Raw genomic sequence first — 55904 nt, 5'->3', positions numbered from 1 at the left:
ATAGTTGGCATAAAGGGGAAATTTAACGCTAAATTGGATGCTTTTTCCCGGTCGAATTAATTTGGGCGAAGAGCAGAGTACCAACCACCAAAATATAGAACGTCATGCTGAGCGCAGCCGAAGCATCTCTATCGCAGCAGTAACCTGATTACTTACACGGTAGAGATGCTTCGGCTGCGCTCAGCATGACATTTTGAATCCGAATTTTACCGCGCTCAACCCCCTCCGCCCCCGCCAGTCATTTCTATGATTCAATACGTTACCCTGCTTTCCCTGCTACTGGCGTTTCTGCTGCTGCTGGGTGTCATTTTTGCGTTGCAGCGTGTGGGCCGAACCCGGCCCGATGGCGGCGTGGTGGGCACCAGCGGCTTCACGCTGGCGGGGTATTCCTATGCCCTCATTTTGCTGGCGGTGGTGGCGGGCGTGGGCATTTGCTACGTGCTGGTGCGCGACTCGCTCTGGGCCGGCCACCTCATGGAGTGGCTCAACATTGTGGTGCGCCTCATGCACATCACCTTCGGCATTGCCTGGATTGGGGCCTCCTTCTACTTCGTATTTCTGGAAAACGCCCTGAACCGCACCGACAACGTGCGCGACGAGCTGGCCGGCAACCTGTGGGCCGTGCACGGCGGCGGTTTTTATTACCTGGAGAAGTATAAATCGGCCCCGCCCCAAATACCCAAAAGCCTGCACTGGTTTAAGTACGAGGCCTACTTCACCTGGCTTTCGGGTTTCAGCCTGCTGTTTGTGGTGTATTATTTCAACGCCAGCTCCATGCTGATTGACCCGCGCGTGCTGGACATTTCGCCGCTGGCGGGCGTGGGCATCGGGGTGGTGTCGTTTGTGGTGGGCTGGCTGGTGTACGACGGGCTGAGCCGCACGGCGCTGGTGCGCAGCAAGTGGTTTATGGTCGTTGGCTTTGCCATTGCCGCGGCGTTTGCTTACTTCTATGCCGAGGTATTCAGCGCCCGGGCGGCCTACATCCACTTCGGCGCCATGCTGGGCACACTCATGGTGGGCAATGTTTTCTTCACCATCATCCCGGCGCAAAAAGCCATGGTACGGGCCGCCACCGAAGGCACGCCGCTCGACCCGCAGCTGGGCAAAAACGCCCTGGCCCGCTCGCTGCACAACAATTACTTCACGCTGCCCGTGCTCTTTGTGATGGTGAGCAACCACTTCCCCAGCACCTTCGGGCACGCTTATCCGTGGGCCATTCTGGCCGCAATCACCCTGGGCACCGCCGGCGTGAAGCACTGGCTGAACCTGCGCGAAAAGCACCAGTCCAACGCCTGGGTGCTGCCGGCCTCCGTGATTCTGCTGCTTGGTGTGGTGTTCGTCACGGCCCCCAAAAGCCAGCCCGGCAGCGCCGCCACAGCCGCCTGCACCGAGGTAGTACCCATGAGCCGGGTGAACCAGATTGTGCAGACCCGCTGCGTGCAGTGCCACTCCTCCCAGCCCACCGACGACGTATTCAAGTCGCCGCCCAATGGCGTGGTGTACGACACACCTGAGGACATCATTCGCCTGAAAGACAAAATCATGCAGCGCGTGGTGGTCACCAAAACGATGCCTCAAAACAATAAAACCCACATGACGGATGAAGAGCGGGACATTCTCAGATGCTGGATTGAGCAAGGGGCATTGAACAATTAATAAATCCTGTCATGCTGAGCGCAGCCGAAGCATCTTGCTCGGGGAAGTAACTCATTCAATCGTCAACCAAAAGGATTAGTGGTGGCACGCGAGATGCTTCGGCTGCGCTCAGCATGACGACCTTTTCCCTCCTTTATCAAGCAAAGCGTACATGCCTGCCTCTCCCCGCGATTTACCGGTTTGGGCCCTGGCGGTGGCCAGCCTGCGGGCGGGTACGCCCGTGGCGCTGCTGTGCGTGGTGCACAGCAGCGGCAGCAGCCCCGGTCGGCAGGGGTTCAAAATGGCCGTGACGGCCACGGCGCTGGCGGGCTCCATTGGCGGGGGCATCATGGAGCACAAGTTTGTGGAGCTGGCCCGGCAGCGCCTGCTGGCCGGCAACTTCCAGCCCGTGCTGCGCCCGCAGATTCATCGGCGCGACGCCCCGGCCGACCGCTCCGGCATGATGTGCTCGGGTGAGCAGGAAGTGCTGCTGTGGCCCCTGACCGCCGCTGATTTGCCCGTAGCGGAAGGCATTGTGGCAGCGCTGGCGCTGGGAAATAACACCCAGCTCCAACTCAGCGCCGACGGCGGCCTGCAGCTGCAGCACTCCCCAGACCCCGCCGCTGCTTTCTACGATTACCAACCGGGTGCGGCGTGGTGCTACCGCGAGCAGCTGGGCTTTCGCGACCACGTTATCATCGTAGGCGCCGGGCACGTGAGCCTGGCGTTGTCCAACACCCTGGCGCTGCTCGATTTTGAGCTCACCGTGCTCGACGACCGCCCCGGCCTGCCCACGCTGGAAGCCAACCAGGCCGCCCACCACCGGCGCGTGATTAGCTACGAGCAAGCGGCGCAGGAAATCCTGCCCGGCCCGCACCAGTACGTGGTGGTGATGACCGTGGGCTACCGCACCGATGCCGAAGTACTGCGCCACCTGCTGGGCCACCCCTACCGCTACCTCGGCGTGATGGGCAGCGCCGCCAAAGTGGCCGAGCTGCGCCGCGGGCTGCTGGCGCAGGGCTTTTCGGCCGCTGCCGTGGCGCGGCTGCGCGGTCCCATTGGCCTGCCCATCCGTAGCCAGACCCCCGAGGAAATTGCCATCAGCATCGCCGCTGAGTTGATTCAGGCCCGGCACAGCGGGTAGCGTGGGCTTGTTTGGTTGTTGCTAGCGCTCCGATTCGCTGGCCATGCGGGGCAGGGTGCCGTTGACAAACTCTTCGGTGAAAACCCGGTAGCGGTCCAGAATGGAGCGCACGGAGCGGCGCAGCACCACCTCGCCCATGGGGCCGGCGGGCACGCTCACGCCCGAGGCGTAGCCGTTCCAGACGGCCCGGTTGGTTTTCACGTCGATGAGGGTGAGCAGCAGCGTGCCTTCGGCCAGGAGCAGGCGCACGGGCTGGTAGCCCTGCAGGTTTTCGCGGGGGGTATCGTCGTTTTCCTCAATGTTGCGCTTTATCCACTGGCTGAGGTCTTCCTGCACGAAGCCGTGGAAATTCATGTCGCCCTCGTACACCCGGAAATTCACCAGCATGTCGGGCCGGCGCTTGGCTTGGCGGTAGCCCTGCACCTGCAGGCGCTGCTGTATGGCTTCGCGCACGGACTGGCCCAGGCGGCTGGTGTCGGAGGTGAGGCCGGCACCGGTCACGAAGTCGTAGGTGCGGTAGTGCCGGAAGTTGCCGCGGTAGCTGTAGTCCGACTCTACCCGGGTTTCGCGGGTAGTCATGCAGGCCGAAAAAGTTGCCGCGAGGCAAATCAGGCTCAGGAGAGTAACAATGGAACGCATAAGGCAGGGAACTGACGGATGAACAAGGGGTTACAACTACGAAAGTCTACATATTAAGGACTGCGGCTCAGCGAAAAAATTCAGGTATTACGCCCGTCGGTGGCCACTGCTTTCTCATGCCGGGCCATCCACCGGGCCACTTCTTGTTGGTTGTGGCCCAGCGGGCTCACGGCGCCTGCACACGCCCGGTAGCTTCGCCGGCAAGCCGGGGCGCATGGCGGCGGGCTGATAGCCCTGCGGCCGCAGTCGGGCATGGCTGGTGGTGCGCAGTACCCCGTGGACGCGCATGAAATTATAGGCGCGGCAGCAGCTAAAATTGCCGCTGTTGCGGTAGTCGGATACGGTGCGGTCTTCTTGCGTGGTCACGCAGTTGCACGGTCTTGTACCCTCGGCGGGGGCCACCAGCATGCGTAACGGTATGGTCATAGCCATTAGGAGGAAGTATAGCCAACCAAGTTACGCAAACCCTCCTGATATTCAAGCTCTACCGGTAGCCGGCGGCCTGCAGCGCAAACAGCTCGGCGTAGCGCCCGCCCTTGGCCAGCAGGTCTTCGTGGGACCCGATTTCCACGAATTGCCCGTTCTCAATCACCAGAATGCGGTCGGCCATGCGCACGGTGCTGAAACGGTGGCTGATGAGCACGGCCGTTTTGCCCTTGGTCAGCTCCGCAAATCGCTGAAAAACTTCGTGTTCGGCACGGGCATCAAGCGCGGCAGTGGGCTCGTCGAGGATGAGCAGCTGCGCATCGCGCATGTAGGCCCGGCCCAGGGCAATTTTCTTCCCCCTGCCGCTGCTATATTTGACTTATATGGGACACCCTGAGTCACAGTTGCGCCGCCATACGGCCGAGGAGTATTTTATTTTGGAAGCTGAAAGTGAGTTGCGGCACGAGTTTTTTGAGGGGGAGGTGTTCGCCATGGCAGGCGAGAGTATCGCGCACAATACCATTGCCCAGAACTTTGTGCTAACGCTACGTCCGGCCTTACGCGGCAAAAATTGCCAGGTGATAATGGAAACGGTTCAGTTGGCCGTTGAAGATAACCGGCACTATACTTACCCCGACATTGTGGTAAGCTGCGACCCGCAGGACCAGCAGGAAAGCCGGCGGCTGCACCACCCGGTGCTCATCGTGGAAGTGCTTTCGCCTTCCACCGAAGCATACGACCGGGGCTTGAAATTCAATCAGTATAAAAAGCTACCCTCTTTGCGGCACTACTTACTGGTATCGCAAAAAACCTGGTTGGTAGAGTGGTACCAGCTGAGCCAGCACGGCGTATGGGGGCACACGGCCCTGGCCGAGGCCAAAGACGCCGTCGTTATCCCCGAATTAAACCTAACGATGACGTTGGAGCAGATATACGAAGAAGCAGGCGTAGCTCCAATGAAAGCCGGTTTCGCGGTGGGGGAGGAATAGGATAGTTGTTGTGATACAGTGGAGGTATGGCGACGATGCCTTTCGCCACGTATTCTACAAATTCTATCCGTTCTGTATATGCCTGAAAACGCCAGACAATTGCCTCATCAAGAGTTCCTGCTTCACTTTAAGAACCTATTCGAATAGGGCGTCATGCTGAGCGCAGTCGAGGCATGACGGCTTTTTTGCTGCGGCCACATGTGCGCGAGTGCTTATTCTTATCGATACCCCGCCGCTTGCAGCGCAAACAGCTCGGCGTAGCGCCCGCCCTTGGCCAGCAGGTCTTTGTGGGACCCGATTTCCACAAATTGCCCGTTCTCAATCACCAGGATGCGGTCGGCCATGCGCACGGTGCTGAAACGGTGGCTGATGAGCACCGCGGTTTTGCCCTTGGTGAGTTCCGCAAATCGCTGGAATACCTCGTGCTCGGCGCGGGCGTCGAGGGCGGCGGTGGGCTCGTCGAGGATGAGCAGCTGCGCGTCGCGCATGTAGGCCCGGCCCAGGGCAATTTTCTGCCACTCGCCGCCGCTCAGGTCCACGCCCCCGTTGAAGCGTCGGCCTATCATCTGGTCGTAGCCGCCGGGCAGCTTGGCAATCACCGTATCGGCCAGGCTTTGCTGGGCGGCGGTTTCGATGCGGGGCTGGTTGGTGCGCTCCTCGATGCGGCCCACGGCCAGGTTCTGGCCGGCCGGCAGCTGGAAGCGCACGAAGTCCTGGAAGATGACGCCGATTTCCTGGCGCAGCTCGGCGGGGTCGTACTCGCGCAGGTCGTGGCCATCGAGCAGGATGCGGCCCTCGTTGGGGTCGTAGAGGCGGGACAAGAGCTTGACCAGCGTGGTTTTGCCCGCGCCGTTTTCGCCCACCAGCGCCAGCTTTTCACCCGCCTTCAGCTCAAATGACAGGTTGCGAATGGCCCATTTTGTACCATTCTTGTACTGAAACCCGACGTTCTCAAACTCGAAGCCCTGCTGAATGGGCCGGGGGAATGGCCGGGCCGTTTCGCCCGTAACCTGCTGCCGCACAATGCGCGGCCGCAGGGCAAAGAAGTCGAAAAAGTCCTGCAAATACAAGGCCCCGTCGGCTACGGAGCTAAACCGGCTGAGAATGCCCTCGAGCAAGCCGCGCAGCCGCGCAAACGAACCCGCCAGAAACGTGAGCTGGCCCAACGAAATCTGCCCGCCCACGGCTCGGGAAATAATGTAGACATAAGCGCCGTAGTACCCCGCCGCGCCCACGCCCGCAAACAGCGCACCCCAGCCGGCGCGGCGCAGCACCAAGCTTTTGTTCTGGGCATAGAAGTCGTCGGACAGCTCCCGAAAGCGGTTGATGAGGAAGTCGGAAAGCCCGAAAATCTTTACCTCCTTAGCCGTCTCGTCGGAGGCGCCGGTCTGGCGCAGGTAGTCCAGCTCGCGGCGCTCGGGCGTCCAGGAGTGGCTCAGGGAGTAGCTGCGCTCGTTGAAATGGCTTTCGCCCAGAAACGCTGGCACCACGGCCAGCAGCAGCAGCCCCAGCAGCCACGGCTGGAAAGCCACCAGCCCGCCGGCCAGCAGCACCAGCGTCACGAAGTCCTGCCCCTGGCTCAGCACCTGGCTCATGAGCACGGTGCGCGAGAGGGTTTGGCGGCGGGCCCGCTCCAGCTTGTCGTAAAAGGTGCTGTCCTCGAACTGGTCCAGGTCCAGCTCGGCGGCGTGGGCCATGATGCGGATGGACGACTGGTTGGCAAACAGGTCGCCGAGCAGCGAATCGAGCAGGGCCACGCCGCGGCCCAGGGCATCGGTGAGCAGCACGAGGCCAAATTCCAGCGCCACCAGCGTGAGCACGGGCGCAAGCACCCGCTCCGATGCAGGCAGCCGGGTGAGGCCCACCACGGCGTCAATAATAAGCTGACCCACATACAGCATGGCCAGCGGCAAAACGGACCGAACAATGCGTAGGGCAATATTGGCCAGCGCCAGCCGGGGACTGGTGTGCCAGATTAGCTTCAGAAACGCGGGCAGGTTGCGCAGGGCCGACACCCGCTCGCGCACGCTCACGGCGGGCTTCTCCGGGCCGCGGGTGGCGTTGGGGTTTTTGGCGGAGATGGTTTTCAGGAAATCAAACATTGCACAGGCCGGGGCAAGGTTGGGGCCGGAAGCGCGGGGCAGCCGTTTTGGCAGAGGCAGCGCCATGGCAAGCCGCTGACCCGCAACCAAGCCACGTCGCTTCACTATCTTCGGTACCACGGGTAGCCGGCGGCCGTGCCGCTACGGCCCGCCCCACTTTCTCACTCCTCCTTTTTCTTCTGCATGAAAGACCGCATCACCGCCATGTTCATTGCCTTCTTCCTCGGAAGTTTCGGCGGCCAGTATTTCTACCTGGGCAAAACCGGCCGGGGCATTGCCTGCCTGCTGCTGTTCTGGACGTTTATCCCGTCGCTCATTGGCCTCTACCACACCATTATCTGGCTCATGATGTCAGACGAGGATTTCAACAACGAATACAACCAGGGCCGGTCGCCCCGCATGGGCTATGCCTACGCACCCGGCGCCAGCGTGAGCGACGAACTGGCCAAGCTGTTCGTACTAAAGGAAAAAGGTGCCCTTACCGAGCAGGAATACAACACCCGCAAAGCGCAATTGCTGAGGTAATTCTGGCTTAACGCCTTCCTAAGCAGGGCCTGTCATGCTTAACTGGCATCCTGAAAGAAGCATGTTATCCGGGGAGAACCAGTCGTACAGCGGCAATAGCATGCTCCGCTCAGCATGACCGGCCCTATTCCGGTTGGTTATAAGGTTTAAAAAGTCCGCTATGCCTCATCGGGCGTTAGCAGCGCGATTTGCTCCATGAGCACATCAATGACCCGGGTGATTTCGTCGTGGGTGGAGTCGCGGTACGAATTAGCGGCTTCGCTGTGGTCCTGCTCTTCCCAGCTGGCGAGGCTGGCCAGGGTTTCCAGGCGCTGCACCGACGCTTCGATGCGCTCGTACACGCTGGCCCACAGCTGCTGGTTCCAGGTGGGCTGCTCCAGCAGGTGCAGGCGCAGGTCCAGCAGGCGCATGACCACGGCGCCCAGCTGCTCCAGCAGGTCGCCTTCCCGCTTGGTGAACAGGCGCGCCCGGTGGTCTATTACGCAAAGCACGCCCAGCGCAAAGCCGTCTGGCGCGCGCAGGGTGGTGCCGGCGTAGAAGCCCAGCTTCATGTCGTGCACCAGGCCGGGATTAATCAGGTCGCAGGGGTCGTTGTGCAGGTCGGGGTACACGCTGACGCCTTCCTCCAGCAGCGCCACCGAGCACAGGGTTTCCCAGCGGTTGACGCGGTCCAGGGCGGGGTCGAGGCCGTGGTTGAGCCCGAACCGCACCGTTTCGTCTTCCACAAACGCAATGATGCTGATGGGCACGTTGAAGAGCTTGGCGGTCAGGCGCACGAGTTCCGTGAAGGTTTCGTCCTTCATGGTGTTCAGGAGCTGATACGGGCGCAGGGCTTGCAGCCGCAGGCTTTCGTTGACCGGCAGCATGGTGAGTTGGCTTGACATGTGGCAGGGGAAGGGGTACACTCTAAGATACCGCCGACCGCAACACACCTGTGGGCCAGTTCCAGCGAATGAAGCTTTATGGCGGCTTAACAGCAGCTATACCCAGATGAACGAATAGGACAGTACCGGGCTTTTCTTAGCCGGAATCGGTAATAAGCAACCCGGCCGCCCGCGAGCAACCGCCACGGCGGCAGCCACCTTGCGCAGGTTAGTCCAGCACCAGCTTTACCAGGAAGGGGAAATGGTCGCTGCCAAAATCATCCAGTCGCTCCACTTCCGTCACTTTCCATTGGCGGGAGACGTACACGTAGTCGAGCGGCCACCGGAAGACCCACCAGTTGGCATTGTAGGTGTTGTACAGCCCCCGGCCTCTCCTGGTGTCCTTCATCTGGCTCCGTTTCTCAAACTCCGTTAGGTTGTGGCTCCAGCCCACGTCGTTGAAATCGCCCGCCAGCACGGTGGGCAAGCTGTCGTTGGCCAGCATGTTCCCCGCTAGTTTCAGGGACTTTTCATCCACGCTCCCAACGTTGGTGGGATGGCCGCTGGGCACGGGGGCCACGGGGTGCAGCGCCATTAGCCTGAAGGGGCGGCCGTCCTGCAGCCGCACGGTGGCCACTATGCACGGCACGCTGTCGTGGTTGAGAAAGTAGATTTTATGCTGGAGCAACGGCAGCTTGGAGTACAGCCCCATCCCGTAGGTGTTGGAAGCGGGGTAAGCCACGCGGTACGGGTACTCGCCATGGAGCACGGACAAGGCCTCCATCCACCAGCTGTCGGGCTCTAGCACCACGAGGATATCAGGGGACGTTTCTTTCGTTATCTCTAAAATTTCTTTTGTCTTCCGATTGGTCATCAACACGTTTGCAACCATAATGCTCACATCCGCCGGCTGGTCCCGATACGAGTTGTCTGCTTCCGGTACAGCTCTAGGTGCAAAAAACGCGTAGGGAAACAGAATGTAAGCCTGTACAGCAGCTGCCACCAGAACCGTGGCAATAAAGAGCTTATTCCCTACGGAATCCCATTTTTTCAGCGCCAGAACAAAGGCGAGGCAAACAGCCAGGGCAATGAGAATTTCCAGTCGCGGAAAATTCAGCACCTGCAAAAACCACAGGCCGGAATCGTAAAACAGGCTCGCCGCGGTCAGCAGGCTTAGCAGTACCCCTGCTACCAACACGGTTTTGTAAGCTATATTTTTAAATTCCACCATCTTCTTTCGGGTTATTCAACAAGGAAAATCAGGGGGGCTGAAAGCGTAATTAAATGCGGGTTTCACGGAGTTAGCAGCAGTGTTTGCCGGCTTGCACCACCTCTGTTAACGCGAATGGACAACTGCGGTTTACAACCCATCCATTTACGATTACCCATTATCAATAGTGAAAGCCAGCGTAGCACAACTCTGCCTGCCCAAACTGGCGTAAGCCGAGCGCAATGCACCGCGTGCCAGAACGGGCAGAAACGCCCTAACCACCCGCCCCAATTCCTGCCGACCTTTACGGTTCCCATGGCTGCTCCCGCTTCCCGCCCCTACTCCACCGGCTTCTGGCTGATGTGCCTGTCGTCGTTTCTGTTTTTCCTCAGCTTCAACCTGCTGCTGCCCGAACTGCCCGACCACCTCGCGCGGATGGGCGGGGACGAGTACAAGGGCTACATCATTGCCTTGTTTACACTCACGGCGGCCATTTCCCGCCCCTATTCAGGCAAGCTGGCCGATACCGTGGGGCGCATTCCGGTGATGGTGCTCGGCTCGCTGGTGTGCTTTGTGTGCGGGTTTTTCTATCCGTGGGCCATCACGGTCACGGGGTTTCTCACGCTGCGGCTGGTGCACGGGTTCAGCACGGGTTTCAAGCCCACCAGCAGGTCGCCTTCCCGCTTGGTGAACAGGCGCGCCCGGTGGTCTATTACGCAAAGCACGCCCAGCGCAAAGCCGTCTGGCGCGCGCAGGGTGGTGCCGGCGTAGAAGCCCAGCTTCATGTCGTGCACCAGGCCGGGATTAATCAGGTCGCAGGGGTCGTTGTGCAGGTCGGGGTACACGCTGACGCCTTCCTCCAGCAGCGCCACCGAGCACAGGGTTTCCCAGCGGTTGACGCGGTGGGACCCAGCCTGGAGTAGCTGCTGCTCTGTGACCAGTCCGTCCTGGATTTTGCCCAAGCCCTGGTCTGCGTCCAGCAGTCGCTGGCTTATCGAGGTAGGAGTAACTATGACCGCGCAGCTCCCTGACGAATGACGCCAAAGAAAGCGCCGACCTACCGGCCGGCGCTTTCTGATTTTTGAGTGAGGACAAGGCGACCTAATTTGCTGGGGCTTTTTGCGTCGCTAAGCAAACTTACATTTTGTCTTTACCCTTGCCGCGGCCATTTCCATTGCCAGTGGAATTGCCATCAGCGTCCTTCTTGTCCGTCAGGGTCAGCTTGATGGAGCCGTCGGAACTTGTGACGGCCACAGTGGTGTAGCTGTGGAACACCCCGCGCTGGTCGGTTTCATTCCAGGTCGAGTTGTAGACGCGGCGCTTGCTAGGGCGCGCCGTGGCGGCCACCGTGCCTTGCCACACCGACATGGCGTTGCCAGAAGGAGTCAGCACGTATTTCTCTTGCGACATCGTGAGGCAAGGGCTGCCACCGGGGATACCCAGCAAAGAGTTCGTAATACATTCCGTGTAATCTACCTTCCGAACTAAAGCGCCCTTACCTTTAGAGCCACCTTCTTGGTTACCGGTTTGGGCCTGCACGGCGGTGCTGCCCAGGGTGAGGCCGGTGAAAAGAAGGGCCACGGATATTTTTTGGAGGATGATGTTCATAAAAATCAATTTAAGAATGAAAGTAAAATCAGAGGTTGACAAATGAGTCCAAATAGAGTGCCACGATTGAGCGTCCATCGGAATTTCAACTGAAACGGCTAACTGCGGGTTTAAGATACGTTAGCCACCCAAAAACAACCCTGGCCGCTGATTCCCCGAATACCGCTTGTGCGTTGCGTGCCGAATGGACAGAGAGTGCCCGGCCGGCGAAATAACCCTTGCCCGCCGCTGTGCCAGCCGGCCGCGCGGACCGGCCCTTGGTAACCGTACGCAGCCCAGTGCCGACCTTTACGGTTCCCATGGCTGCTCCCGCTTCCCGCCCCTACTCCACCGGCTTCTGGCTGATGTGCCTGTCGTCGTTTCTGTTTTTCCTCAGCTTCAACCTGCTGCTGCCCGAACTGCCCGACCACCTCGCGCGGATGGGCGGGGACGAGTACAAGGGCTACATCATTGCCTTGTTTACACTCACGGCGGCCATTTCCCGCCCCTATTCAGGCAAGCTGGCCGATACCGTGGGGCGCATTCCGGTGATGGTGCTCGGCTCGCTGGTGTGCTTTGTGTGCGGGTTTTTCTATCCGTGGGCCATCACGGTCACGGGGTTTCTCACGCTGCGGCTGGTGCACGGGTTCAGCACGGGTTTCAAGCCCACTGGCACGGCCGCCTTCATCGCCGACATTGTGCCCGTGGAGCGGCGCGGCGAGGCCATGGGCCTGCTGGGCGTGACGGGTGCGTTGGGCATGGCCTTTGGCCCAGCCATGGGCTCGTGGCTGGCCGAGACGTTCAGCCTGAACACCATGTTTTACTTCTCCAGTGGCGTGGCGCTGGTGTCGGTGCTGGTGCAGGGCACCCTCACCGAAACGCTGCCCCTGGCCCAGCGAAAGCGGTTTAGCCCAGGGCTGCTGCGCTTGAAGTGGAGCGAGGTGCTCGAGCCCTTGGTGCTGGCGCCGGCGGTGGTCACGCTGCTGTGCCTAGTGCCCTACGGCGCCGTGCTCACCGTGGTGCCCGACCAGAGCCGGCTGCTGGGCCTGGAAGGCCCCACCAAGGGCCTGTTTTACGTTTTTTTCACGGGCGCTTCCCTCGCCGTGCGGCTGGTGGCGGGCAAGGCCTCCGACACCCACGGGCGGGTGCCGGTGCTGCGGGTGTCGGCGGGCATTCTGGCCCTGGGGCTGGCCCTGCTGGTGTACGCGCCCTCGGTAGTGTGGTTTTTGCTGGCAGCCGTGGTCATGGGCCTCGGCACGGGCCTCAACTCCCCCACCCTCTACGCCTGGACCATCGACCTGAGCCACCCCGAGCGGCGCGGCCGGGCCGTGGCCACCATGTACATCGCCCTCGAAATCGGCATTGGAGTGGGGGCGCTGCTGGCTGGCTGGATATTCTCCAACCAGGCCAGCCGCCTGCCCTACGTGCACGGCCTAAGCCTGGGCTGCGTGCTGCTGGCCGTGGCGTACCTGTACAGCATCAAGTCGGCGGGCCCCATGGCCCGGGTTACCGGCAAGGAGCGCACGGTGATGCCCGCGGCCGAGGAAGTGGTATAAGTTCTCAGAGCACTGAAAACCCCAACGTCATGCTGAGCGCAGCCGAAGCATCTCTACCGCGCCTCTTGTCATCCTGAGCACAGCGAAGGACCTTATCACCGAGAAGCGATTTGTTCTTGGGTGAAAGGATGCTTCCTTCGGTACGCCAGATTAGGCATGACAGGAGACGCGGTAGAGATGCTTCGGCTGCGCTCAGCACGACGTTCCGGGTTTTGACGTTCCGGTTTCACTACTGCCCCCCCCGACGCCACCTTAAAACTTCACCCGCAGCTGGGCTTTCACGTCGCCGCGCACCGACCCGACAATTTCCTCCAGGCCGCTGCCCACGGTGTTCTGGTTGCGGTAGCGGGTTTCGGCGTAGCGCAACCAGAGGGTAATGGCGCGGTTGATGCGGAGTTCGGCGATGCCGTATACGCGGGTGCCCTGGCCGTAGAGGGCTGGAATAGATACGGCTAGCAGCACATCCTGCTCGTACACGTACTGCCGGGTGTCGTAGTCGTCGGCGTCGAAGAGGGCGTAGCGGCCGGTGAGCTTCAGTACCCGGTTTACCCGGTAACTCAGGTCCTGAGCCAACACGTAGCCGCGCCGCCAGGCCAGGCCCTCGTCGTCGCGCAGGCGCGAAGCCTGCACGCGGGTGCGCATCTCCAGCGCCGGGCTGATGGTCGAATTGTAGTAGAGCAACACGCTTTGGCGCAGCTGCTCGCCGGGCAAGGGAACGGGGCGAATAACCCCATCGGAAGGCAGGTCGCGGGGTTTGAGGCGCTGGCGCAGCTGGGCGTAGAGCAGGCTGGTTTTGGTGGGCGAATAGGCGAGGCGCACCAAGGCGTCGTGGCCGGTGGTGGGGGCGCTGGCCCGGTAGCGCAGCCATGGAAAGCTGAACTGGTCATAGTAAGCCGATACCTCCCACCGGGCCACGGGCCGCACCTTCAGGCCGATGTAAACGCCGGTTTCGTTGATGTTGCGGGTGCTTTCGCTGAACGCGTTGCCGTAGAGGGTGTGGAAGTTCTTGTCGTAGTGGCGCACCAGCATGGCCGCGTCCACGGTGGGGCCCAGGCTGGCCAGCAGGCCGTTTACGGTGCCCAGGCCGCCGCTGCTGCTGCGGGCCGTTTCGCCAAAGAGCAGCAGGTTGCGCCACACGTAGGTGTAGTACAGCGACAGGGCCAGGTTGTCGGTGCCGCTGAACTCGTACCGGTTGTAGGGCTCGGCGCGCTTGAGCAGCGGCGTGCCGTAGTGCGTGTACACGCCGGTGGCGCCCATGGAGAGGTTGCTGTTGCGGCTGGTGTAGCCCACGTTGCCACCCCCAATGGTTTCGCTCAGCTGGTGGCGGTTGGCCAGCTCAGAAGCCGTGCGATGGAAGCCCGTGTAAAGCAGGCCCGACGTAAACTCATCGAACCGCGCCAGCGAGTCCTGCGCCTGCTGCAGGTTGGCGTCCACGTTTTTGTGCGAAACAAAGGCCGTGGCCTGCACCGTAGGCACCACCTGCACCGTGGCCGCCCCGCCCCGAAAGAAGCTGTTTTCGAGCAGCGAAGAGTAGGCCCGCACGCCCACCGACGAGCGCCGCAAGGTGGTAATGGTCTCGGCCCCTTTGCCCACGCCCAGGCCCGACGACAGCAGCAGGCCCTGCCCAAACTGCAGCTGGTAGTCGCCCAGGGCCAGCGTTTTCAGCCGGCCCCGCTCCTGCAGCAGAAAATGGGCCGACACATAGTCGGCCCCGAACTGGCCATTCTTGGGGTTCCAGGTTAGTTGTTCGCCGGCATCTTTCTCCATCGCGAAGCCCAGACTAAAGTCCTTGGTGTGGCTCACGCGGTAGCGTATCAGCATCTTATCGGCCGAGCCGAGGTAGCGCGTGGTGGGCCGGCCTTGGTAGAGCGTGGGCGGGGTGTAGCCCTTGCGCTCCTGCAGCACCCGCTCGTAGCGCAGGTACAGGGCGTTGTTTTCTTCGCGGGCAATGCGCTGCCACAGCGACCCACGCCCCGCGTTCACGTTGCTGCTGAGCACGCTCACGAAGGGCAGAATGCGGTTGATGGTCCGCAGGTCATAGCCCTCAATGCTTTGCAGTTCATACACGCTTAGCAGGTCACCGTTCACTTCGCGGTGGCGCAGCAGGGTGCTTATCTGGTTTTCGTTTAGCAGCAGCAGCGACCGGAATTCCTCCCGCGTGGCGGTGTTCACGTTGATGGGCGTGGTGTAGTACTGCAGCAACGTTTCGTACAAGTCCTCAAACGGCACCTGGTCCGACTGAATTTCGGCAAACAGCTCCTGGGTCAGCCGGTCCAGGTCGGGCGGGCGGCGCACAAAGTCCTGGCCGGAGGCGGAATTAGTAATTAGTAATTGAGAATTAATAATTACCAAGAGAATGGCGGCTAATTTATAATCAACAGCCCATGTATCAACCACCTTATTAAATAAGGCATTAACGAATCGTAAGTAGCAAAGCAAAAGAAGCGTAGCGCGTGTTTTCATCCTCAATTTTTAATTATTAATTCCTGATTATTAATTAAAAATCACTTCCCCCACGACTTGCTCACGCTAACATGCTGGCTGAATCCCAGCGACTGCTGAAACGCGGCCGCGTAATCAATCTGAAAAGCCCCGGCCACCAGGCCCAGGCCGGCGCTGGCCTGCTCGGTGAGGGAAGCCAGCCCCAGCCGCGCGGACAGGATGGGCACCGGCCGGTACTCCAGGCCCACTTTCACGTCGGCGTTGCGCTCCACGTCTTTCTCAGTTTCTACCAGCAGCAGCACCTGGGTGCTGGGGCGGTAGGCCAGGCCGGCCTTGAGCACGGTGGGGATTCGCTCGTTCTGGTAGCTGGCCAGCTTGCTTTGGCTCAGGTTGTAGAGCGAGGCGCCGAAGCTGAGTTTCTCGGGCACAATCTCAATCTGGCCACCCAGCGTACCCAGCAGCACGCGCCGGCTGCCCAGGCCCTCAATGCTCACCTGCAACACATCGACGCGCCCGCCCAGGCTGATTTGCCCCAAGCGGTAGCCGTAGCCGGCGCCCACGCGGGTCTCGTTGTAGAGCTGCGCGCCAAAGCGCTGCACCTCCACCGCTACCACCCCGTGCCGGGCCCAGCTGCGCGCCGCCGCCGTTTGCACGGGCGCAGCGCCATCGGCCACGGCCGCTCCCACCGACTGGCCCAGGGGCAGGGCCACAGTGAGCGCCCCCACGTTCAGCGCCGAGCTGAAGTAGCGGTTTTCGGCGTAAAACCCCACTGTGGGTTGCTGTATCTCGCTGAGGCCCGCTACGTTGTTGCCCATGCTCCATACCTCACCGGCAAGGGCCACCGAGGCGTTGCTTAACCCTGCGGCCCGCGCGCCCCGCACGCCGGGGCCATTGCCCTGAGCTGCCGCCGTAGCCACCGGCAACACGACCGAGCAGACCAACAAAAGCTTAAGAATTGAAAGATATCCAGGTAAACAATGGTGCATGACGGGAAGGTAATATCATGTGGGCAAATGGTTGAGGTTTGGGCTGAAATTATTTTGCGGGGCTTCGCGGTTATGGGTTCCGGCCCTACTGCCGAACTTGCCTCTTTATGCCCCACTCCTTCTCTGCTGCGCCCCGGCGCGAAACCCTGCTCTACCAGAACCGCCCCCTGCACTACACGCTGGTTTTCCGGTCGCGTCGCACCATCGGCTTCGCCGTGAAGCCCGATGGCAGCGTGCACGTGAGCGCCCCCGCCGGCATTCCGGCCGAGTGGGTAGCCCAGCAGGTGCTTAAGCGAGCCGACTGGATTTTGAAGCATCAGGAGACCTTTGCAGCCCGGCCCCTGCCCGCGCCATCGTGCCGCTTTGAGGCGGGCAGCACCCACTTCTACCTTGGCCAGCCCCACCGGCTGCACTTTGCCGAAGCCCGTCGGCTCGCCGTTAGCGCATTGGAGGGCGAGCTGGTGCTAAGCTCTCCCACCCCACTCACTGCCGCCCAAGCCGAAGCCCTGCTGCACTCCTGGCACGTTCGCCAGGCTGGGCCCGCCTTTGCCGCGTCGCTGGAGCGTGTGTGGCCCCGCTTTGCCGAGTTCAACCTCGTCCGCCCCACCTTGGCCGTGCGCAGCATGCGCACCCGCTGGGGCAGCTGCACGCCCAGCACGGCCCGCATCCGCCTCAGCCCCGAGCTCCTGCGCGCCCGCCCCGAGTGCCTAGACTATGTGGTGCTGCACGAGTGCTGCCACTTGCTGGTGGGCGACCATTCCAAGGCGTTTTACGACCTGCAAACGCGGCTCATGCCCGACTGGGAACGGTGGAAAGACGAGTTGAACGCCCTGCCGAAGTAGTCGGCGGTCGAACCGCTTAATTCACGTAATCAGCCAGTGGCTTGCCTGACAAGTCCCGCCACGCTTGCTTGCCGTTTACCGAGTACCCGCAGATTACCTGAGCGGCCTGTATAATTGTATCGAATAAGTATTCTTGTTGAAATTCCAAGCAGCCGTTCTGCCTCACTAGAATGTTTTGCTGCAATAGTTTATTCCGAAGGGCAGCAATAGATGGTGGCAGACTGTCTCGGTTTTCAAGCATCGCCGTCGAGCCGGTGCGAACCTGTAGCTGTTGAGTGACTGGACTCCAGTCGGCAGTGGCTTTGATGCCTGCTCGGTTGAGAACCAGGAAAAATTCAGTAGGCGATGCGACTACTTTCGGCATACGCTTCGCCTCCGCTTGGGGTACTGCCACTGATTTTTCAAGGGCCAACTTTTTGGGGATAACAGGCGCAACTTTATTGGTGTAAGCCGCTGTTTTTGATACCTTAACTGGCTTTTCATCAACATGATGCAGCGATTTTGGGCTAAGCCCTGCTACTAATGTAACCGGAGCGCCCGTCAGGAAGGCCTGGGCCTCGGCTGGAGTAATGGTGAGGATTTTAGCGGCCAGCAACTGTACCATCGCCTCTGGCAAAGAAGGGAAAGGCGGCATCGATACCAGTTTCTGCGCATCCGGCAGCACGTCCTGCATGGCTCGCTCTTTCTTACCCAGCATTAGGTACGCCTCGGCTTTTTGTCGGGCTGAACGGTTCAAAATGTTTTCACGATGCAGAAACGTTTCTAGATACCCCGCCACTTCTTCCAACCCGTCTTGCTGCAAATCAAACTTGCAAAACAGCTTATCCTTAAACTCGCCGCTGGTGAAGGAGAAATAAAACCGCCAGTGTCGGCCGTCAGTAATAATGGTAAATAGGGCGGTATGGTCGCGATTATAGTCACGTAACTGCCGCTCTACCGCGGTCAAATCAGTTGCAAAAGCCCCTACTCCTTTGCACTCGATAAAAATGGCCGTCGCCTCAAAATCAGGCGTAAACAAAGCCATGTCCACACGAGTATTATCCTCTTTCTTCGTGGCTTTGAACTCCGTGAATACTTCGGTCGGATTCCAGATGTCCCAGCCAAGCGCTTGCACAACGCGCGCTACGAGCGAAAGCCGCACGTGCTCTTCGTTTTTGTATTCCTTGCCCAGAAGGCGCTGGCGAATGTCTAGTAGAACCTCGTGCATAAATTGATTTCAGGAGCGTAATCGAGTCGTAAAGAAAAGGCAATATCCAGCGTTTGCCTGCAGCCCCGCGGTTTCTGGTTGAAAGCGGGTACCCCCGAGCCGGTTGCCTTTCCTACCTTCACCTCATGTCCCGGCTGTTTCGCGCCCTTTTTCTAGGCTTGGTGTGGTTTTACCGCCACTTCATCTCGCCACTCAAGCCGGCCAGCTGCCGCTATACGCCCACCTGCTCGGCGTATGCGGCCCAGGCCATCACCAAGTACGGGCCGTGGCGCGGGGGGCGCCTGGCCCTGCGGCGCATTGGCAGTTGCCATCCCTGGGGCGGCCACGGCTACGACCCCGTACCCTAGCGGGCGGCTTTCGTATAGGGGAAGTCACCTCCCCTTCCTTTTCGTTCGATGCGCGTATTTTCCTTACTGCCGGCTGCGTTTGCCGCATTACTCACCGTTTCCTCCGGGTGCTCCGAGGCCAAAATCGACGACTCTGCCGCCCTTGCCAAGGCCTACGAAGGCAAGCCCGGGAAAAAGCAGAATAAAGAGTCGCTCGAAAATCGCATGATTGACGCGTCTGTGCCCGGCTTGCGCCGCGTGGGCAGCCTCGATGGCGTGTCGGAAAGCTCCGGCTTGGCCGCTGGCCCCCAGCCGAGCACCTACTACAGCTTCGGCGACAACGGCAACGCCGCTGTCATCTACCAGCTGGACGGCACGGGCCGCGTGACCAACGAATTAAATATTGGCGCCAAAAATAAGGACTGGGAAAGCCTCACGCGCGACCGGCAGGGCAACTACTTTATTGGCGATTGCGGCAACAACGACTCCGACCGCCGCGACCTGCGCCTGTTGCGCTTCAACCCCGCCACGCCCCAGCAAGTCGACAAAATTGAGTTTACCTACGCCGACCAGACCGAATTCCCACCCAAGAAGAAGCAGCGCAATTTCGATTGCGAAGCCACCCTCTGGCATGAAGGCAAAGTATGGCTTTTCACCAAAGACCAGCAGCAAAAATCCAGCAACGTGTACACCGTATCCGACCAACCCGGCCAGCACACCGCCCAGCGCGTGACCAGCCTCGCCATTCCGGGCCAGGTGACTGATGCAGCCCTGAGCCCCAGCGGCCGCCGCCTAGTATTGCTGGCCCGCGGCGAGCTGTTCATCCTCGACGGCAACTCCTGGGCCGACATTCTAAAGGCCACGCCCCGCCAGGTAGACCTCAGCGGCGCCGGCCAAACGGAAGGCGCCGAGTTTAAGGACGAAGAAACGCTGGTCATTAGCACCGAGGAAGGCAGCCTATACGAGTTTACGCTGCCCTAAATCTGGTCCATGCAGGGCCGTTCAGGCTCTACTCAAAACGAACGCCCCCTGGCACAACCTCCATTAAAGAGTTTGGCAGGGGGCGTTCGTTTTGTGATGGTCGCGCAGGCCAGCGGCAACCGTTGCCAGCCTGCGGCAGCGGCCCCGCGCCGCTTATTTTTTGGGGCTGCGGGGCTGGGTATAGCTTGGTACCGGCCCGGCCGGCGGCGGCGTAGATGCCGGCACTGCGGCCGAAGCGCCTTCTTCCCGGCCCAGGTCGCGCGGGGCGTAGCCGTAGGGATTTTTGGGGTCTTTGCCCGCGCGCCACAGCACCCAGATGCCAATAAAAATCATTGGTATGCTCAGCAGCTGGCCCTGGTTGAACAGGTTGCCATCTTCAAAAGCCACCTGGTTTTCCTTCAGGTATTCGCCCAAAAAGCGCTGGGTAAACAGCAGCACCACAAACAGCCCAAATAGCTGCCCGCGCGGCGTGCGCTCCCGGGTGCGGTTCCACATGAGGTAGAGCAAAATGAGCAGGAACACGCAAAACAGGGCCTCGTAGAGCTGCGTGGGGTGGCGCGGCACGGCCACGCCCTGAATCAGATGCTCAGTATCGCGGGGGAAAATGAAGGCCCACGGCACGTCGGTGGGCTTGCCCACAATCTCGGAGTTCATCAGGTTGCCGGTACGAATGCAGGCGCCGCCCAGGGCCACCACAATCACAATGCGGTCGAGCACCCACAGGTAATCGAACTTGTTGTTGCGGGCAAACAGCCAGCAGGCCAGCAAGATGCCAATGGTAGCGCCGTGGCTGGCCAGGCCGCCCTGCCAGATGCGAAACACCACCATGGGGTCGGCCACCAGCGCCTCAAAATCATAGAACAGCATGTGCCCCAGCCGCGCGCCCACAATGGTGCCGATGAGCATGTAGATGGTAATCACATCAACCCATTGCGGCGAGGTGCGCTCCGAGCGGTAGATGTGGTTGAGCACAAACGTGCCCACCACAAACGGCAGCATGAAAAACAGCCCGTACCAGCGCAGCGTAATGGGCCCCAGCTGCGTGCCAAACACCGTCCACGGACCAAAAGCGTGAATGATGGGGTCAACGTCCCAATAAATAGAAGCGAGAAGTGGCAACATGCGGCGAAGGAATTAAATAAGGTCCAAAGGTACTGCTACCAGTGAACTTGGTGGTTTTTGATAGTAGCAGCGACGCCAGGGAGCGCGCAAGTTGGCAGCGTAGCTACTGCGGATGCGCACGCAGCGGTTGCTCTGAGTCCGGGGCGGTACCTGTACTGGCGGCCGGTACTGGGCGCAATGCACCAGCATCGCCGCTGAGGGCCAGCATTATCACGCCGAGCAGCGCCGCGTAGGCCGGGCGAAGCATCCAAACGGGCACGGTTCGGCCCGGAGCCATGGGACGACTGATGAGCCGGGCACTTACCCGATTGTAGAAGAATGGACGGGGCTGCCCTTGCGCCTGCTCTTGCAGCTGGTGCATCAGGTCTTCCCATACCTTCTCGTCGGGAAGCGGGCGAAATGCTGAATCAGACATAGCGAAGGTGGGGTTGAATATGTTTGCGCAGCGTTTGCCGGGCCCGGAACAGCAGAGACTCTACGGCAGGCACAGTGGTATCCAGCACCGCCGCTATTTTGTCGTAGCGCAGCCCTTGCTCGTGGCGCAGGGTGAAGGCTACCTGTTGCTGGTCGGGCAGCCGGGCAATGTGGTCGAGCAAAAGCTGGAGCTGCTGCTGGCCTTCGAGCAGCGCCTGCGGGTGGGCGTGGTCGGGCGGTTCGTGCAACACGTTGTTGTCGAAACCCAACAAGTTGGTGAAATAGGCAAAGCGCTTTTTCGTCTGGGCCTTACGGCGGGTTTTAAGGGCCCGCGAAGTGGCCAGCCGGTAGAGCCAAGTCGTTAGCGAAGCGTCGCCCCGAAACCGGGCAATGGTTTGGTATACTTCGACAAAAACCTCCTGGGCCACGTCCTCCGCTTCTTCGGGAGTGCGCAGCAGGGAAAAGGCCGTGCGGTAAACCCGGTCCTGGTAGCGCGCTACCAAAGTGCGGAATGCCGCTTCGCTGCCCGTCTGCAACTGCGCCACCAGGTCTGCCTCGGCATCTACCATTCCCACATCAGGCAAACAGATGTCGGCCGGCGAGTCGGGCACCAAAAGCAGCGGAAGAGAGTAAGCCACGAAAAAACGAGCAGCGGGATGGGTGAAGGTCGGCACCGGCGCGGTTTCGACCGGGGCTTCAAAGCATCAGGCCCCAACTGCCGGGGAAACTTGCGCGGACTTTTGCTTTTATTTTTATCCTCACTGCCCACGCGCCGCACAAGCTGAAGCGGGCGCTATAACGCCGCCAGCTCCGCCGCGAAACCGCCGCTGAGGATGGGAAAGCGCAGCCAGGAGCGCGGGTCCACGTTGTAATCGTCGAGGTGGAAGCTGGGGGCGTACCGCTCGCGCTTCCACTGGTTGCGGCTCCAGAGGTTGTAGAATCGGCGCACGTATGTTTTCAGCTGCTCTTGGTCGAAGTCCGTGCCCTCTCCTTCCAGCGTAGTCAGCACCTGCCTCGGACTGAGGCGGTCGTAGAACGCCAGCCGTTCGATGCGGTTGAGCAGCGCGTAGGGCATGAGGTCGCGCTCGTCGGTTTGCTTGTCTTCCAGGGGGCGCAGCTCGGCGGTGGGCTGCAGGGCATTCACGTGGCGCAGGGCGGCGTAGCCCAGCTCTGTTTCGGCCCAGCGCAGCCATTTCTTCACAAAGTCTTTGTCTACGCCCGCAATGGGTGAGATGCTGCCGGCCGTGTCGCCGTCCATGGTGCAGTAGCCCACGCTGGCCTCCGAGCGGTTGGAGGTGGTGATGAGCAGGCAGTTGAGCACATTGGCCAGCAGCCAGATGCCCGGAGCACGCACCCGCGCCTGAATATTTTGCAGGGCCAAATCGTCGATTTTCCAGGTCAATTCCCGGCCCAAAGCGCCCTGGATTGTGCCCACGTAGCCGGCCACCTCGTCGTCAATATCCCAGTTGTGAAAGCGCGCGCCAATGCTCTCAGCCAGCTCCTTGGCCGAGTTGAACGTGTCATCCGAAGAGTTGACGGTGCCCTGATAGGCGCAGGTGAGCAGCTGCCGCACCAGTTGCTGGTTGGCGGTTGCTGGCTGCTGGCTCCCCACGGAAGCGTCCTGCACTACCTGCTCAGCGGTGCCACCCGCGCCCGCTTGCGTCACTACTTTTTCACCTTCGGGGAAGCAGCCGCTGCGGCGCTTAAACTCCTCCACGCCCAGCTCCAGCACGCCCAGCCGCACCATTTCGGCCACGGCCACGGCGCAAAAGCTGGAATCGGCCCCACCGCTCAAACTCAGCACAAAGCCGCGGGTGCGGGACTTGCGCAGGTAGTCGAACAGCCCCAGGCTCATGGCTTGGTTTAGCTCCTTGTATTCGTCGGGCGCGGGCAGCGGCACAATTTCGGTTGGCGCCAACTCGGCACCAAAATCCACGTCTATCCACTCCAGGTCTACTTCCTTGAAACTCAATAATTGATTGCGCAGCAACAGGTGACCGTTGCGCGCCACCAGAATTTCGCCGTCGAAAATGATGCGCCCCGATTCGTTGCCCAGCAAATTGGCGTAGAGATACGTGCAGTTGAACGTGCGCGAGGCCTTCATCACCAGCTGGTAGCGCACATCGGTTTTGCTCATGGCAAAGTGGCTGGCTGAGGGGTTCACAATCAAATCCACCCGGCCCACGAGGCGGCACGCGGGCCGCACGTCATCGGGACGCCACGCGTCCTCGCATATCTCAAAGCCGAAGCGTACGCCTTTGTGCTCAAAAACCAGGTCGCCCAGCGGCCACTCCTGCCCTTCCCACTGCGCCGTGGTGGTTTCGCCCGCCACCCAGGGCGCAAAAAACCGCGTTTCGTAATGCACCCCGTCGTTGGCCAAAAACTGCTTGGCCGCAAAGCCCAGAATTTCACCGTCGCGCAGCACCGCCGCCGTGTTGTAAGTGCGGGTGTGAAGGCGCACCGGCAGGCCCACCACCACGCAAATGCCGTGGGTCCAGGCGCGCACTGTTTGCAGGTGCGCCAGCGCGGCTTCGGGCATCCAATCGCTCAGAAAGAGGTCCTCGCAGCCGTAGCCGGTCAGGCACAGCTCGGGCAGGCACAGCAGCTCCACGCCCGCCGCTTTGGCCTGGGCTATGGCCGCCTCAATGTTGCGAAGGTTATTGGCCCAGTCAATGGGAGTCTGGTTGAGGGCGGCGCCGGCGATACGCATCAGCTTGAATTAAAAATTATGAATTAAAAATCAGAAATCAGGGAATTTGTTGCCAAGCAGGACTACCGGCAACTCTCCGCTCTGAGTTATACAGCCCTCATCCCATAATTTTTAATTCATAATTCAAGAAATCCCCAGGGCAGTCAGCGCCCTTTCCGCAGCCAGCTGCTCTGCCTGCTTCTTGCTCAGGCCCATGCCGTTGGCCACCACTTCCTCGTCCAGTAGCACGGTGGCTGTGAACTCCATCATGCCGCCTGGCCGGGCCTCGCCGCTCATGTCATAGCGCAGGGTTTTGCCCTGGCGCTGGGCCCACTCCACCAGCTTGCTCTTGAAGTTGGCCGTGGTGGTGGTGAGCGTATGCACGTCCACAAACCCCTTTACCAGGCGGGTGAGCACAAATCTGCGGGCAGATTTATACCCCAAATCCAGGTACACCGCGCCCACCAGCGCCTCCAGGGCGTTGCCGTTCACGGAGCGCGAGCGGGCGGCGCGGCCCTGCGCCACGTCCAGCTGCACCAGCTTGTCCAGGCCCAGCTTGAGGGCGATGCCGTTCAGGCTTTCGCGGTTTACAATGCGCGAGCGTACCTCCGTCAGGAATCCTTCCTGCTCGTAGGGATACTTTCTGAATAAGTACTCGGCCACCACCGTGCCCAGCACGGCATCGCCGAGGAACTCCAGCCGCTCGTTGGTGTGGTGGCGCCCCAGAGCCGGCTGTTGCCGCACCGCCGACGAATGCGTAAACGCCAGTCGGTAAAGCTTCACATTCGTTGGCGTGAGGCCCGTAACCGTGCTAATTGCCTGGCGGAACGCCTTATCTGTACCAAAAAAACGGGAAACGAAACCGAGCAAAATGGAGGGTGCTGACGCGTGAGAAAGGGACTGGCCCTGATTTAGAAATGTGCAGGTACAAAGAACGTCATGCTGAGCGAAGTCGAAGCATCTCTACCGCAGTACTAATTCAATTTAGTTGTGCAGTAGAGATGCTCGACTTCGCTCAGCATGACGTTTCCTGTAGCAAGCTGGCAACCTACAGCTTCCGGAATATTACAGAGGTGTTGTGGCCGCCAAAGCCGAAGGTGTTGCTCATCGCAATCCGCACGTCGCGCGCCTGGGCCACGTTCGGCGTAAAGTTCAGCGCCTGGTTAATCTCCGGGTCGGGCGTATGCAGGTTGATGGTGGGAGGCACCAGGCTGTGGTGCATGGCCATGAGGCAGGCCACGGCTTCTACGCCGCCGGCACCGCCCAGCAGGTGGCCGGTCATGCTTTTGGTGGAGGAGATATTAAGCGTTTCGGCAAATTCGCCGAACACCTTCTCAATGGCTTTGATTTCGGCCCCGTCGCCCAACGGGGTGCTGGTGCCGTGGGTGTTGATGTAGTCCACTTCGCCGGCCGTAATCTGGGCATCGCGCAGGGCGTTCTGCATCACCAGCACCACGCCGCTGCCGCTGGGGTCGGGCGCGGTGATATGGTAGGCGTCCGACGACATGCCGCCGCCAATGAGCTCGGCGTACATTTTGGCGCCGCGGGCCTTGGCGTGCTCGTACTCTTCGAGCACCAGCGCACCGGCGCCTTCGCCCAGCACAAAACCGTCGCGGTCCTTGTCGTAGGGCCGCGAGGCGGAGGCCGGGTCGTCGTTGCGCTCGCTCATGGCCTTGAGGGCATTGAAGCCGCCCACCCCCGACTCGGTGATGGCCGCTTCGGAGCCGCCCGTTATCATCACATCGGCCAGGCCGAGGCGAATGTTGTTGAAGGCCGCAATGATGGCGTCGTTCGACGAGGCACAGGCCGACGTGGTCACGTAGTTGGGACCGCGAAAACCGTTTTTAATGGAAATATTACCCGACGAGGAGTCGGCAATCATGCGCGGGATGAAGAAAGGCGAGTAGCGCGGCGTACCGTCGCCGCGGCCAAAGGAGATGCATTCTTCTTGCAGCGATTTCAGGCCGCCGATGCCGGAGCCCCAAATCACGCCCACCCGGTCCTTGTCCACGCCGCTTTCCAGCAGGGCGGAGTCGGCAATGGCTTCGTCGGCCGCTACCACCCCAAACTGGGTGAAGAGGTCCATTTTGCGGTGCTCCTTGCGGTCGAAGAAATTATCGGGCTCGTAGCCTTTCACTTCGCAGGCGAAGCGGGTTTTAAACTTGGCCGGGTCGAAGCGGGTGATAACGGCGGCGCCGCTTTTGCCCGCGCGCAGGCCTTCCCAATAAGCTGGGGCAGTATTGCCCAGCGGTGTGATGGCCCCAAGGCCGGTAACAACAACCCGTCGGATGGACGACATAAGCAGACGCCACTGGCGCGAAAGATGAAACGGGATAAAACAGCAAAACCGGCCGGCGGCGGGCCGGCCGGTATGCGCAGAACTACCTGTTCATGCCCAGCAAAACGCAGAAGTCTTTTAACGTGGTCCGTTTGAATTCTCCGTTTCGCTGGGCGATGACAAAAACTATTTAGCGTGCTCTTCGAGGTAGCTGATGGCCTGGCCCACGGTACCGATGTTCTCGGCCTGGTCGTCGGGGATGCTTACGTTGAACTCCTTTTCGAACTCCATAATCAGCTCGACGGTGTCCAGCGAGTCAGCACCCAGGTCGTTGGTGAAGCTGGCTTCGGTGGTTACTTCCGAAGCTTCAACGCCCAGTTTATCAATAATAATGGCCTTTACTTTTTCTGCGATTTCAGACATTTCCGTGGGGTTTAGGGAAAACTACGGCGCAAAGTAACGAGAGATTTCCCAACTAACCCACGCTCGCACCCCTCAATTGCGGGTATAAGATTATGGCGACGGCCCTGGCAGGGCTCCTCCGCAAGCCGTAGATTTGCCTTTGCCCGCCCAGTGGGTGCCTCCTTTGCGGCCGCTATGAAGACCTTTACCCTCGACGTTGAATACGAGTGCGACTTTGCCCTGTTTGGGCTGGTGAGCAGCACCCGCGACTATACCCTGGCCTGGGCCCTGAACCGGGCGTTGCGCCTGCGCCTCATCCGGCAGCCCGAATTACTGCTGAACTTACTCAGCCAGGGCCGGCTGGTGTTCACGCACTACCTGCACGCCACCGAAACGCTTACGTTTCGGCTGTTGCGCAACCGCTCCATTGCGCCCTCCAACTTAAAAAAGCCTTTCTTAGCTCCCGATATCAAAGAGTACGATTACCTGCTGGCCGTGAGCAACGGCTGTGGCGCCCTCGCCGACGAAGAATTGCTCCAGCAGCTTGCGGCGCTGGACATGGTACAATACGTGTGTCAGTTTGACCCCAACACGTTGAAGTACAAGGAAAATTTAATCCTTTAATGGGTTATTGAGTTCCCCTCCTTTTTTAAGGAGGGGACGCTGGCGCGAAGCGCCAGCTGGGGTGGTAAAGCCGTTGAACGTGCGAACGACCCGTCGCAGCATCGTGTCAGCCCGTCGTTCGGGCACCGTTCAACGGCTTTACCGCCCCTGTTTCAGTCGTTAGCTGAAACATCCCCTCCTTCATAGGGAGGGGAGTTTTTTTGTTATTAATCTCCAAATCATGGAAAATCGTTCTGCATTCAACAAAACCAAAATCGTGGCCACCGTTGGCCCGGCTTCCAATACCTACGAGCGGCTCGGCACGCTCATTCGCGAGGGCGTGGATGTGTTTCGGCTCAACTTCTCGCACGGGTCCTACGAAGACCACCTGGCAGTCATCAACACGGTGCGGCGGCTCAACAAGGACATGCGTACTTCGGTGGGCCTGCTCCAGGATTTGCAGGGGCCTAAAATTCGCTTGGGCGAAGTAGAGGGCGGCGGTGTTGAAATCAAAGCCGGCGACCTGATTAAGCTGGTGTGCGGCGAAAAGGAAATCAGCACGGCCACGCGCCTGAGCACCATTTACCTGGGCCTGGCCCGCGACGTGAAAGCCGGCGACATGATTCTGATTGACGACGGCAAGATTGAGCTCAAGGTGCTGGCCACCGACCGCGATAAAGAAGTGGACGTGGAAGTAATCTACGGTGGCCTCGTGAAGCCCCGCAAGGGCATCAACCTCCCCGACTCCGAAGTCTCGGCCCCGAGCATGACGGAGAAGGACATCGAAGACCTGCAGTTTGGCCTGGCCAACGACGTGGACTGGGTAGCCCTGAGCTTTGCCCGCAAAGCAGAGGACATTCTGTTCATCAAAAAACTGATTACCGAAGCCGGGAAGAAAACCCGCGTCATCGCCAAGATTGAAACGCCCGATGGCCTGCGCAACATCGACGAAATCATCGCCATCACCGACGCCGTGATGGTGGCCCGCGGCGACCTCGGCGTGGAAGTGAAGATGGAAGAGGTGCCCATGGCCCAGAAAATGATTATTGCCAAGTGCAACGCCGCCGGCAAGCCCGTCATCGTAGCCACCCAGATGATGGAGAGCATGATTACGGCCCCCCGCCCCACCCGCGCCGAAACCAGCGACGTGGCCAACGCCGTACTCGACGGGGCCGACGCCGTGATGCTCTCCGCCGAGACTGCTGTGGGCGCCTACCCCGCCGAGGTAATCCGTTCCATGGTGGGCACCATTCTGAGCGTGGAAAACAACAGCCCGCAGCTCTTCCACAAGTGGTGGCCCGTGGACCCCGCCGGCCCCAACTTCATGGCCGACAGCGTGCTCTCCGCCGCCTGCCACCTGGCCAAAAACACGGGCTCCAAGGCCATTACCGGCATGACGCACCACGGCTACACGGCCTTCCAGCTGGCCAAACACCGCCCCCAGGCCAACATCTTCGTGTTTACCGACAACCGGCCCCTACTCACGGCTCTGAGCCTGGTGTGGGGCGTGCGCAGCTTCTACTACGACCGCCTCATCAGCACCGACAGCACCATTACCGACATCCGCTACGTCCTAACCACCACCGGCCACCTCGTAACGGGTGATGTGTTCATCAACACCGGTTCCATGCCCATTCAGGACAAGGGCAAAGCCAACATGGTGAAAGTGAGCGTCGCCTGACCACGGATGGGCACGGATTTTAGCGGATTTCACGGATTTTGTGGACGATTACCGCTGGCCGTTACGCAAAAGAGGCTTGCCAATTGGCAAGCCTCTTTTGCGTAACGGCAGGATTTATACAGCCGCTCAGCAACATTGGCCACAGCTGAGGGATGCTCCGGTTGGCAAAAAGGCAAAGCCGGGCCTATCTGCCGTTGGCAGAAATAGGTCAGCGGCAATCGTCCACGAAATCCGTGAAATCCGCTAAAATCCGTGCCCATCCGTGGTCTGGACGCAAAAAGCCTCACCCGTTGCGGAGTGAGGCTTTTTGTAAGGAGCGTAGAACCAGACCTTGGGGCGGCGCAGTCTGGCCCTACTAAACTCGTCTCGCACTTAGAGCGCGTTGACGAGCTTTGTCAGCTTGCTCTTGTTGTTAGCAGCTTTGTTCTTGTGGATGATGTTCTTCTTGGCCAAGCGGTCCAACATCGAGGTCACTTTTTTCAGCAGCTCCTGAGCGGCCGTTTTATCGGTGGCGGCGCGCAGTTTTTTGATGGCTGTGCGGGTGGATTTGTGCTGGTAACGGTTCAACACGCGCTTAGCTTCGTTGCTGCGGATGCGTTTGAGGGCCGACTTATGGTTTGCCATGAGTTGGAATATATAGGAGCGTTATGCTTGAGTTCTGTGTTTGGGAGGGCAAAGGTACGAACCTGCTTGGCAATATCAAACTGCCTTGTCAAAAATATTGAGACAAAGCCTGCTGTAAGCCGTTGGGGCAGCTTACGGCTTGTAGTGGCTTGGCTCTGAAATGGCGAATTTGTACTAACTGCGGCACTAAATTAGTATGCATGCCGATTATGTGCGAACTTTACTACTCCCCTACCTCCCCCATCGCGCAGCCGCCCCACTTCCCTTATCCGCGCCATGCCCCTTGTAGCCAATTCCCGGTACCAACCGCCGTTTTACCTCTTCAATGGCCACTTGCAGACCATTGTGCCCAGTCTGTGGCGCACGGTGCTCGAGGTGAACTACCAGCGCGAACGGCTGGAACTGCCCGACGGCGACTTCCTGGACCTGGACTGGAGCCGCCTGCCCGCCATGCGCCCCACCGATGGGCTCGTGGTGGTGTCGCATGGCCTCGAAGGCGACGCCTCCCGGCCCTACGTCCGGGGCATGGTGCGCGCCCTCAACCGAGCGGGGTTTGATGCGCTGGCGTGGAACTACCGCAGCTGTGGCGGCGAAATGAACCGCCTGCTCCGTTCCTATCATCTCGGCGACACCGACGACCTGGACCTCGTAGTGCGGCATGCGCTGGCCACAGGCCGCTACCAGCGGGTGTACCTTGTGGGCTTTAGCGCCGGCGGCAACGTGACGCTGAAGTATCTGGGTGAAGAGCCGACGCGGGTGCCCAGCGAAGTGAAGCGGGCGGCCGTATTTTCGGTCCCGACCGATTTGCGGGCCAGTTCGGTCCACATTGGCCGGCTCCAGAACCAGGTGTACATGCGCCGCTTCCTGAAATCCCTGCGCCTGAAAGTGCGGGCCAAGGCCGCGCTGCTGCCCGGCCAGATAGACCTATCCGGCATTGAGGAGCTGCGCAACTTTGAAGAGTTCGACAGCCGCTATACCGCGCCCATGCACGGCTTCGACTCGGCTGCGGCTTACTACCAGCACGCCAGTTCCGGGCGCTACCTGAACGGCATCCGGGTGCCTTCCCTGCTGGTAAACGCGCAGAACGACCCGTTTTTGCCGGCCTCCTGCTTCCCGCGTGAGCTGGCGACCAATTCCCCGTTCGTGTTTCTGGAAACGCCACCACAAGGCGGCCACGTGGGCTTTCCGGAAGGCCCTCCCGATGGAGAATACTATTCGGAGCGGCGCGCGGTGGAGTTCCTGACGGCAGAAGTGCCCGCGTAGGCCGCGTATCGAAAAAAACGCTCTAGGACGTCATGCCGAGCGCAGCCGAGGCATCTCGCTTGGGGCAGTAATCCAATCGTCGGTCAATGAGATTAGTGACGGCACGCGAGATGCCTCGGCTGCGCTCGGCATGACGTGCTGGGGTGTTTAGTAATTCAAAAACTCAAAAGCCTAACTTTACTTCGCGGCTACGAAAACCACCTTTTTGGTTTCATAGAATTCTTCGCTGAAGAAGTCACTCAGGTTGGTCACCTTGGCTTTCAGGCCCGATTCGGCAATTTCTTCGGTCAGGTCGCCGCCTTTCAGGTAGTAGAGGCCAGCACCGGGGACGCCTTGGGGCTTGTAGCGGCGGGCTATCCAGGGGTGGAAGGTGGCCAGGCGCGCCACGGCCCGGCTTATTACGAAGTCGAACTTCTGGCGCACCTGCTCGGCGCGGGTCTGCTCGGCGGTCACGTTATCGAGGCCCAGGGCGGCGGCCATGAACTGCACGGCCCGGATTTTCTTGCCAATGCTGTCTACGAGGTGAAACTGTACGTCCGGGAACATGATGGCCAGTGGCAGGCCGGGCAAGCCGCCGCCGGTACCCACGTCGAGCACGGTGCTGCCCTTGGGGAAGTTCACCACTTTGGCAATGGCCAGCGAATGCAGCAGGTGGCGCTCCGTGAAATTCTCCATGTCGGGGCGCGACACGAGGTTGATGGTTTCGTTGGTAGCCCGGAACTCGGTTTCCAACTGCTTAAACAGCTTCAACTGCTGGGCCGTGAGGTCGGGGAAGTAGTGCTGGAGGAGGTTCATGGGAACGAGCTTAATAAAAAACGGTCATTCTGAATGCAGCGCAGCGAAAAGAAGAATCTCTACCGTGAAAGTAATTAATTACTCTTGCGGTAGAGATTCTTCTTTTCGCTGCGCTGCATTCAGAATGACAAACAACGAAACGCGGCTGGGCTTAAATAATCTGCTTGGTGTGCTTCACCATGTCATAGAGCAGCTCGCGGGCGCGGTGCAGCTGGGCTTTCACGGTGCCGAGCGGGGCTTTGAGCTCGGTGGCGATTTCTTCGTAGCTGAGCTCGTCGAAATAGCGCAGGCTCACGAGGCGCTGATACTTATCGGGCAGGCGCGACACCACGTGGCGCATGATTTCGATTTTCTGGTTGCGCACGGCGTGCTCGGCCGGGTTCAGGTCGTTGTCGCGGAAATCGATGGTGATTTCGTCGCCGTTGTCCACTTTGATGGCGGAGTCAATCGACATGGTTTTGATTTTATTCTTGCGGATAAAATCGATGCAGTTGTTGGTGGCAATGCGGAACAGCCAGGTGCTGAACGCATACTCGGGGTTGAATTTGTGCAGGTTGCGGAAAGCTTTGGCGAAGGCTTCGATGGTGAGGTCTTCGGCATCGTCCTGGTTGCGCACCATCTTGAGCACCACGTGGTAGACGGGCTTCTTGTAGATGTGCATCAGTTCGGCATAAGCCTTCTCGTCGCCGTGGTCCACGGCGGCGCGAATCAGCTTGAAGTCGTGCTTGGCTTTGGCTGAAAACTGCTTTTGAATATCTTGATTATTTACTTCCATCGAAGGGTGCGGTTAAGGAATAGCGAGATTCCCAAGGCCAGGTATTGAACGAAATAGACTAAATCGAGCACGGGAAGCAATCCGACGTTTACGGACTGACCAAGGCGGCGACTTAGGCGGGCGTACACGGCGCTCACAAACAATGTTCGGAGGGCGCATACCACCGCCAAAGGTATCCAATTGTTTGGTGAAAATACTAGTGCAACAGCGGCCAAATAAAACAACATATTGGCTACTAAGAAGGTGCCCACCCGCAAACGGTCGGGAAATCGGTAGGCCCGGCCTGCCGACAGGTGCCGCCGTTTTTGATGCCACCAGGCGGCCCAGGTGGCCGCGGGTTCGCTCAGGGTGTGGGCCGAGGGGTCGGCTACCACGGCCACGCGCTGCCCGGCCCGCACGGCGTCCTGCACCAGCAGGTCGTCGTCGCCGGAGAGCTGGCGAATGTGGGAAGCAAAGCCCTTGGTGGCCGTGAAGCAGGTGCGGGTGTAAGCCAGGTTGCGGCCCACGCCCATGTAGGGCCACCCGCGCCAGGCAAAGCTGAGGTACTGAGCAGCAGTGAGCAGGGTTTCGAAACGGATGAGCTGATTGAGTAAGCCCGGGGCCTTGGTGTAAGCCGAGAAGCCAACCACCAAATCGGCGGACTGGCCCGGGGCCGAAAATCCGCGCTGCATGAGGCGCACCCACTGGTTGGTGGCCGGAATGCAGTCGGCATCGGTGAAGAGCAGCCGCGGATAGCGGGCAGTTTTGATGCCCAGGGTGAGGGCGTATTTCTTGGGCGCGAAGTCCCGGGGCGTGCGGGCCACGCTCACCAGGCGCACTTTGTCGTGGTAGTACTGGGCCAGCTGCTGGGCGTAGAGGTAGGTGTCGTCCTCGCTGCGGTCGTCGATGAGAATGATTTCGAAGCCGGCGGGGTAGTCCTGCTGCAGGAGCAGGGGCAGCAAACGGCGCAGGTTGTCGAGCTCGTTGCGGGCGCAGACGATGACGGAAACGGGTTCGGTGTCGGGGCCGGGCGCATCGGCCGGGACTTCGGGGGCGCGGCGGGCAAAGGGCCAGAAGAAATACGCCGCGTAAAACAGCTGCACTCCTACGCACGCTAGCAACAACCAGAAAAACGGGGACGTGGGAACGGAGAACTGCAACGGGGAAGCGCACGTGAAGGGGCTCGCAAAAGTACGGGACGCCGGGCGGGCGCGGTATCTTTGCTTCGTCATGCCCATTTCGCGTTCGCACCGCGAAGCATCTTATCGGGTTCGCCGCATTTGGTTTACTGCTAATCGTTCGAGATAGATAAGGTCCTTCATTGCGCTGCGCTTCATTCAGGATGACAGCTTCAGATTCAGACCTTATGACTTTCGACCTTCTCGCCCAGGACCCCGCGACCAAAGCCCGCGCGGGCCGATTAGAAACAGCGCACGGCACCATTGAAACCCCGATTTTTATGCCCGTGGGCACGGCTGGCACTGTGAAGGCGGTGTCGCAGCATACCCTCAAAGCCGACATCGACGCCCAGATTATTCTCGGCAACACCTACCACCTGTACCTGCGGCCGGGCCTCGACGTGCTGCGCGCCGCCGGCGGGCTGCATAAGTTCAACGGCTGGGACCGGCCCATTCTCACGGACTCGGGCGGGTACCAGGTGTATTCGCTCAGCAACACCCGCAAAATCAAGGAGGAAGGCGTAAAATTCCGCTCGCACATAGATGGCAGCCAGCATTTGTTCTCGCCGGAGGGCGTGATGGACATTCAGCGGGTGATTGGGGCCGACATTATCATGGCCTTTGACGAGTGCACGCCCTGGCCCTGCGAGTACGACTACGCCGCCCGCTCCCTCGACATGACCCACCGCTGGCTGCAGCGCTGCATTCAGCGTTTCGACAGCACCGAAGGCCTGTATGGCTACCAGCAGGCGCTTTTTCCGATTGTGCAGGGCAGCACATTCAAGGATTTACGCATCAAATCGGCGGAGTTTATTGCGGCGCAGGGGCGCGAGGGCAACGCCATTGGCGGCCTGAGCGTGGGCGAGCCCGCCGAGCTGATGTACGAAATGACCGAGTTGGTCTGCGACATTCTACCCAAAGACAAGCCCCGCTACCTGATGGGCGTGGGCACGCCGGCCAATATTCTGGAAAACATTGCCCTGGGTGTGGACATGTTCGACTGCGTGATGCCCACCCGCAATGCCCGCAACGGCATGCTGTTTACCACGCAGGGCATTATGAACGTGACGAATAAGAAGTGGGCCACTGACTTCGCGCCCATCGACGCCGAACTGGGCGGGCACGCCAGCACCTTTTATACGCGGGCCTACCTGCGGCACCTCTTTCAATGCAAGGAAATGCTGGGGCCGCAAATTGCGTCGGCGCACAACCTGGCTTTTTACCTCTGGCTGGTGAAGGAAGCCCGCCTGCAAATCATGGCCGGCACCTTCGGCCCGTGGAAGGAGCGCATGGTGAAGCAGGTGATGACCCGGTTGTAGTTAGCCGTTAGCCGTTAGCCGTTAGCCGTTAGCCGTTAGCCGTTAGCCGTTAGCCGTTAGCAGAAGAACGTCATGCTGAGCGAAGTCGAAGCATCTCTACCGTGCAAGTAATCAATTTTACTATTGCGGTAGAGATGCTTCGACTTCGCTCAGCATGACGTTCTACTGCGTTCAGCACGACGTTCTTTTTATCACTCGCTCACAGCAACTTCACTCGCTGCGGGCAGCCAGGCCACAAACTGGCGGAGGCCCTCGGCCAGGCTGGTTTGGGGGGCGTAGCCGAATAGGTTTTGGGCCTTGCTGATGTCGGCGAAGGTGATGTCGACATCGCCAGGCTGCATGGGCTGGAAGGTGAGCTCGGGCCTGACGCCTACGGCGTGCCCCACGGCGGCGATTAGCTTCAGCAGGGGCACGGGGTTGTTGTTGCCCAGGTTCACGGTTTCGAACACGCCGGTGTGGGCCAGCAGGTAGCGCACGCCCCGGGCAATGCCGTCCACGGTATCGGCCACGAAGGTGTAGTCGCGGGCCGTGCTGCCATCGCCAAATACGGGAATGGCCTGGCCGGCGCGTAACAGGCGCACAAACTTGTGGATGGCCAGGTCGGGGCGCTGGCGGGGGCCATAAACGGTGAAAAACCGGGCGTTCAGGGCATCTAGCTGGTAGAGGTGGTGGTAAGTGTGCACCAGCTGCTCACCCGCCAGCTTGGTGGCTGCGTAAGGCGAGATACATGTAGCCAGCGTGTTGGCATCTTCCCGGAAAGGCTGCTCGGGCGCGTTGCCATAAACGGATGACGACGACGCGAAAAACAGCTTGCTACTGCCTCCCAGGCGCATCCATTCCAGCAGGTGCCCGGTGCCCAGCACGTTGTTTTCGAGGTAGGCGGCGGGGTCCTGCACCGAAGGGCCGACGCCGGCTTTGGCAGCCAGGTGCACCACCACGTCCACTGTGACCTGGGGGAGCGCGGCAGGGCCGTGGCGCAGGTCGGCTTCGTGAAAGGTGAAGTGCGGGTGCCCGGCAAAAGCCGCCAGGTTGGCCTCTTTGATAGCACGCGGGTAAAACGGGTCGAAATTATCGAGCCCCACCACGCGGTATCCGTCGCGCAGGAGCCGCTCGCACAAGTGCGAGCCGATGAAGCCGGCGCAACCGGTGACGAGAACAGTGGAAAGTGGCAAGCGAGTGGGCGGAAGGAGGCGAATGGACCGGAAAAGTACGACCACGGCTCCGTTGTGAGGGGGCAGCGCGAAGTTGGGGCCGCTGTGAAATCGGGCGTATTTGTGCACAACCCAAAGCGGGGCCAGACGTTCAGAAGTGGCCTTGGCGGCCTGGGGGCAGCCAGCTGCGTGGGAGCGATGCCGCGCCTCGCGAAAACGTGGCGTACTTGCACCAGCCTTGGGGCTTTTTCATGCAGCAGAATAGTTATGTCATCATCTGAATATCTGGCCCGGCAGCAACTCACGGTGCTGGTGCCCGTGTACAACGAAGAGGAGAGCCTGGGACAGTTTGTGCTCGAAATGAACAAGTTTCTGGCTGAAACCCCAGTGCCGACCGCTGTTTTGTTTGTGAACGATGGCAGCACCGACGGGTCCCTGGCGTTGCTGCGCAACATCTGCAAGGCAGCGCCGCAGTACGAGTTTATTTCGCTGCGCCACAACAGCGGCCTGAGTACGGCCATCAAAGCAGGAATCGACCATTGCCGGGGCACGCTGGTGGGCTACATCGACAGCGACATTCAGACTTCGCCCCTCGACTTCCTGAAGTTTTTTGAATTCTTTCCGGCGTTCGACATAGTGAACGGCATCCGGGCCAACCGGCAGGACACGGTGGTGAAAAAGCTGTCGTCGAAAATAGCCAATACCGTGCGCCGCGCCCTCATCAACGACGGCATTGAGGACACCGGCTGCCCGCTCAAAATCATGAAGATTGAGTACGCCCGGCGCGTGCCGCTTTTCCACGGCATGCACCGCTTCCTGGGGGCGCTGGTGCAGCTGCAGGGCGGGCGCGTGAAGCAGTTACCGGTGCAGCACTTCCCGCGCTTTGCCGGCACGGCCAAGTACAACCTCTGGAACCGGGCCTGGAAGCCGCTGGTAGATACGTTCGGCTTCCGCTGGATTCGCAGCCGCTGGAAAAACTACGAGATAGGCGAGCAGTACACCGGGAACCATGATTAGCACCGAAACCGTGGCGCTGGCCATTGGCCTGCTGGCGCAGCTGCTGTTTTCGAGCCGCATTGTGCTGCAATGGGTACAGAGCGAGCGGGCCAAGCGGGTGCTGGTGCCCACGCTGTTTTGGAAAATCAGCCTCATCTCGTCGTTGATGATGATAGGCTACGGCATGCTGCGGCACGACCCCGTCATCCTCGGCGCCCAAATCATCAGCTACGGCATCTACATCCGCAACCTGCAGCTGCTGGGCGACTGGCGCCAGCTGCCGCAGGTGTTTCGGGTGGGCGCCTACGTGCTGCCGGTGTTGGCGCTGGGCTGGTTTGTGGTGGGCACGCCGCATTTCAGCCTGTGGGCCATGCTCAACACCCCCATACCGGGTGGCTGGCTGGTACTGGGAGCCGTGGGGCAAAGCGTGTTTTTGCTGCGCTTCGTGTACCAATGGCTGTATTCGGAGCGCAAGGGCGAGTCGGTGCTGCCGCTGGGGTTCTGGGTGGTGAGCCTGGCGGGCTCGGTGCTGATTCTGGCCTACGCCCTGCTGCGCAACGACGCCGTGCTCCTGCTTGGCAACGCTTTTGGCACGGTGGTATATGCGCGCAACATTGTGCTCATGCGGCGGGAGCAGCAGATGCTGGCCACTACGAAGGTGCCACGATAGGTACCTGGCGTTCGCCTCATCCCCCTCTCCCACGAGGGAGTGGAGTGAACCTAGAGGGTGATACCCCAACACAACAGTTGTTTCTCCGAAGTATGCCAACCAGAATTCTTCTCGTCCTGACTGCCGCACTGACCATGGGCTGGACGTGGCCGCGCGACTGGCATTACTCCGCTCTGGACTTGCCAGGCACGGTGCACAAGCCGCTGGTATTGGGCCACGCGGGCTCGGGTTTTTTCACGCCGTTCAACCCCTTCAATCCGCTGCCGCCGAGCAGCCTGGCGGGTGTGCGGCATGCCCTGGCTAAGGGCGCCGATGGCGAGGAAGTAGACGTACAGCTCAGCCAGGACAGCGTGCTGATGCTCTACCACGACCTCGAGCTCAGCAACAGCACGGCCACTGGCACGGGCTGCGTGAGCCAGTACCCCGCCGCCGAGCTGCTGCGGCTGCGCTACCGGGGCGGCTGGCCCTACGATTGGTTTCAGAAAGAGCGGGTGGCCACGCTGGACACGCTGCTGCAGGAGCTCAGGCAACGGGCTACCTTCCCTTACCTGCACTTCGACTTGCACGAGGAAGACGGGTGCGTCCCCCCCGCCAAGGCCTTCGCCCGCTCCCAGGTACTGGTCCGGCAGCTGGTGCAGCAACTGGTGCGGCGCCAGGTGCCGCTTGCCCAGGCACTCGTTATCAGCACCCAATTATCTACGCTGAAATACGTGCGCACCCTGCTCCCGGCGGTGCCTGTAGCGCTGGAGATAGTGGAAAATTTTGACTCTGTTTTCACGCAGGCCCAGGCCGCGGGCATTGAAACAGTGGTGGTGAAAAAGGACCAGCTTACGCCCCAGCGGGCCGCCCGCATTCACGCAGCTGGCGTGCAGCTCGTGCTCTTTGGCGGGCGCAGCGCGGGAGCCATGAAAAAGCAGTTAGCCTTTGACCCCCAGGCCATTGAAACCGACAATGTAGCGCGCCTGATTTCTTTGCTGAACCGCAGGGCGCGCAAGGACTAAATACCCACTTTATTCTTCCCATTACCCAGGGAGTTGATGCTCGAATATTGGTGCCTTCTGCGGCATGGTTGACCTTTTATTAACAGAACAGACTCACAGCACTCCTCTGCCTTTGCTCGAAAGCGGGTTCGGCTGCTAGCTATTCTGGTTTTTTGCGGCTGCAGCTTCGTCGCTCACCTTGGCGCGCTGGAAGTGAGCCCGATGGAAGCCCGCAACTTTGCGCCCGCCCGCGAAATGGCGGCGGGCAACGGCGCCTGGCCAAGCCGCCATTCCCCACTTGGGCACAAAACGCAAGGATGAGTAGTTTTTCTTGGGCGTGCTGGAGCCCGCCCCGGTGCCCGTTGGCCAGTATAGCTCTCTCCGGGCAGTATCTTTGACGATGCCCGGTGGGGAGCGGAAAAAGCCACGGCAATAACTCGCTTGGCTAAGCAGTTACGGCCGGGCCTCACCGCATAGCCAGCGAGTGCCGCACTCCGTTCCTCCATGGCCGCGCCAGCTCAGGCGCGTTTTTCACCTTGCCTTCAGCCGCTAGCTTTTCACCTCAAATCAGAAGCTAACAGCCTGCTTATGAATATTCTCGATAAATACATTATTAAGAAATTTCTCGCCGCGTTCTTCTTCTCGGTGGTTATTCTGGTATCGGTTATCTGCGTTATTGATTTCACTGAAAAAAACGACGATTTTATTCAGCATAATCTGTCGATGTCGAAAATTATTTTCGGCTATTACATCTACCTGTTTCCGTATTTCGCCAATCTGCTCTCGCCGATTACCATTTTTATTGCCGTGGTGTTTGTGACGGCGCAGTTGGCGGCGCGCACCGAAATAGTAGCCATTCTGGCCAGCGGCGTGAGTTTTAAGCGGCTGATGCTGCCATACGCCATTGGGGGCGCGGTGGTGGGGCTGCTCATTTTCGGGCTCACGGGCTGGGTGCTGCCCATTGGCAATAAGTCGCGGGTAGCGTTTGAGCGGGCCTACACCAAGCGGCCTTACCGGTTTCAGGGGCGCAACGTGCACATCAAGATTGGCCCGCGCCACTACGTGTACATGGAGAGCTACGATAATGTGAACAATATCGGCTTTCATTTCGCGCTCGAAACCGTGGACGGCACCATTCTGCGCCGCCGCCTTACGGCCGATGCCATCAACTGGGATTCTACCAAGCAGGTGTGGCGGCTCTCGCCGCAGCTGGTGCGCACGTTTCAGGGGCCACAGGATGAGCAGCTGCAAACCCTGCCCGCCCGCGACACCACGCTCAACCTCTTCCCCAAGGACTTTGCCAGCACCTACCGCCTAGCCGAAACCATGACCCTGCCCGAGCTCAACGCTTTCATCCGCACCAAGATTGAGCGCGGCGCTGATGACACGCAGCTGTACCTGAGCGAGCGGTACGAGCGGTATTCGTACCCCTTCGCCATCGTGGTGCTCACCCTGATTGGCGTCATTCTCAGCGCCCGGAAGTCGCGCGCCGGCGTGGGCGGGCAAATTGCGCTGGGGTTCGTGCTGGCCTTCGTGTTCATTATTTTTGTGATGCTGAGCCGCAACCTCGCGCAAGTGGGCAGCCTCGACCCGCTCATTGCCGCCTGGGTGCCCAGCACGGTGTTCACCGTAATCGGGCTGGTTCTGTACCGGTATGTACCCAAGTAGCAACGGGTGAATGGCTCTCATTCATGCATTCGCGGCCAGTGCTTCCGCTGCTCGTTCAACTATTCATCGCCCATTCATTCATCCATCCATTGGCCAAGGACTACTTCAAGCTTCATTTTATTGTGCTCCTGTGGGGCTTCACGGCCATTCTGGGCAAGCTGCTGACGGTACCGCCCGTGGAGCTGGTGTTTTGGCGCACATTGCTGGCCGCGGCCGGCCTGGCGGTGCTGCTCGTGGCCCGGAAACAGGTGTGGCGCATCCCTATGGGGCAGGCAGTGCGGCTGCTGGCGGTGGGTGCGCTGGTGGCCGCGCACTGGATTACCTTTTTTCTGGCGGCGCGGCTCTCGTCGGTGAGCGTGTGCCTGGCGGGCCTGGCCACGCTGGCGCTGTGGACGTCGCTGCTGGAGCCGCTGCTGCTCTGGCGCCGGGTGCGCGGCTACGAGGTAGGCCTGGGCCTCATTACCATGGTGGGCCTGTATTTGGTGAGTCAGGCCGAGCTGGACCAGTTGCTGGGGCTGGGCGTGGCGGTGCTGTCGGCGGGGCTGTCGGCCCTGTTCAGCGTGCTCAATGCCAAGCTGATTAAAACCCACTCGCCGCTGCGGCTCACGTTTTATGAGATGCTGGGCGCGTGTTTGAGCATCGTGCTGTTCTTCCCCGTCTACAGCCTGTATTTCACCCAGGGCCAGGGCTTGCAACTGGCCTGGCACGGCTACGACTGGCTCTGGCTGCTGGTGCTGGCCGGCGTGTGCACCGTATACGCCTTCTCCGCCTCGGTGGAGCTGATGAAGCGCCTCTCCCCTTTCGCCGTGAACCTGACCATCAACCTGGAGCCGGTGTACGGTATCGGGCTGGCGGTGCTCATTTTCGGCAGCCAGGAGCGCATGGCCACGGGCTTTTATCTGGGCACGCTGCTCATCGTCTTCAGCGTGCTGATACACCCGCTGGTAGCCCGGCTGATGAAGGGCAAAAACTCCGCGCCTACGCCGGTTATGCCGGTTTAGAGTACGCCCTGCCACACCGTATACTCGGTGGGCCACGGCATGGCGGCGGGCGCTCCGGCCGCCCACAGCCCATACACCGCCGAACCTGAACCCGACAAGCTAGCATAAGTGGCTCCGGCGGCGTAAAGCTCCTGCTTGATGGCGGCCAGCACCGGGTATTTAGGAGCCAGCGACCGCTCAAAATCGTTGCTCACAGTGTCGCGCCATGTTTCCAGCGGCTGCGCCAGCGCTTCCCGCAGCCCGTGGGCAGGCGGCTGCGGCGTGATGCCCGCAAAGGCTTCGGGCGTGCTGATGTGCAGGTTGGGGTACACCACCACGCACCCGGTTCCGGTCAGGCTCAGGTCGATTTCCTGAAAAACGTCGCCCCTTTCCACGGCCAGCACCGGCTTATTCTGGATGAAGAAAGCACAGTCTGCGCCCAGGCGGCGGGCGTATCCTTCCAGGGTTTCGGAGGGAATGTTAAGACCAAACAACTCATTCGCCGCCTTTAAGGCAAAGGCCGCATCGGCCGAGCCGCCGCCCAGTCCCGCGCCGATGGGCACTATTTTGTGCAGGTACATCTGCACTGGAGGCAACTGGGGGAAATCGGCCTGCAGCAACTCGTAGGCCCGCACGCAGAGGTTGGTGACCGGGTCGCCGGGGATGGGTCGGCCGGTGAGGGCAATACTGGTAAGGTGGCCGGTTTCGGCCGGCAGAATCTCCAGGGCGTCGGTCCAAGGGAGGGGCAAAAAGACCGTTTCCAGGTTGTGGAAGCCGTCGGGGCGGCGCTCGGTGATGTAGAGGCCGAGGTTGAGTTTGGCGTTGGGAAACACGAGCATGAGTAGGACGCAAGCCAAAGCCTGCGCCGCAAAGGTACTTTTGTGCCGTGCCCGCTCCCCATTCTTTTTACGTCCGCCACGGCAAGCGCCTGCTCGACGTGGCCCTGGCCCTGCCGCTGCTGCTGCTCACGCTGCCGTTGCTGGCCGGGGCGGCGGCGCTGGCGGCCGTGCAAAACCGTGGGCGGGTGCTGTTTCGGCAGGTGCGGCCGGGCTGGCACGGCCGCCTGTTCACGCTCTACAAAATCCAAACCATGACCGACGGGCGCGATGCCGCCGGCCACCTCCTGCCCGACGCCGCGCGCCTGCCCGCCCTGGGCCGCTGGCTGCGCGCCACTTCCCTCGACGAGTTGCCCCAGCTCTGGAACATCCTGCGCGGCGACCTGAGCCTGGTGGGCCCGCGCCCGCTGCTGCCCGAGTATTTACCGCTCTACTCGCCCACCCAGGCCCGGCGCCACGACGTGCGCCCCGGCCTCACGGGCTGGGCCCAGGTAAACGGGCGCAACGCCATTTCCTGGGAAGAGAAATTCGTTTATGACGTCTGGTACGCAGAAAATGTAACTTGGCGGCTGGATATGAACATCTTGTGGCGCACCGCCGGGCGCGTGCTGCGCGGCAGCGGCATCACGGCTCCCGGGCAAGTCACCACATTGGCCTTTCGGGGCACCCCTCCCCCTCCGCTTTCCCCGTAGAGTACGCCATGACCCAGTTATTTTTCTCCGAATACGAAGAAGCCGAGTCCGGTATTCCGCTCGTCATTTTTGGCGCGGGCGGCCTGGGGCGCGAGGTACTGCTGCTCATTCGGCAGCTCAACGCCGCCACCACGCCCGCGGCCTGGAACGTGCGCGGCTTCTACGACGACCACGCGCCAACCACCGCTACCGTGGCCGGCCTCCCCTATTTGGGCACCAGCGCCGACCTCAACGCCACCCCGGAGCCGCTGGCCGTGGCCGTGGCCGTGGGCAGTCCGGCCAGTCGCGCCACGGTGGTGGCGCGTCTCACCTCTTCGCAGCTGTCGTTTCCGGTGCTGGTGCACCCGCAGGTGGCCCTGGCTCCGCAGCAGCGCATTGCCGTGGGCGAAGGCAGCATCATTCAGCAAGGCTGCTTCCTGACCTGTGACATCACCCTGGGCCGGTTCGTGCTGCTGAATCTCGGCTGCACAATCGGCCACGATGCCGTGCTGGGAGATTTTTCGTCCCTCATGCCGCACGCCAACGTGAGCGGCGCAACCCAACTGGGCGCGGGCACCTACCTCGGCACCAATACCACGGTTATTCAGGGGGTTCAAATCGGCGAAAACACCATCATGGCGCCGGCGCCGTAGTGGTGCGCAACATGCCCGCCAACATCACCGCCGTTGGGGTACCGGCCAGAGCAATTAAAGATTGAGAATTAAAACCATGCGCGGCTTAGGCGCTGGTAACAGCTCATTTTTAATTCTCAATCTTTAATTTTTGATTCCCCAAATGCATAGCCAAGACCACGACCGCCTGTTTCTCTCGCCGCCCCACCTGGGCCGCCACGAGATGAATTATGTGCACAAGGCGATTGAGGACAACTGGGTGGCACCAGCCGGGCCAAACCTAAAGGGCTTCGAAGACGACATCTGCGAGGCGACCGGCGCGGCGCATTGCGTGGCGCTGTCGTCGGGCACGGCCGCCATTCATCTGGGGCTGATTTTGCTGGGCGTGGGGCCGGGCGATGAAGTGCTGTGCCCCTCGTTCACGTTCGTGGCCACAGCCAACCCTATTCTGTACCTGGGCGCCACTCCCGTGTTCGTCGACAGCGAGGCCGAAACCTGGAACATCTGCCCCGAGCGCCTGCGCGAAGCCATTGTAGACCGCCTGGCCAAGGGCAAAAAGCTCAAAGCCCTGCTGCTGGTGCACCTCTACGGCATGCCCGCCAAGCTCACTGAAATCATGGCCATCGCGGCGGAATTTGGGCTACCCGTGCTCGAAGACGCGGCCGAAGCCCTGGGGTCTTCCTTCAACAAGCAGCCGCTGGGCAGTTTTGGCAAAGTCGGCGTATTTTCCTTCAATGGCAATAAAATCCTGACCACCAGCGGCGGCGGGGCCCTGGTTACCAACGATACCGCACTGGCCCAAAAGACCCGATTTCTCGCCACTCAGGCCAAGGACGATGCGCCCCACTACCAGCACTCCGAAGTAGGCTACAACTACCGCCTGAGCAACGTGCTGGCGGGCATCGGCCGCGGCCAGATGGGCCTGCTGGACGAGCGGGTGAAACGCCGCCGCGAAATATTTGCCTGGTACCGGGAGCACTTGGCGCACCTGCCGGGCCTCACCGTGGCCTTGGCACCCGAGCCCGCCGGCAGCCGCTCCAACCGCTGGCTCACTACTATCCTCCTGAACGCCCCCGACCCGGCTGCCCCGCCCCAGCCCGCCGTAACGCCCGAAACCGTGCGACTGCAGCTCGAAACGCACAACATCGAGAGCCGCCCCCTTTGGAAGCCCCTGCACCTGCAGCCGCTGTTTCAGTCGGCGCCCATGTACGGCGGCGCGGTCTGCGCCGATTTGTTTGCCCGCGGCCTGTGCCTGCCCAGCGGCACCGCCATGGCCGATGCGGAGTTGCGCCGCGTGGCCGGGGCCCTGGCCGAGTGCTTCTAGCGACCAGCCGCCGGCTCAGTTATATTCAGGATTGATTGAACGAGGTAAGAACGCAACAGTTAGAATCCTTATACCCGTCCAAGAAACTGGACATTGCGCTAAGAAAGCGCGTGCGCCAAGTCGGCCAGCAACTCTTCCACCGGCTCAATGCCCACGCTCAGCCGCACCAACCCCACCGTGATGCCCAGGTCCGCCCGCTGCTCATCCGTCAGGGCCCGGTGCGAGGTGTAGAGCGGATGCGAGCACGACGAATCCACGCCCGCCAGCGAGGGTGCAAACGGAAACCGCTGGCTCCGCTGCATGAAGCGGTTCACTACCGCGGCATCGTCGGGCAGGCGGAACGAGAGCATGCCGCTGAACAGCCCGTGCCCCTGCCCCGTCGCAAGCACATGCTGCGGGTGCGTGGGCAGGCCGGGATAATACACTGCCTCCACAGCCGGATGTGCCTCCAGGAATTCGGCCACCTGCTGGGCGTTATAGCTGTGCGCGGCCACGCGCAGCCGCAGGGTTTTCATGCCGCGCACGCTCAGCCAGCTCTCCATGGGGCTCAGCGTGAGGCCGAATACGGTGCCGATTTGGCGCAGCCGCGCGGCATCTTCCGGCGTGCCGGCTACCACGGCCCCGGCCGTCACATCGGAATGGCCGGCCAGGTATTTGGTCACGCTGTGCAGCACCAAATTGGCACCGTGCGCCAGGGGCTTGGTAATCACGGGCGTGGCAAAGGTGTTGTCCACTACCAATTTCACGCCGTGACGGTGGCACTCCTCGGCAATGGCGCGCAGGTTCACCACGCGCAGTAGTGGGTTGCTCATCGTTTCGCACAGCAGCAGCTTGGTGCCGGGCTGCACGTGGGAATTCAGGTCGTACAGTTCCTCAAACGGCACGTAGCTCACGCTTATGCCCAGCCTCGACAGCTCCAGGTTGAGCAGCGCCGCCGAGCCGCCGTAGATATCGGCGGCGCACAGCACGTGGTCGCCGGCCTGGCAGTAGGTCATCAGCGCCGCGAAAATGGCGGCCATGCCCGAGCCCGTGGCCAGGGCACCAGCGCCGCCTTCCCACTGGTTCACGGCCGCGGCCAGCTCGTCGGAATTGGGGTTGCCGTTGCGGGAGTACAGGTAGCGGCTGCCGGGCTCGTCAAAGTACTGCTGCACCGCGTCCAGGTCATCGAATTTGAAAACGGACGTTTGGTAAATCGGGGTGATTTTGGGATGGATAGCCGTCGGGGTCATAAGGGCAGCGCGTGGGAATGAGTGTGGCAAAGGTCGGCAATGGCGCGCAGCTTCGCCACTAGCTGGTTTTCTCTGCCATTGCCCGCCGGTTTTCGCGCCGGAACACCTCCATCAGCACCATAAAATAGGACAGCAGCAGCGGTCCAATCACTAGCCCAATCAGGCCAAACATCTCCACTCCCAGCACCAACCCCACCAGCGTCACCAGCGGATGAATGTCGCCCATGCGCTTGGCCAGCATGATGCGCAGGAGGTTGTCGATGTTGATAATCACGATGAATCCCACCAGCAAAATGCCGATGGCCTTGCCGCTTTGCCCCTGCGAAAACTGGTACAGCGCCGCCGGCCCCCACACCAACGGGGTGCCCAGTACCGGCAAAAAAGCCATAAAAAACGCCACCACACCCCAGAACACCGGGTCGGGCACCTCAAAAATCCACAGCGTAAGTCCGGTCAAAACGCTTTGCACCATGGCCACCAGCACCTGCCCCAGCACGTTAGCGTTCACGTTGTTTTTCAGCGACTCACCCAACTCTTCCAGCGTTTCGTTGCGGAAAGGCAGGTACCGGTGCAGGCCCAGCATAAAGTACGTTTCCTGCATAAATAGGTAGTACATCGTGAACAGCATCAGTCCCACCACCACCAGAAAATTGAGCGCGCTGCTGGCCAGTGTGGGTATCCAGCTGCTCACCTTGGTAGCACCCTGCAATAGCATTTGCCGCACGTTCAGCTGCCCCGTAATGCTGATTCCCGTGGCATCCTCCACTTTATGCAGCGCGTCCAGGATGCGCTCGGGGTGCTTGGTAAAGGCCACCAGCCGCTCCAGCAGCAGGGAGCTCAGGGCGTAGAATGGCACCACCAGCAGCACCACCGTCACGAGCAGAATGCCGATGGTAACAAGACGGTGGTTCCACTTGCGGTGGTGCACCAGCGCCACCCACCACGGCCGGAACACCACAAACAAGATACCCGCCGCCAAAAACGCGGTCAGGTACTGCGCCAGCCCCACCACCATCAGCCCGGCCAGGCTCACGAGCGAGACCACCAGCAGCACGTAGCGCTGCCGGGGCGTGTAGATATTTTCGACGTACGCGAAGGGCTTAGGGGGTTTGTGCATGGCAAAAGAATAATCAGCGTCCCGGCGCGCCGCTACCGTAAGGCACCACCATAGAGGCTACGACGCAAAAAGCCGTTCCTGCCAGGCAAGAACGGCTTTTTAAAACTTAAATCGCAACCGCACAGCGCAGTCGGGGCTCGTTGGCAATTACGCTACGATGCCCTCGGCCAGCACTATCACGTTGTTGCGCAGTACTTCCACCACGCCGCCCTCAATGCGAATAGCCTCACGGCCAGTCGCACCGGTCAGGGTAACGTTACCGGCCTTCAAGGCGGCAATCATCGGGGCGTGGTTGTTCAGCACTTCAAACAAGCCATCGGCACCCGGAAACTGGGCCGACGTCACTTCGCCTTCGAATACCTTGCGGTCGGGGGTGATGATTTCTAAATGCATTTTTTTTCTGTCATGCTGAGCAGCGCGAAGCATCTTATCACGTTCGCGCCACAGGGTTTGCAATTCTGACGAAGGAAGCGTGATAAGATGCTTCCTTCGTCAGCATGACAAATGAAATTATCGGGCTTCGGCAATCAGCTTCTCGCCTTTCGCCATGGCATCCTCAATGGTGCCCACCAGGTTAAAGGCCGCCTCGGGGAGGTGGTCGTATTTGCCGTCGATGATTTCGTTGAAGCCTTTGATGGTGTCCTTGATGTCAACGAGCACGCCTTGCAGGCCGGTGAACTGCTCCGCCACGAAGAAGGGCTGCGACAGGAAACGCTGCACCCGACGGGCACGGTTTACTACCTGCTTGTCCTCCTCGGAAAGCTCGTCCATGCCCAAAATGGCGATGATGTCCTGCAATTCCTTGTAGCGCTGCAGAATCTCCTTCACGCGCTGGGCGGTGTCGTAGTGCTCAGCACCCAGCACGTCGGCCGAGAGAATGCGCGAGGTCGAGTCCAGTGGGTCCACGGCGGGGTAAATGCCGAGCTCAGCAATTTTGCGGCTCAGTACCGTGGTGGCGTCCAAGTGAGCAAAGGTGTTGGCCGGAGCCGGGTCCGTCAAGTCGTCGGCAGGTACGTAAACTGCCTGCACCGAGGTAATGGAACCGCGCTTGGTGGAGGTAATACGCTCCTGCATGGCACCCATTTCGGTGGCCAGCGTGGGCTGGTAACCTACGGCCGAAGGCATACGGCCCAGCAGAGCCGATACTTCCGAACCCGCCTGCGTGAAGCGGAAGATGTTGTCGATGAAGAACAGGATGTCGCGGCCGGCACCGGTGCCGTCGCCATCGCGGAAGCTTTCGGCAATGGTCAAACCCGACAGGGCCACGCGGGCGCGGGCTCCGGGAGGCTCGTTCATCTGGCCGAACACCAGCGTAGCCTGCGACTTGAGCAGCTCTTTCTCGTCTACTTTCGACAAATCCCAGCCACCGGCTTCCATCGAGTGCTTAAACTCTTCGCCGTAGAGAATGATGTTAGATTCAATGAATTCGCGCAGCAGGTCGTTGCCCTCGCGGGTACGCTCGCCCACACCGGCAAACACCGAGAGGCCTTCGTAGGCCTTGGCTACGTTGTTCACCAACTCCATGATGAGTACGGTTTTGCCCACGCCGGCACCGCCGAACAGACCAATTTTACCGCCCTTCACGTAGGGAGCCAGCAAGTCAATTACCTTGATGCCGGTGTAGAGGATTTCCGACGACGTGGCCAGGTCCTCAAACGCCGGGGGCAGGCGGTGAATGGGCAGCGGGCCGTCCGACTTCGGCTGGGGAATGCCGTCGATGGCCTGGCCAATTACGTTAAACAGGCGGCCTTTCACGCCTTCGCCCGTAGGCATGGACATGGGGGCGCCCAGGTCGCGCACGATGGCGCCACGGGTCAGACCCTCGGTGGAGTCCATGGCGATGGTCCGAACCCGGTCCTCGCCCAAGTGCTGCTGGCACTCCAGTACGACCACCTGGCCGTTGTCTTTGGTGACTTCGAGCGCGTCGAGGATATTAGGCAGCTTCGTGTTCTCACCCGCGAAGCTCACGTCCACTACGGGGCCGATGACCTGGGTGATTTTGCCGGTATTCGCCATTGAGGTGTATTTATAAGAAAGATGATGCGTTTTTCAGGCCGCAAAATTACGGCAGAAGCGTGGCTTTTCCAACCCATGCCCGATTCGGCACCCGGCGTGCGTTTAAACCATCCTGAGCGGCATTACCCCATGAAAATCAAGCAGAAAAGCGAATTTGAAGGCTTTCGCCGGCAGGGTGGCGCAATTTTCTCGCAAAAAAATTTCAAAAAATACTTGCCTCGAATTTTTCCGGTAGTACATTTGCAGTCCCAAACGGCACGTAGCCCAATGGGAAATTGTCCGATGGTGTAACTGGCAACACGCTTGATTTTGATTCAAGAAAGTCCAGGTTCGAGCCCTGGTCGGACAACGACAAAGCTCGACTAAACGCAAGGCGCTGGCTTCTCCAAATTTCCGGAGTGGTCAGCGCCTTTCGCTTTTTCCAGTTCGCCCCGTGCGGTAAGCTTTAGCAGGCCCCGCAGGGTCGAGGCGGGTCATTAAGCAGTTCATCAACCGGCGGCAGGCAGAGGCTTGCCGCACAAAATCAGCACCTTCCCCAATGAAACAGGTCAAGATATTCGCCGGCAGCGCGTCCCGCGCCCTCGCCGAAAATATTGCTGCCGCCTACGGCACTCCCCTCGGCGCCCTCACCCTCCAGCGCTTCGCCGACACCGAAATGGGGCCCAGCTTCGACGAAAGCGTGCGCGGCTGCGAGGTGTTTCTCATCCAAAGCACGTTTCCGCCGTCGGAGCACCTTATGGAGCTCATGCTGATGGTGGATGCCTGCAAGCGTGCCTCGGCCCACCGGGTCAACATCGTGATGCCGTACATGGGCTATGCCCGCCAGGACCGCAAAGACAAGCCGCGCGTGAGCATCGGGGCCAAGGTGGTGGCCAATATCATCCAGAGCGTGGGCACCGACCGCATGATGACCGTTGACCTGCACGCCGGTCAGATTCAGGGCTTTTTCGACCTTCCCGTAGACCACTTGGACGGCGCCACCGTGCTGGCCCCCTACATCAAGTCGCTGAACCTCGAAAACCTGATTTTTGCCTCGCCCGACGTGGGCGGCGTGGTGCGTACCCGCGCCTTCGCCAAGAAGTTTGGGGCCGAGATTGTGGTGTGTGACAAGATGCGCCTGCGGGCCAACGAAATTGCCTCCATGCAGGTAATTGGCGACGTGAAGGGCATGGACGTGGTGTTTGTGGACGACATGGTGGATACGGCCGGCACCATTTGCAAGGCCGCCGAGCTGGTGATGGAGCGCGGCGCCAAATCGGTGCGCGCCGTGGTCACGCACCCGCTGCTGAGCGGCCCGGCCCACGAGCGCATCCGCCAGAGCGTGCTCACCGAGCTGATTACTACCGACACCATTCCGCTGCGCCAGGAGAATGAGAAAATCCACGTCATCACGCTGGCGCCGCTCTTTGCGCAGGCCATTCGCAACGTGGTGACGCACGAGAGCATCAGCTCGCTGTTTGTGTAGCGCTGGCTGAAATATTTTCGGTTTCGGGAACTTTTTGCAGAGGTTGAAATAATTCTGGCACGCATTTTCTAATGTGCTCAGAACCTTTCAACCTCTGCATTTTGCTATGAAACCCTTTCTACGTTCGGCATTCCTGGTGGCTTCGGCATTGCTGTCGGCCTGCACTTCCACCATTCACATGCAGGCACTGGCCCCGGCCGCCGTGCGCATGCCCGATGAGCTCCAGCGCATAGCCACCGCCAACCGCATTGTGCCAACTTCGGGCCGAGACAAGTTTTTTGATGTGCTGGAGGGGGTGTTTACTGGTGAAGGCCCTGGCGTGGACAAGGCCGGCGCGCAGGAGAGCGTGATGATACTGGGCCAGGCGCTGGCCGAAAACAGCCCCCGCTTTCAGGTGACGCAAGCCCAGCTGCAGCTGCAAGGCCGCAGCCGTGAGTTTTTTTTGGAGCCCCTGGCACCCCGCTACGTGCAGGAAGTTTGTCGCCAAACCCAGGTTGATGGCATCACGGTGCTCGAGGCCTTCGACTCGGATATGGCGCTGAAGCGCACCGACGGCGTGCGCGTGAAGGACAAGGACAAAGGGGAGCGCAAGGTGCCGTTCGTGCACATGGAGATGGTGATGAAGGTCGTGTCCGGTTTCCGCACGTACGGCGCGGCCCAGGGCTTCATCCTCGACCAGGCCAAGCTGGAAGATTACCTGACCTTTTCGGGCGAGGGCGCCACCTACCAGCAGGCCCTGAGCCAACTGCCGGCGCCCGATATCTGCATCCGACAGGTGGCCCGGCTGGCGGGTGATAAGTACGCCCGCCGCATTGCCCCCTCCTACTTCACCCTGACCCGCGAGTACTACACGCGAGCCAAAAAAGACATTGCGATGCAGCAGGCCGCTATTCGGGCCACGTCGGAGGACTGGGCCGGGGCCGCGGCGCTATGGCAGCAAGCTACCACCCACGCAAACCCCAAAGTAGCCGGGCGGGCGTTCTACAACATGGCCGTGGCCAGCGAATTCGGCGGCAACCTAGACGAGGCCATTGCCTGGGCCAGGAAATCAGCCTACACGGCCAACAACCGGGCCGCGCGCGAATACCTGCGCCAGCTGCAGCGGCGCCAGCAAGCACAACTACTCATTGCCGAGCAGCTGCAAAGCCTGCCTATGAGCAACTGATTGTGAGCCTGCCAATTGTTATTCTACCCGGGGCGACGTACCTTTGCGGCCCGTTTCGGCAAGGGTTGCCGGCGCGGAAACATCATTTCCCAAACCACTTTTTATGAAAAGCCTCGAGATTGTAGGGTTTAAAAGAGCGAATCTCGGTAAGACTGAGGCCAAGGCACTGCGCCTGGACGCTCAGGTACCGTGCGTGTTGTATGGCGGCAAGGACACCGTGCACTTCTCTGTGCCCGCTATCCTGTTCCGCGAGTTGTTGTACACGCCGGAGGCTCACATCGTGGACCTGAACGTGGAAGGCACCATGTACAAAGCCATTGTGCAGGACTCCCAGTTTCACCCCGTGAACGAAATGCTCCTCCACGTTGACTTCCTGGAATTGGAAGAAGGCAAAGAGGTGAAAATGGACATCCCCGTGAAGTACGTAGGCGTTTCGCCCGGCGTATTGGCCGGTGGCAAATTGGTGAGCAAGCTGCGCAAAGTGCGCGTGCGCGCCACGATGGACAACCTCCCCGACTACGTGGAAGTGAACATCAGCGGCATGGAGTTGGGCAAATCCATCAAGGTTGGTGCCGTAGAGCCCAAAGACTACACCATCCTGACCAGCAAAGAGGCGCCTATCGCTACCATCACCATCCCACGTGCGCTGAAAGGCGAACTGGCCGCCAGCAAGTAATAATTACGGAATCTTCGGATTATAACTGGATTAATCAGGTTTTTAGCTGGTTAATTGCTGACTCTAAAAAGCCGTTCCAATTAGTTGGAGCGGCTTTTTATTATTGAACCCTATTGGGATTAATTCGCTGCTGCCTGACAATGCCAGCGTAGGTGCACGTAATTCGAAAAATTTGTGATTTATGAAGTTTCTGGTTCTCTGCCTGGGCAACATTGGCCCCGAATACGCCGACACCCGCCACAACATCGGGTTTATGGTGGCCGATTACCTGGCCGCCAAATTTGACGCGCCCCGTTTCGAAATCGGCCGCCACGCCTTTGTTACGGAATTTAAGCACAAGGGCCACGCCTACACGTTGGTGAAGCCCACCACCTACATGAACCTGAGCGGTAAAGCCGCCGCCCATTGGCTGGCCACGCTCAAAATTCCCGTGGAAAACATGATTGTGGTAACCGATGACCTGGCCCTGCCCTTCGGCAAATTGCGCCTGAAAGGCCAGGGCTCGGCCGGCGGCCACAACGGCTTGAAGGACATTCAGGCCACCCTGAGTACCGACGTGTACGCCCGGCTGCGCTTTGGCGTGGACGCCAACTTCCCCAAGGGCCGGCAGGTAGATTATGTATTGAATCCGTTTTCGGCAGACGAATTAATTGAATTACCCACACGGATTGAAAAATCCGCCGACGCCATTTTAGCCTTTGGTTCGATGGGCCTGGAACGGGCCATGAATGTGGTGAATGTGAAGTAGGCATTTGCATTTACCCGAATACCTGTCATAAAACATAAGCCCCCGATTCGTTAACGAATCGGGGGCTTATGTTTTATGACAGGTATTCGGGTAGCTGTCTATGCTTACCAAAACGTCATGCTGAGCTTGCCGAAGCATCGCTACCGCTTCGCAGCAGTTATTCAACGAAGCAGTAGCGATGCTTCGGCAAGCTCAGCATGACGTTCTAGTGACTTTCTTAGCAGCCCCTACACCACACCGCTGCCGTTGCGCACGGCTTTGCTGGGCTGCATGAGCGCGAGGCTACCGTCGGCATTCTCGGCCATCAGGAGCATGCCCTGGCTTTGGATGCCTTTGATTTCGCGGGGCGCCAAGTTGAGCAGCACTTGTACCTGCTGGCCAATCAGTGCTTCGGGAATAAAATGCTCGGCGATGCCGCTCACAATGGTGCGCTGCTCCAGGCCCAGGTCGATGGTGAGTTTCAGCAGCTTTTTGGTTTTGGCTACTTTTTCGGCGGCGACGATGGTGCCTACGCGCAAATCCATTTGTCCGAATTCATCAAATGACACATCGGTTTTGGCAGGCGCAACGGGCGTGTTGGCCAACTGGTTTTCCTTCTTGGTATCGAGCAGCTTTTGCACCTGGGCTTCAACAGTGGCGTCTTCAATTTTGCCAAAGAGCAGCGAGGCTTCGCGCAGCTGGTGCCCAGCTGGCAGCGCATCGGCTCGGCCGGCACTGGCCCACTTGCCCAGCTCCACGTTAAGCATATCTGCTAGCTTCTGGGCCGACTCGGGCAAGAACGGCTCCAATAGCGGGGCCAGTGCGGCAGCAATTTGCAGTGCCACGTGCAGCACCGTACCGGTACGGGCCAAATCGGTCTTGATGAGGTGCCAGGGCTGGGTTTCGGCCAGGTATTTATTGCCCAAACGCGCCAGATTCAATACCTCGGCCAACGCATCGCGGAACCGGTAATTTTCAATTAACTCGCCGACTTTAGCAGGAAATACAGCGAGCTGCGCAAAAGCGTCCTGGTCGATAGCCATTAGCTCGCCGAGGGCGGGCACTTTGCCTTCAAAGAATTTGTGCGTGAGCACGGCAGCGCGATTCACGAAATTGCCCAGCGTGGCTACCAACTCGTTGTTGTTGCGCGCTTGGAAGTCTTTCCAGGTAAAGTCGTTGTCTTTGTTTTCGGGCGCATTGGCACACAGCACATAGCGCAGCACATCGGCTTGGCCGGGAAATTCGGCCATGTATTCGTGCAGCCACACGGCCCAATTGCGCGACGTGCTAATTTTATCGCCTTCCAGGTTCAAAAATTCATTGGCGGGCACGTTGTCCGGCAAAATAAATTCGCCGTGCGCTTTCAGCATCACCGGGAAAATAATGCAGTGAAAAACGATGTTGTCTTTGCCGATGAAATGCACCAGTTTGGAGCCCGCGTCTTTCCAATACAATTCCCATTCCTCCGGGAAAGCTTCTTTGGTGGCCGAGATGTAGCCAATAGGCGCATCAAACCACACGTAGAGCACTTTTCCCTCGGCGCCGGCCACCGGCACGGGCACGCCCCAATCAAGGTCGCGCGTCACGGCGCGGGGGTGCAGGCCCTGGTCAATCCAGGATTTGCACTGGCCGTACACGTTGGTTTTCCAGTCGTTTTTGTGGCCTTCAACTATCCATTCGCGCAGCCAGGGCTCGTACTGGTCGAGGGGCAGGAACCAGTGCTTGGTGTCGCGCAAAACGGGGTGCGCACCGCTAAGCATGCTGCGCGGGCTAATTAATTCCGTGGGGCTGAGCGAGGTGCCGCACCGCTCGCACTGGTCGCCGTAAGCGTTTTCGTTGCCGCAATTGGGGCACGTGCCCACAATGTAGCGGTCGGCTAGAAACTGCTGGGCCTGCTCGTCAAAATACTGTTGCGTGGTTTGTTCAATAAACTGGCCTGCGTTGTTCAACTTGGTAAAAAACGCACTGGAAACCTCCGCGTGCGTGGCCGACGAAGTGCGCGAATACACATCAAACGACACATTAAAGTCTTGAAACGAGTCGCGAATCAGGGCGTGGTATTTATCAACGACCTGCTGCGGGGTCACGCCTTCTTTCTGGGCCCTGATGGTAATGGGAACGCCGTGTTCGTCGGAGCCACAAATAAATTTTACGTCGCGACCAGCGGAGCGCAGGTAGCGGACATAAATATCCGCAGGCAAGTACACGCCTGCCAAATGCCCAATGTGCACCGGGCCATTGGCGTAGGGCAACGCAGCGGTAACTGTGTAACGTTTAGGAAGAAGCGACATGATTAATTGAGAAAATAAACAGAAAACAAGTCCTGTTTTTCAAGATAATTAAGAAGAAAATGCGCCGAAGTTTGACCGAAGCACAAGAGAAAAATGAGAGAAAAAACAGTTGTGTATCAACAAAAAAACAAAGCAAACCGTTTGATACTTAATTCATTTTATATTTGAGCACACTGAATTAATATTCCCGATTAAAAAGGAGCGTTAATTCACTTTGAACCCTTCACCAAACATTCTTTCTAATGAAAAAACCTGCTTCTCCGAAAAAGACAGAAAAACGTGCGAAATCTACGCCCGAAGAAAAGTCGGTTCGCAAATCAGCTAAAAAAGCTGGCCGTGCCGCTACTCTTCTGAACGACGACCGTGCCGATAACAAGGCCTCGCAGAAGAAAACGCTGAAAACGGCTGCAAAGCAACTGCAAAAGGAGCTGAACAACCGCATGAACGAAGTGGTGACTCGCATTCGCAAAGAAACGAAAGCCAAGCTGAAGGAAGTGGTAAAAGAAGCAACCCGTCGCCTCGACGGGGACACGGAGCGCATGTTTGAGCAAGCCCTGCACACCATTGTGCGGCACTACGATTCCGTAGCGGGCAGCACCGACAGCCCCCCCGCGAGCACCAGCACCGAAGCCAGCAGCAAAGCCACCACCAGTAGCCGCAAAAAAGGTCAAACCCTGAACAAGGATGGTACCCCGCGCAAAACCCGCGCTACCGCCGTTGCTGATGCC

The 55904-nt window shown here is 59.9% G+C and carries 54 protein-coding genes, 1 tRNA gene and 2 pseudogenes (2 of these 57 cut by a window edge); 28 read left to right on the top strand and 29 right to left on the bottom strand.

Annotated elements, in window-relative coordinates; all coding sequences use genetic code 11:
- Positions 1-11, bottom strand: the beginning of a protein-coding gene (allB, locus tag BEN48_RS13025; RefSeq protein ID WP_070735357.1) for an allantoinase AllB. Its footprint begins 1324 nt before the window's first position; 11 of the gene's 1335 nt are visible here — the first part of the coding sequence; it begins with the start codon at positions 9-11; the stop codon falls past the left edge of the window.
- Between the two features lie 235 nt (positions 12-246).
- Here allB and BEN48_RS13020 point away from each other — a divergent pair, with 235 nt between their 5' ends.
- Both BEN48_RS13020 and BEN48_RS13015 read left to right on the top strand, forming a co-directional pair.
- On the top strand, positions 247-1656 hold the full coding sequence (locus tag BEN48_RS13020) for a urate hydroxylase PuuD (RefSeq protein WP_206599859.1): 1410 nt from the start codon (positions 247-249) through the stop codon (positions 1654-1656).
- Positions 1657-1807: 151 nt separating this feature from the next.
- Positions 1808-2779 (top strand): XdhC family protein, encoded by a 972-nt coding sequence (locus BEN48_RS13015; RefSeq protein WP_070735356.1) that lies wholly within the window; start codon positions 1808-1810, stop codon positions 2777-2779.
- A gap of 21 nt (positions 2780-2800) precedes the next feature.
- On the opposite strand, the gene BEN48_RS13010 is transcribed toward BEN48_RS13015, so the two are convergent.
- From BEN48_RS13010 to BEN48_RS13005, 3 genes and pseudogenes are all read right to left on the bottom strand, one after another.
- A complete protein-coding gene (locus BEN48_RS13010) occupies positions 2801-3358 on the bottom strand; it encodes a DUF4136 domain-containing protein (protein WP_070735355.1) in 558 nt (185 codons plus the stop codon).
- 174 nt (positions 3359-3532) lie between these two features.
- Complete coding sequence (locus BEN48_RS18815; protein ID WP_125932632.1) at positions 3533-3844, bottom strand: hypothetical protein; 312 nt, start codon at positions 3842-3844, stop codon at positions 3533-3535.
- 58 nt (positions 3845-3902) lie between these two features.
- Positions 3903-4199 (bottom strand): annotated as a pseudogene (locus BEN48_RS13005) (ABC transporter ATP-binding protein); the annotation flags it as partial.
- 28 nt (positions 4200-4227) lie between these two features.
- Between BEN48_RS13005 and BEN48_RS13000 the strand changes: the two are divergent.
- The gene (locus BEN48_RS13000; RefSeq protein ID WP_070735353.1) at positions 4228-4833 is read left to right on the top strand and encodes a Uma2 family endonuclease; all 606 of its coding nucleotides are present in this window, start codon (positions 4228-4230) and stop codon (positions 4831-4833) included.
- A 218-nt stretch (positions 4834-5051) separates the two neighbouring features.
- Here the strand turns inward: BEN48_RS13000 and BEN48_RS12995 are convergent, their stop codons facing one another.
- Positions 5052-6935, bottom strand: a complete 1884-nt coding sequence (locus tag BEN48_RS12995) for an ABC transporter ATP-binding protein (protein ID WP_070735352.1) — start codon at positions 6933-6935, stop codon at positions 5052-5054.
- Between the two features lie 183 nt (positions 6936-7118).
- On the opposite strand from BEN48_RS12995, the gene BEN48_RS12990 reads away from it, so the two are divergent.
- Positions 7119-7460 carry an NINE protein gene (locus BEN48_RS12990; RefSeq protein ID WP_070735351.1) on the top strand — a complete coding sequence of 114 codons (342 nt, stop codon included), beginning with the start codon at positions 7119-7121 and terminating at the stop codon, positions 7458-7460.
- Between the two features lie 158 nt (positions 7461-7618).
- Here BEN48_RS12990 and BEN48_RS12985 read toward each other — a convergent pair whose 3' ends face one another.
- Both BEN48_RS12985 and BEN48_RS12980 read right to left on the bottom strand, forming a co-directional pair.
- Complete coding sequence (locus BEN48_RS12985; RefSeq protein ID WP_125932631.1) at positions 7619-8344, bottom strand: GAF domain-containing protein; 726 nt, start codon at positions 8342-8344, stop codon at positions 7619-7621.
- A gap of 208 nt (positions 8345-8552) precedes the next feature.
- Complete coding sequence (locus BEN48_RS12980) at positions 8553-9554, bottom strand: endonuclease/exonuclease/phosphatase family protein (RefSeq protein ID WP_070735349.1); 1002 nt, start codon at positions 9552-9554, stop codon at positions 8553-8555.
- Between the two features lie 294 nt (positions 9555-9848).
- Between BEN48_RS12980 and BEN48_RS12975 the strand changes: the two are divergent.
- Positions 9849-10202: pseudogene (locus tag BEN48_RS12975) on the top strand (MFS transporter); the annotation flags it as partial.
- Between the two features lie 468 nt (positions 10203-10670).
- Here BEN48_RS12975 and BEN48_RS12970 read toward each other — a convergent pair.
- Positions 10671-11141, bottom strand: a complete 471-nt coding sequence (locus BEN48_RS12970; RefSeq protein ID WP_125932630.1) for a hypothetical protein — start codon at positions 11139-11141, stop codon at positions 10671-10673.
- A 299-nt stretch (positions 11142-11440) separates the two neighbouring features.
- Here BEN48_RS12970 and BEN48_RS12965 point away from each other — a divergent pair, with 299 nt between their 5' ends.
- Complete coding sequence (locus tag BEN48_RS12965) at positions 11441-12676, top strand: MFS transporter (RefSeq protein WP_083321048.1); 1236 nt, start codon at positions 11441-11443, stop codon at positions 12674-12676.
- Between the two features lie 252 nt (positions 12677-12928).
- On the opposite strand, the gene BEN48_RS12960 is transcribed toward BEN48_RS12965, so the two are convergent.
- Both BEN48_RS12960 and BEN48_RS12955 read right to left on the bottom strand, forming a co-directional pair.
- Positions 12929-15028 carry a ComEA family DNA-binding protein gene (locus tag BEN48_RS12960; RefSeq protein WP_241502268.1) on the bottom strand — a complete coding sequence of 700 codons (2100 nt, stop codon included), beginning with the start codon at positions 15026-15028 and terminating at the stop codon, positions 12929-12931.
- 152 nt (positions 15029-15180) lie between these two features.
- A complete protein-coding gene (locus tag BEN48_RS12955; protein WP_125932629.1) occupies positions 15181-16062 on the bottom strand; it encodes a hypothetical protein in 882 nt (293 codons plus the stop codon).
- 149 nt (positions 16063-16211) lie between these two features.
- On the opposite strand from BEN48_RS12955, the gene BEN48_RS12950 reads away from it, so the two are divergent.
- Entirely contained in the window at positions 16212-16946 is a 735-nt protein-coding gene (locus BEN48_RS12950) for a M48 family metallopeptidase (protein WP_070735344.1), read from the top strand.
- A 16-nt stretch (positions 16947-16962) separates the two neighbouring features.
- Here the strand turns inward: BEN48_RS12950 and BEN48_RS12945 are convergent, their stop codons facing one another.
- Positions 16963-18153 (bottom strand): DUF4357 domain-containing protein, encoded by a 1191-nt coding sequence (locus BEN48_RS12945; protein ID WP_070735343.1) that lies wholly within the window; start codon positions 18151-18153, stop codon positions 16963-16965.
- A gap of 125 nt (positions 18154-18278) precedes the next feature.
- Here BEN48_RS12945 and yidD point away from each other — a divergent pair, with 125 nt between their 5' ends.
- The gene (yidD, locus tag BEN48_RS12940; protein WP_070735342.1) at positions 18279-18500 is read left to right on the top strand and encodes a membrane protein insertion efficiency factor YidD; all 222 of its coding nucleotides are present in this window, start codon (positions 18279-18281) and stop codon (positions 18498-18500) included.
- A 48-nt stretch (positions 18501-18548) separates the two neighbouring features.
- The gene (locus BEN48_RS12935) at positions 18549-19460 is read left to right on the top strand and encodes an esterase-like activity of phytase family protein (RefSeq protein ID WP_070735341.1); all 912 of its coding nucleotides are present in this window, start codon (positions 18549-18551) and stop codon (positions 19458-19460) included.
- A 153-nt stretch (positions 19461-19613) separates the two neighbouring features.
- Here the strand turns inward: BEN48_RS12935 and lgt are convergent, their stop codons facing one another.
- The 7 genes from lgt to BEN48_RS12900 all read right to left on the bottom strand — a co-directional run bounded on the left by lgt (position 19614) and on the right by BEN48_RS12900 (position 26386).
- Positions 19614-20582, bottom strand: a complete 969-nt coding sequence (gene lgt / locus BEN48_RS12930) for a prolipoprotein diacylglyceryl transferase (RefSeq protein WP_070735340.1) — start codon at positions 20580-20582, stop codon at positions 19614-19616.
- Between the two features lie 103 nt (positions 20583-20685).
- Positions 20686-20997, bottom strand: coding sequence for a hypothetical protein (locus BEN48_RS12925; RefSeq protein WP_070735339.1), 312 nt, complete (start codon positions 20995-20997; stop codon positions 20686-20688).
- Positions 20990-21634 (bottom strand): RNA polymerase sigma factor, encoded by a 645-nt coding sequence (locus tag BEN48_RS12920; protein WP_241502267.1) that lies wholly within the window; start codon positions 21632-21634, stop codon positions 20990-20992. The genes BEN48_RS12925 and BEN48_RS12920 overlap by 8 nt, the downstream gene beginning before the upstream one ends.
- A 155-nt stretch (positions 21635-21789) precedes the next feature.
- Positions 21790-23706 (bottom strand): NAD(+) synthase, encoded by a 1917-nt coding sequence (gene nadE, locus BEN48_RS12915; RefSeq protein WP_070735338.1) that lies wholly within the window; start codon positions 23704-23706, stop codon positions 21790-21792.
- Between the two features lie 123 nt (positions 23707-23829).
- Complete coding sequence (gene rnc / locus BEN48_RS12910; protein ID WP_262490089.1) at positions 23830-24555, bottom strand: ribonuclease III; 726 nt, start codon at positions 24553-24555, stop codon at positions 23830-23832.
- A gap of 178 nt (positions 24556-24733) precedes the next feature.
- Positions 24734-25984 (bottom strand): beta-ketoacyl-ACP synthase II, encoded by a 1251-nt coding sequence (gene fabF / locus BEN48_RS12905; RefSeq protein ID WP_070735336.1) that lies wholly within the window; start codon positions 25982-25984, stop codon positions 24734-24736.
- Positions 25985-26149: 165 nt separating this feature from the next.
- The gene (locus tag BEN48_RS12900) at positions 26150-26386 is read right to left on the bottom strand and encodes an acyl carrier protein (RefSeq protein ID WP_035564218.1); all 237 of its coding nucleotides are present in this window, start codon (positions 26384-26386) and stop codon (positions 26150-26152) included.
- A 174-nt stretch (positions 26387-26560) separates the two neighbouring features.
- On the opposite strand from BEN48_RS12900, the gene BEN48_RS12895 reads away from it, so the two are divergent.
- Both BEN48_RS12895 and pyk read left to right on the top strand, forming a co-directional pair.
- Positions 26561-26989, top strand: coding sequence for an IPExxxVDY family protein (locus tag BEN48_RS12895; RefSeq protein WP_070735335.1), 429 nt, complete (start codon positions 26561-26563; stop codon positions 26987-26989).
- Between the two features lie 220 nt (positions 26990-27209).
- Complete coding sequence (pyk, locus tag BEN48_RS12890; protein WP_070735334.1) at positions 27210-28649, top strand: pyruvate kinase; 1440 nt, start codon at positions 27210-27212, stop codon at positions 28647-28649.
- 372 nt (positions 28650-29021) lie between these two features.
- Here pyk and rpsT read toward each other — a convergent pair whose 3' ends face one another.
- Complete coding sequence (gene rpsT / locus BEN48_RS12885; protein WP_035564226.1) at positions 29022-29273, bottom strand: 30S ribosomal protein S20; 252 nt, start codon at positions 29271-29273, stop codon at positions 29022-29024.
- Positions 29274-29549: 276 nt separating this feature from the next.
- Here rpsT and BEN48_RS12880 point away from each other — a divergent pair, with 276 nt between their 5' ends.
- Positions 29550-30536, top strand: a complete 987-nt coding sequence (locus BEN48_RS12880) for a YheT family hydrolase (protein WP_070735333.1) — start codon at positions 29550-29552, stop codon at positions 30534-30536.
- A 177-nt stretch (positions 30537-30713) separates the two neighbouring features.
- Here BEN48_RS12880 and rsmG read toward each other — a convergent pair whose 3' ends face one another.
- The 3 genes from rsmG to BEN48_RS12865 all read right to left on the bottom strand — a co-directional run bounded on the left by rsmG (position 30714) and on the right by BEN48_RS12865 (position 33188).
- Positions 30714-31331 carry a 16S rRNA (guanine(527)-N(7))-methyltransferase RsmG gene (gene rsmG, locus BEN48_RS12875; protein WP_070735332.1) on the bottom strand — a complete coding sequence of 206 codons (618 nt, stop codon included), beginning with the start codon at positions 31329-31331 and terminating at the stop codon, positions 30714-30716.
- Between the two features lie 151 nt (positions 31332-31482).
- A complete protein-coding gene (locus BEN48_RS12870; RefSeq protein ID WP_070728736.1) occupies positions 31483-32106 on the bottom strand; it encodes an RNA polymerase sigma factor in 624 nt (207 codons plus the stop codon).
- Positions 32097-33188, bottom strand: coding sequence for a glycosyltransferase (locus BEN48_RS12865; protein ID WP_158010181.1), 1092 nt, complete (start codon positions 33186-33188; stop codon positions 32097-32099). The genes BEN48_RS12870 and BEN48_RS12865 overlap by 10 nt, the downstream gene beginning before the upstream one ends.
- A 263-nt stretch (positions 33189-33451) precedes the next feature.
- Here BEN48_RS12865 and tgt point away from each other — a divergent pair, with 263 nt between their 5' ends.
- A complete protein-coding gene (tgt, locus tag BEN48_RS12860) occupies positions 33452-34582 on the top strand; it encodes a tRNA guanosine(34) transglycosylase Tgt (protein ID WP_070735331.1) in 1131 nt (376 codons plus the stop codon).
- Between the two features lie 191 nt (positions 34583-34773).
- Here the strand turns inward: tgt and BEN48_RS12855 are convergent, their stop codons facing one another.
- A complete protein-coding gene (locus BEN48_RS12855; protein ID WP_070735330.1) occupies positions 34774-35754 on the bottom strand; it encodes a GDP-mannose 4,6-dehydratase in 981 nt (326 codons plus the stop codon).
- A gap of 246 nt (positions 35755-36000) precedes the next feature.
- On the opposite strand from BEN48_RS12855, the gene BEN48_RS12850 reads away from it, so the two are divergent.
- From BEN48_RS12850 to BEN48_RS12830, 5 genes are all read left to right on the top strand, one after another.
- Entirely contained in the window at positions 36001-36750 is a 750-nt protein-coding gene (locus tag BEN48_RS12850) for a glycosyltransferase (RefSeq protein ID WP_070735329.1), read from the top strand.
- Positions 36743-37399, top strand: coding sequence for a lipid-A-disaccharide synthase N-terminal domain-containing protein (locus BEN48_RS12845; protein WP_070735328.1), 657 nt, complete (start codon positions 36743-36745; stop codon positions 37397-37399). The genes BEN48_RS12850 and BEN48_RS12845 overlap by 8 nt, the downstream gene beginning before the upstream one ends.
- Positions 37400-37491: 92 nt before the next feature.
- Positions 37492-38400, top strand: coding sequence for a glycerophosphodiester phosphodiesterase (locus tag BEN48_RS12840; RefSeq protein WP_083321045.1), 909 nt, complete (start codon positions 37492-37494; stop codon positions 38398-38400).
- A gap of 567 nt (positions 38401-38967) precedes the next feature.
- A complete protein-coding gene (locus tag BEN48_RS12835; protein WP_070735326.1) occupies positions 38968-40047 on the top strand; it encodes an LptF/LptG family permease in 1080 nt (359 codons plus the stop codon).
- Positions 40048-40085: 38 nt separating this feature from the next.
- Positions 40086-41048: a DMT family transporter gene (locus tag BEN48_RS12830; RefSeq protein WP_241502265.1), complete on the top strand. Its 963-nt coding sequence runs from the start codon at positions 40086-40088 to the stop codon at positions 41046-41048.
- Here the strand turns inward: BEN48_RS12830 and ispE are convergent.
- Positions 41045-41866, bottom strand: coding sequence for a 4-(cytidine 5'-diphospho)-2-C-methyl-D-erythritol kinase (gene ispE, locus BEN48_RS12825; protein WP_070735325.1), 822 nt, complete (start codon positions 41864-41866; stop codon positions 41045-41047). The genes BEN48_RS12830 and ispE overlap by 4 nt on opposite strands.
- Positions 41867-41913: 47 nt before the next feature.
- Between ispE and BEN48_RS12820 the strand changes: the two genes are divergently transcribed.
- The 3 genes from BEN48_RS12820 (at position 41914) to BEN48_RS12810 (ending at position 44490) form a co-directional block, all read left to right on the top strand.
- The gene (locus BEN48_RS12820) at positions 41914-42555 is read left to right on the top strand and encodes a sugar transferase (protein WP_070735324.1); all 642 of its coding nucleotides are present in this window, start codon (positions 41914-41916) and stop codon (positions 42553-42555) included.
- Positions 42556-42563: 8 nt separating this feature from the next.
- Positions 42564-43187: an acetyltransferase gene (locus BEN48_RS12815; RefSeq protein WP_083321043.1), complete on the top strand. Its 624-nt coding sequence runs from the start codon at positions 42564-42566 to the stop codon at positions 43185-43187.
- Between the two features lie 142 nt (positions 43188-43329).
- Complete coding sequence (locus BEN48_RS12810) at positions 43330-44490, top strand: DegT/DnrJ/EryC1/StrS family aminotransferase (RefSeq protein ID WP_070735380.1); 1161 nt, start codon at positions 43330-43332, stop codon at positions 44488-44490.
- Between the two features lie 98 nt (positions 44491-44588).
- Here the strand turns inward: BEN48_RS12810 and BEN48_RS12805 are convergent, their stop codons facing one another.
- The 4 genes from BEN48_RS12805 to atpD all read right to left on the bottom strand — a co-directional run bounded on the left by BEN48_RS12805 (position 44589) and on the right by atpD (position 48852).
- Entirely contained in the window at positions 44589-45719 is a 1131-nt protein-coding gene (locus tag BEN48_RS12805) for a trans-sulfuration enzyme family protein (protein WP_070735323.1), read from the bottom strand.
- Positions 45720-45777: 58 nt separating this feature from the next.
- Positions 45778-46836, bottom strand: coding sequence for an AI-2E family transporter (locus tag BEN48_RS12800; protein WP_070735322.1), 1059 nt, complete (start codon positions 46834-46836; stop codon positions 45778-45780).
- A gap of 147 nt (positions 46837-46983) precedes the next feature.
- Positions 46984-47229: an ATP synthase F1 subunit epsilon gene (gene atpC, locus BEN48_RS12795; protein WP_070735321.1), complete on the bottom strand. Its 246-nt coding sequence runs from the start codon at positions 47227-47229 to the stop codon at positions 46984-46986.
- A 117-nt stretch (positions 47230-47346) separates the two neighbouring features.
- Positions 47347-48852 carry a F0F1 ATP synthase subunit beta gene (atpD, locus tag BEN48_RS12790; RefSeq protein WP_035564250.1) on the bottom strand — a complete coding sequence of 502 codons (1506 nt, stop codon included), beginning with the start codon at positions 48850-48852 and terminating at the stop codon, positions 47347-47349.
- Positions 48853-48873: 21 nt separating this feature from the next.
- Here atpD and BEN48_RS18810 point away from each other — a divergent pair, with 21 nt between their 5' ends.
- From BEN48_RS18810 to pth, 6 genes are all read left to right on the top strand, one after another.
- A complete protein-coding gene (locus BEN48_RS18810) occupies positions 48874-49143 on the top strand; it encodes a hypothetical protein (protein WP_070735320.1) in 270 nt (89 codons plus the stop codon).
- Positions 49129-49201, top strand: a tRNA-Gln gene (locus BEN48_RS12780). Before BEN48_RS18810 ends, BEN48_RS12780 begins: the two co-directional genes overlap by 15 nt.
- Positions 49202-49390: 189 nt before the next feature.
- The gene (locus tag BEN48_RS12775; RefSeq protein ID WP_070735319.1) at positions 49391-50317 is read left to right on the top strand and encodes a ribose-phosphate pyrophosphokinase; all 927 of its coding nucleotides are present in this window, start codon (positions 49391-49393) and stop codon (positions 50315-50317) included.
- Positions 50318-50423: 106 nt separating this feature from the next.
- On the top strand, positions 50424-51482 hold the full coding sequence (locus tag BEN48_RS12770) for a DUF6340 family protein (RefSeq protein ID WP_070735318.1): 1059 nt from the start codon (positions 50424-50426) through the stop codon (positions 51480-51482).
- A 103-nt stretch (positions 51483-51585) separates the two neighbouring features.
- Entirely contained in the window at positions 51586-52158 is a 573-nt protein-coding gene (locus BEN48_RS12765; RefSeq protein WP_070735317.1) for a 50S ribosomal protein L25/general stress protein Ctc, read from the top strand.
- A 181-nt stretch (positions 52159-52339) separates the two neighbouring features.
- Positions 52340-52906 carry an aminoacyl-tRNA hydrolase gene (gene pth / locus BEN48_RS12760; RefSeq protein WP_070728754.1) on the top strand — a complete coding sequence of 189 codons (567 nt, stop codon included), beginning with the start codon at positions 52340-52342 and terminating at the stop codon, positions 52904-52906.
- 227 nt (positions 52907-53133) lie between these two features.
- Here pth and metG read toward each other — a convergent pair whose 3' ends face one another.
- Positions 53134-55176, bottom strand: a complete 2043-nt coding sequence (metG, locus tag BEN48_RS12755; RefSeq protein WP_070735316.1) for a methionine--tRNA ligase — start codon at positions 55174-55176, stop codon at positions 53134-53136.
- A 242-nt stretch (positions 55177-55418) separates the two neighbouring features.
- Here metG and BEN48_RS12750 point away from each other — a divergent pair, with 242 nt between their 5' ends.
- On the top strand, positions 55419-55904 hold the 5' portion of the coding sequence (locus BEN48_RS12750; protein ID WP_070735315.1) for a hypothetical protein. 252 nt of this gene lie beyond the right edge of the window; 486 of the gene's 738 nt are visible here — the first part of the coding sequence; it begins with the start codon at positions 55419-55421; the stop codon falls past the right edge of the window.

Origin of the sequence: Hymenobacter glacialis (assembly GCF_001816165.1) — a bacterium.
In the GTDB taxonomy this organism is placed as follows: Bacteria; Bacteroidota; Bacteroidia; order Cytophagales; family Hymenobacteraceae; genus Hymenobacter; species Hymenobacter glacialis.
This window is presented reverse-complemented; position numbering and strand designations above follow the sequence as displayed.

Excerpts from the sequence above, each read along its gene's own strand:
- BEN48_RS13020 (WP_206599859.1), top strand. The coding sequence starts at position 247 with ATGATTCAATACGTTACCCTGCTTTCCCTGCTACTGGCGTTTCTGCTG.
- BEN48_RS13015 (WP_070735356.1), top strand. The coding sequence starts at position 1,808 with ATGCCTGCCTCTCCCCGCGATTTACCGGTTTGGGCCCTGGCGGTGGCC.
- BEN48_RS13010 (WP_070735355.1), bottom strand. The coding sequence starts at position 3,358 with ATGACTACCCGCGAAACCCGGGTAGAGTCGGACTACAGCTACCGCGGC.
- BEN48_RS18815 (WP_125932632.1), bottom strand. The coding sequence starts at position 3,844 with ATGACCATACCGTTACGCATGCTGGTGGCCCCCGCCGAGGGTACAAGA.
- BEN48_RS13000 (WP_070735353.1), top strand. The coding sequence starts at position 4,228 with ATGGGACACCCTGAGTCACAGTTGCGCCGCCATACGGCCGAGGAGTAT.
- BEN48_RS12995 (WP_070735352.1), bottom strand. The coding sequence starts at position 6,935 with ATGTTTGATTTCCTGAAAACCATCTCCGCCAAAAACCCCAACGCCACC.
- BEN48_RS12990 (WP_070735351.1), top strand. The coding sequence starts at position 7,119 with ATGAAAGACCGCATCACCGCCATGTTCATTGCCTTCTTCCTCGGAAGT.
- BEN48_RS12985 (WP_125932631.1), bottom strand. The coding sequence starts at position 8,344 with ATGTCAAGCCAACTCACCATGCTGCCGGTCAACGAAAGCCTGCGGCTG.
- BEN48_RS12980 (WP_070735349.1), bottom strand. The coding sequence starts at position 9,554 with ATGGTGGAATTTAAAAATATAGCTTACAAAACCGTGTTGGTAGCAGGG.
- BEN48_RS12970 (WP_125932630.1), bottom strand. The coding sequence starts at position 11,141 with ATGAACATCATCCTCCAAAAAATATCCGTGGCCCTTCTTTTCACCGGC.
- BEN48_RS12965 (WP_083321048.1), top strand. The coding sequence starts at position 11,441 with ATGGCTGCTCCCGCTTCCCGCCCCTACTCCACCGGCTTCTGGCTGATG.
- BEN48_RS12950 (WP_070735344.1), top strand. The coding sequence starts at position 16,212 with ATGCCCCACTCCTTCTCTGCTGCGCCCCGGCGCGAAACCCTGCTCTAC.
- BEN48_RS12945 (WP_070735343.1), bottom strand. The coding sequence starts at position 18,153 with ATGCACGAGGTTCTACTAGACATTCGCCAGCGCCTTCTGGGCAAGGAA.
- yidD (WP_070735342.1), top strand. The coding sequence starts at position 18,279 with ATGTCCCGGCTGTTTCGCGCCCTTTTTCTAGGCTTGGTGTGGTTTTAC.
- BEN48_RS12935 (WP_070735341.1), top strand. The coding sequence starts at position 18,549 with ATGCGCGTATTTTCCTTACTGCCGGCTGCGTTTGCCGCATTACTCACC.
- lgt (WP_070735340.1), bottom strand. The coding sequence starts at position 20,582 with ATGTTGCCACTTCTCGCTTCTATTTATTGGGACGTTGACCCCATCATT.
- BEN48_RS12925 (WP_070735339.1), bottom strand. The coding sequence starts at position 20,997 with ATGTCTGATTCAGCATTTCGCCCGCTTCCCGACGAGAAGGTATGGGAA.
- nadE (WP_070735338.1), bottom strand. The coding sequence starts at position 23,706 with ATGCGTATCGCCGGCGCCGCCCTCAACCAGACTCCCATTGACTGGGCC.
- fabF (WP_070735336.1), bottom strand. The coding sequence starts at position 25,984 with ATGTCGTCCATCCGACGGGTTGTTGTTACCGGCCTTGGGGCCATCACA.
- BEN48_RS12900 (WP_035564218.1), bottom strand. The coding sequence starts at position 26,386 with ATGTCTGAAATCGCAGAAAAAGTAAAGGCCATTATTATTGATAAACTG.
- BEN48_RS12895 (WP_070735335.1), top strand. The coding sequence starts at position 26,561 with ATGAAGACCTTTACCCTCGACGTTGAATACGAGTGCGACTTTGCCCTG.
- pyk (WP_070735334.1), top strand. The coding sequence starts at position 27,210 with ATGGAAAATCGTTCTGCATTCAACAAAACCAAAATCGTGGCCACCGTT.
- rpsT (WP_035564226.1), bottom strand. The coding sequence starts at position 29,273 with ATGGCAAACCATAAGTCGGCCCTCAAACGCATCCGCAGCAACGAAGCT.
- BEN48_RS12880 (WP_070735333.1), top strand. The coding sequence starts at position 29,550 with ATGCCCCTTGTAGCCAATTCCCGGTACCAACCGCCGTTTTACCTCTTC.
- rsmG (WP_070735332.1), bottom strand. The coding sequence starts at position 31,331 with ATGAACCTCCTCCAGCACTACTTCCCCGACCTCACGGCCCAGCAGTTG.
- BEN48_RS12870 (WP_070728736.1), bottom strand. The coding sequence starts at position 32,106 with ATGGAAGTAAATAATCAAGATATTCAAAAGCAGTTTTCAGCCAAAGCC.
- tgt (WP_070735331.1), top strand. The coding sequence starts at position 33,452 with ATGACTTTCGACCTTCTCGCCCAGGACCCCGCGACCAAAGCCCGCGCG.
- BEN48_RS12850 (WP_070735329.1), top strand. The coding sequence starts at position 36,001 with ATGTCATCATCTGAATATCTGGCCCGGCAGCAACTCACGGTGCTGGTG.
- BEN48_RS12845 (WP_070735328.1), top strand. The coding sequence starts at position 36,743 with ATGATTAGCACCGAAACCGTGGCGCTGGCCATTGGCCTGCTGGCGCAG.
- BEN48_RS12840 (WP_083321045.1), top strand. The coding sequence starts at position 37,492 with ATGCCAACCAGAATTCTTCTCGTCCTGACTGCCGCACTGACCATGGGC.
- BEN48_RS12835 (WP_070735326.1), top strand. The coding sequence starts at position 38,968 with ATGAATATTCTCGATAAATACATTATTAAGAAATTTCTCGCCGCGTTC.
- ispE (WP_070735325.1), bottom strand. The coding sequence starts at position 41,866 with ATGCTCGTGTTTCCCAACGCCAAACTCAACCTCGGCCTCTACATCACC.
- BEN48_RS12815 (WP_083321043.1), top strand. The coding sequence starts at position 42,564 with ATGACCCAGTTATTTTTCTCCGAATACGAAGAAGCCGAGTCCGGTATT.
- BEN48_RS12810 (WP_070735380.1), top strand. The coding sequence starts at position 43,330 with ATGCATAGCCAAGACCACGACCGCCTGTTTCTCTCGCCGCCCCACCTG.
- BEN48_RS12805 (WP_070735323.1), bottom strand. The coding sequence starts at position 45,719 with ATGACCCCGACGGCTATCCATCCCAAAATCACCCCGATTTACCAAACG.
- BEN48_RS12800 (WP_070735322.1), bottom strand. The coding sequence starts at position 46,836 with ATGCACAAACCCCCTAAGCCCTTCGCGTACGTCGAAAATATCTACACG.
- atpC (WP_070735321.1), bottom strand. The coding sequence starts at position 47,229 with ATGCATTTAGAAATCATCACCCCCGACCGCAAGGTATTCGAAGGCGAA.
- atpD (WP_035564250.1), bottom strand. The coding sequence starts at position 48,852 with ATGGCGAATACCGGCAAAATCACCCAGGTCATCGGCCCCGTAGTGGAC.
- BEN48_RS18810 (WP_070735320.1), top strand. The coding sequence starts at position 48,874 with ATGATGCGTTTTTCAGGCCGCAAAATTACGGCAGAAGCGTGGCTTTTC.
- BEN48_RS12775 (WP_070735319.1), top strand. The coding sequence starts at position 49,391 with ATGAAACAGGTCAAGATATTCGCCGGCAGCGCGTCCCGCGCCCTCGCC.
- BEN48_RS12770 (WP_070735318.1), top strand. The coding sequence starts at position 50,424 with ATGAAACCCTTTCTACGTTCGGCATTCCTGGTGGCTTCGGCATTGCTG.
- BEN48_RS12765 (WP_070735317.1), top strand. The coding sequence starts at position 51,586 with ATGAAAAGCCTCGAGATTGTAGGGTTTAAAAGAGCGAATCTCGGTAAG.
- pth (WP_070728754.1), top strand. The coding sequence starts at position 52,340 with ATGAAGTTTCTGGTTCTCTGCCTGGGCAACATTGGCCCCGAATACGCC.
- metG (WP_070735316.1), bottom strand. The coding sequence starts at position 55,176 with ATGTCGCTTCTTCCTAAACGTTACACAGTTACCGCTGCGTTGCCCTAC.